General features: G+C 49.7%; 57 protein-coding genes and 7 pseudogenes (1 of these 64 only partly in view). 28 read left to right on the top strand and 36 right to left on the bottom strand.

The annotated features are described in order from the left end of the window. The 3 genes and pseudogenes from SYMBAF_RS00310 to SYMBAF_RS00300 all read left to right on the top strand — a co-directional run. Nucleotides 1-548 (top strand): annotated as a pseudogene (locus SYMBAF_RS00310) (DNA adenine methylase) (it extends 149 nt beyond the left edge of the window). Between the two features lie 66 nt (nt 549-614). Beyond that, nucleotides 615-836: a type II toxin-antitoxin system Phd/YefM family antitoxin gene (locus tag SYMBAF_RS00305; protein WP_006117881.1), complete on the top strand. Its 222-nt coding sequence runs from the start codon at nt 615-617 to the stop codon at nt 834-836. Next, complete coding sequence (locus SYMBAF_RS00300) at nt 833-1,216, top strand: type II toxin-antitoxin system death-on-curing family toxin (RefSeq protein ID WP_040264567.1); 384 nt, start codon at nt 833-835, stop codon at nt 1,214-1,216. Before SYMBAF_RS00305 ends, SYMBAF_RS00300 begins: the two co-directional genes overlap by 4 nt. Before the next feature lie 451 nt (nt 1,217-1,667). Here SYMBAF_RS00300 and SYMBAF_RS00295 read toward each other — a convergent pair whose 3' ends face one another. After that, nucleotides 1,668-2,726 carry a phage portal protein gene (locus SYMBAF_RS00295; RefSeq protein ID WP_040264568.1) on the bottom strand — a complete coding sequence of 353 codons (1,059 nt, stop codon included), beginning with the start codon at nt 2,724-2,726 and terminating at the stop codon, nt 1,668-1,670. Continuing rightward, nucleotides 2,726-4,456, bottom strand: coding sequence for a terminase large subunit domain-containing protein (locus tag SYMBAF_RS00290; RefSeq protein WP_040264569.1), 1,731 nt, complete (start codon nt 4,454-4,456; stop codon nt 2,726-2,728). The genes SYMBAF_RS00295 and SYMBAF_RS00290 overlap by 1 nt, the downstream gene beginning before the upstream one ends. Nucleotides 4,457-4,615: 159 nt before the next feature. On the opposite strand from SYMBAF_RS00290, the gene SYMBAF_RS00285 reads away from it, so the two are divergent. The 17 genes from SYMBAF_RS00285 (at nt 4,616) to SYMBAF_RS00205 (ending at nt 14,860) form a co-directional block, all read left to right on the top strand. Beyond that, nucleotides 4,616-5,452: a GPO family capsid scaffolding protein gene (locus SYMBAF_RS00285; protein ID WP_040264570.1), complete on the top strand. Its 837-nt coding sequence runs from the start codon at nt 4,616-4,618 to the stop codon at nt 5,450-5,452. A 23-nt stretch (nt 5,453-5,475) separates the two neighbouring features. Further along, nucleotides 5,476-6,525: a phage major capsid protein, P2 family gene (locus tag SYMBAF_RS00280; protein ID WP_160744431.1), complete on the top strand. Its 1,050-nt coding sequence runs from the start codon at nt 5,476-5,478 to the stop codon at nt 6,523-6,525. A gap of 45 nt (nt 6,526-6,570) precedes the next feature. Next, entirely contained in the window at nt 6,571-7,428 is an 858-nt protein-coding gene (gene gpM / locus SYMBAF_RS00275) for a phage terminase small subunit (protein ID WP_040264572.1), read from the top strand. A 98-nt stretch (nt 7,429-7,526) separates the two neighbouring features. Next, the gene (locus SYMBAF_RS00270) at nt 7,527-8,051 is read left to right on the top strand and encodes a head completion/stabilization protein (protein WP_040264573.1); all 525 of its coding nucleotides are present in this window, start codon (nt 7,527-7,529) and stop codon (nt 8,049-8,051) included. Further along, nucleotides 8,051-8,251: a tail protein X gene (locus SYMBAF_RS00265; protein WP_040264574.1), complete on the top strand. Its 201-nt coding sequence runs from the start codon at nt 8,051-8,053 to the stop codon at nt 8,249-8,251. The genes SYMBAF_RS00270 and SYMBAF_RS00265 overlap by 1 nt, the downstream gene beginning before the upstream one ends. Next, nucleotides 8,242-8,544, top strand: coding sequence for a hypothetical protein (locus SYMBAF_RS00260; protein WP_040264575.1), 303 nt, complete (start codon nt 8,242-8,244; stop codon nt 8,542-8,544). Before SYMBAF_RS00265 ends, SYMBAF_RS00260 begins: the two co-directional genes overlap by 10 nt. Continuing rightward, nucleotides 8,528-9,073: a lysozyme gene (locus tag SYMBAF_RS00255; RefSeq protein WP_040264576.1), complete on the top strand. Its 546-nt coding sequence runs from the start codon at nt 8,528-8,530 to the stop codon at nt 9,071-9,073. The genes SYMBAF_RS00260 and SYMBAF_RS00255 overlap by 17 nt, the downstream gene beginning before the upstream one ends. Further along, nucleotides 9,070-9,507 carry a DUF2570 domain-containing protein gene (locus tag SYMBAF_RS00250; protein WP_040264577.1) on the top strand — a complete coding sequence of 146 codons (438 nt, stop codon included), beginning with the start codon at nt 9,070-9,072 and terminating at the stop codon, nt 9,505-9,507. The genes SYMBAF_RS00255 and SYMBAF_RS00250 overlap by 4 nt, the downstream gene beginning before the upstream one ends. Then, the gene (lysC, locus tag SYMBAF_RS00245) at nt 9,404-9,616 is read left to right on the top strand and encodes an Rz1-like lysis system protein LysC (protein ID WP_185899900.1); all 213 of its coding nucleotides are present in this window, start codon (nt 9,404-9,406) and stop codon (nt 9,614-9,616) included. The genes SYMBAF_RS00250 and lysC overlap by 104 nt, the downstream gene beginning before the upstream one ends. Before the next feature lie 101 nt (nt 9,617-9,717). Continuing rightward, the gene (locus SYMBAF_RS00240; protein ID WP_040264578.1) at nt 9,718-10,188 is read left to right on the top strand and encodes a phage tail protein; all 471 of its coding nucleotides are present in this window, start codon (nt 9,718-9,720) and stop codon (nt 10,186-10,188) included. Then, entirely contained in the window at nt 10,181-10,819 is a 639-nt protein-coding gene (locus SYMBAF_RS00235; protein ID WP_040264579.1) for a phage virion morphogenesis protein, read from the top strand. Before SYMBAF_RS00240 ends, SYMBAF_RS00235 begins: the two co-directional genes overlap by 8 nt. Beyond that, nucleotides 10,816-11,391 (top strand): phage baseplate assembly protein V, encoded by a 576-nt coding sequence (locus tag SYMBAF_RS00230; protein ID WP_040264580.1) that lies wholly within the window; start codon nt 10,816-10,818, stop codon nt 11,389-11,391. The genes SYMBAF_RS00235 and SYMBAF_RS00230 overlap by 4 nt, the downstream gene beginning before the upstream one ends. After that, a complete protein-coding gene (locus SYMBAF_RS00225; RefSeq protein ID WP_040264581.1) occupies nt 11,388-11,756 on the top strand; it encodes a GPW/gp25 family protein in 369 nt (122 codons plus the stop codon). The genes SYMBAF_RS00230 and SYMBAF_RS00225 overlap by 4 nt, the downstream gene beginning before the upstream one ends. Next, nucleotides 11,743-12,639: a baseplate assembly protein gene (locus tag SYMBAF_RS00220; RefSeq protein WP_040264582.1), complete on the top strand. Its 897-nt coding sequence runs from the start codon at nt 11,743-11,745 to the stop codon at nt 12,637-12,639. The genes SYMBAF_RS00225 and SYMBAF_RS00220 overlap by 14 nt, the downstream gene beginning before the upstream one ends. After that, nucleotides 12,632-13,246 (top strand): phage tail protein I, encoded by a 615-nt coding sequence (locus SYMBAF_RS00215; RefSeq protein ID WP_040264583.1) that lies wholly within the window; start codon nt 12,632-12,634, stop codon nt 13,244-13,246. The genes SYMBAF_RS00220 and SYMBAF_RS00215 overlap by 8 nt, the downstream gene beginning before the upstream one ends. Next, entirely contained in the window at nt 13,236-14,468 is a 1,233-nt protein-coding gene (locus SYMBAF_RS00210; protein ID WP_040264584.1) for a phage tail protein, read from the top strand. Before SYMBAF_RS00215 ends, SYMBAF_RS00210 begins: the two co-directional genes overlap by 11 nt. After that, entirely contained in the window at nt 14,468-14,860 is a 393-nt protein-coding gene (locus tag SYMBAF_RS00205; RefSeq protein ID WP_040264585.1) for a tail fiber assembly protein, read from the top strand. Before SYMBAF_RS00210 ends, SYMBAF_RS00205 begins: the two co-directional genes overlap by 1 nt. A gap of 154 nt (nt 14,861-15,014) precedes the next feature. Here the strand turns inward: SYMBAF_RS00205 and SYMBAF_RS00200 are convergent, their stop codons facing one another. The 6 genes from SYMBAF_RS00200 to SYMBAF_RS00175 are packed head-to-tail and all read right to left on the bottom strand — an operon-like array spanning nt 15,015 to nt 20,694. Further along, the gene (locus tag SYMBAF_RS00200) at nt 15,015-15,503 is read right to left on the bottom strand and encodes a phage tail protein (RefSeq protein ID WP_040264586.1); all 489 of its coding nucleotides are present in this window, start codon (nt 15,501-15,503) and stop codon (nt 15,015-15,017) included. A gap of 14 nt (nt 15,504-15,517) precedes the next feature. Continuing rightward, on the bottom strand, nt 15,518-18,484 hold the full coding sequence (locus SYMBAF_RS00195) for a phage tail tape measure protein (RefSeq protein ID WP_040264633.1): 2,967 nt from the start codon (nt 18,482-18,484) through the stop codon (nt 15,518-15,520). Further along, complete coding sequence (locus tag SYMBAF_RS00190) at nt 18,471-18,626, bottom strand: GpE family phage tail protein (protein ID WP_032424037.1); 156 nt, start codon at nt 18,624-18,626, stop codon at nt 18,471-18,473. Before SYMBAF_RS00190 ends, SYMBAF_RS00195 begins: the two co-directional genes overlap by 14 nt. Before the next feature lie 5 nt (nt 18,627-18,631). Beyond that, a complete protein-coding gene (locus tag SYMBAF_RS00185) occupies nt 18,632-18,949 on the bottom strand; it encodes a phage tail assembly protein (RefSeq protein WP_040264587.1) in 318 nt (105 codons plus the stop codon). A gap of 47 nt (nt 18,950-18,996) precedes the next feature. Then, the gene (locus SYMBAF_RS00180) at nt 18,997-19,512 is read right to left on the bottom strand and encodes a phage major tail tube protein (protein ID WP_006117904.1); all 516 of its coding nucleotides are present in this window, start codon (nt 19,510-19,512) and stop codon (nt 18,997-18,999) included. Continuing rightward, a complete protein-coding gene (locus tag SYMBAF_RS00175) occupies nt 19,513-20,694 on the bottom strand; it encodes a phage tail sheath subtilisin-like domain-containing protein (RefSeq protein ID WP_040264092.1) in 1,182 nt (393 codons plus the stop codon). Between the two features lie 152 nt (nt 20,695-20,846). Between SYMBAF_RS00175 and SYMBAF_RS00170 the strand changes: the two genes are divergently transcribed. Then, nucleotides 20,847-21,983: a phage late control D family protein gene (locus tag SYMBAF_RS00170; RefSeq protein WP_040264082.1), complete on the top strand. Its 1,137-nt coding sequence runs from the start codon at nt 20,847-20,849 to the stop codon at nt 21,981-21,983. Nucleotides 21,984-22,022: 39 nt separating this feature from the next. After that, entirely contained in the window at nt 22,023-22,271 is a 249-nt protein-coding gene (locus tag SYMBAF_RS00165) for an ogr/Delta-like zinc finger family protein (protein WP_064767481.1), read from the top strand. Between the two features lie 620 nt (nt 22,272-22,891). Here the strand turns inward: SYMBAF_RS00165 and rph are convergent. Then, the gene (gene rph, locus SYMBAF_RS00160; RefSeq protein ID WP_006709062.1) at nt 22,892-23,608 is read right to left on the bottom strand and encodes a ribonuclease PH; all 717 of its coding nucleotides are present in this window, start codon (nt 23,606-23,608) and stop codon (nt 22,892-22,894) included. Nucleotides 23,609-23,729: 121 nt separating this feature from the next. Here rph and SYMBAF_RS00155 point away from each other — a divergent pair, with 121 nt between their 5' ends. Then, the gene (locus SYMBAF_RS00155; protein WP_040264084.1) at nt 23,730-24,593 is read left to right on the top strand and encodes a YicC/YloC family endoribonuclease; all 864 of its coding nucleotides are present in this window, start codon (nt 23,730-23,732) and stop codon (nt 24,591-24,593) included. Nucleotides 24,594-24,796: 203 nt separating this feature from the next. Then, the gene (locus SYMBAF_RS17405) at nt 24,797-24,973 is read left to right on the top strand and encodes an Arm DNA-binding domain-containing protein (RefSeq protein ID WP_237162902.1); all 177 of its coding nucleotides are present in this window, start codon (nt 24,797-24,799) and stop codon (nt 24,971-24,973) included. A gap of 50 nt (nt 24,974-25,023) precedes the next feature. Here the strand turns inward: SYMBAF_RS17405 and SYMBAF_RS00150 are convergent, their stop codons facing one another. The 15 genes and pseudogenes from SYMBAF_RS00150 to SYMBAF_RS00085 form a co-directional block, all read right to left on the bottom strand. Next, complete coding sequence (locus SYMBAF_RS00150; RefSeq protein WP_040264086.1) at nt 25,024-26,064, bottom strand: IS481 family transposase; 1,041 nt, start codon at nt 26,062-26,064, stop codon at nt 25,024-25,026. A gap of 134 nt (nt 26,065-26,198) precedes the next feature. Continuing rightward, nucleotides 26,199-26,528 carry a hypothetical protein gene (locus tag SYMBAF_RS17400; protein WP_237162900.1) on the bottom strand — a complete coding sequence of 110 codons (330 nt, stop codon included), beginning with the start codon at nt 26,526-26,528 and terminating at the stop codon, nt 26,199-26,201. A 17-nt stretch (nt 26,529-26,545) separates the two neighbouring features. Next, entirely contained in the window at nt 26,546-27,019 is a 474-nt protein-coding gene (locus SYMBAF_RS17395; protein WP_237162898.1) for a lysozyme inhibitor LprI family protein, read from the bottom strand. Nucleotides 27,020-27,249: 230 nt separating this feature from the next. Continuing rightward, nucleotides 27,250-28,781, bottom strand: a pseudogene (locus SYMBAF_RS00140) (IS3 family transposase). Between the two features lie 355 nt (nt 28,782-29,136). Further along, nucleotides 29,137-29,694, bottom strand: a complete 558-nt coding sequence (locus SYMBAF_RS00135) for a GNAT family N-acetyltransferase (RefSeq protein ID WP_040264088.1) — start codon at nt 29,692-29,694, stop codon at nt 29,137-29,139. After that, complete coding sequence (locus SYMBAF_RS00130; protein WP_040264090.1) at nt 29,672-30,835, bottom strand: type III PLP-dependent enzyme domain-containing protein; 1,164 nt, start codon at nt 30,833-30,835, stop codon at nt 29,672-29,674. Before SYMBAF_RS00130 ends, SYMBAF_RS00135 begins: the two co-directional genes overlap by 23 nt. Then, a complete protein-coding gene (locus SYMBAF_RS00125) occupies nt 30,835-31,626 on the bottom strand; it encodes a class I SAM-dependent methyltransferase (protein WP_185899911.1) in 792 nt (263 codons plus the stop codon). Before SYMBAF_RS00125 ends, SYMBAF_RS00130 begins: the two co-directional genes overlap by 1 nt. A 2-nt stretch (nt 31,627-31,628) precedes the next feature. Continuing rightward, entirely contained in the window at nt 31,629-32,456 is an 828-nt protein-coding gene (locus tag SYMBAF_RS00120) for a YqcI/YcgG family protein (RefSeq protein WP_185899910.1), read from the bottom strand. A gap of 428 nt (nt 32,457-32,884) precedes the next feature. Next, complete coding sequence (locus tag SYMBAF_RS17390; RefSeq protein WP_237162976.1) at nt 32,885-32,959, bottom strand: hypothetical protein; 75 nt, start codon at nt 32,957-32,959, stop codon at nt 32,885-32,887. Between the two features lie 198 nt (nt 32,960-33,157). Continuing rightward, entirely contained in the window at nt 33,158-34,891 is a 1,734-nt protein-coding gene (locus SYMBAF_RS00110) for a ThiF family adenylyltransferase (protein WP_185899909.1), read from the bottom strand. Further along, nucleotides 34,888-36,168: an MFS transporter gene (locus SYMBAF_RS00105; RefSeq protein WP_237162896.1), complete on the bottom strand. Its 1,281-nt coding sequence runs from the start codon at nt 36,166-36,168 to the stop codon at nt 34,888-34,890. The genes SYMBAF_RS00110 and SYMBAF_RS00105 overlap by 4 nt, the downstream gene beginning before the upstream one ends. Before the next feature lie 65 nt (nt 36,169-36,233). Further along, nucleotides 36,234-36,512, bottom strand: coding sequence for a hypothetical protein (locus tag SYMBAF_RS00100; protein WP_152609058.1), 279 nt, complete (start codon nt 36,510-36,512; stop codon nt 36,234-36,236). Nucleotides 36,513-36,640: 128 nt separating this feature from the next. After that, nucleotides 36,641-37,840: an integrase catalytic domain-containing protein gene (locus SYMBAF_RS00095; protein WP_052447657.1), complete on the bottom strand. Its 1,200-nt coding sequence runs from the start codon at nt 37,838-37,840 to the stop codon at nt 36,641-36,643. Further along, on the bottom strand, nt 37,813-38,142 hold the full coding sequence (locus SYMBAF_RS00090; RefSeq protein WP_052447656.1) for a hypothetical protein: 330 nt from the start codon (nt 38,140-38,142) through the stop codon (nt 37,813-37,815). The genes SYMBAF_RS00095 and SYMBAF_RS00090 overlap by 28 nt, the downstream gene beginning before the upstream one ends. A 125-nt stretch (nt 38,143-38,267) precedes the next feature. Further along, a pseudogene (locus SYMBAF_RS00085) lies at nt 38,268-38,893 on the bottom strand (transposase); the annotation flags it as partial. 61 nt (nt 38,894-38,954) lie between these two features. On the opposite strand from SYMBAF_RS00085, the gene SYMBAF_RS00080 reads away from it, so the two are divergent. The 3 genes and pseudogenes from SYMBAF_RS00080 to SYMBAF_RS00070 all read left to right on the top strand — a co-directional run bounded on the left by SYMBAF_RS00080 (nt 38,955) and on the right by SYMBAF_RS00070 (nt 41,734). Beyond that, nucleotides 38,955-40,123, top strand: a protein-coding gene (locus SYMBAF_RS00080) for an IS3 family transposase (RefSeq protein ID WP_152609001.1) whose coding sequence is annotated in 2 segments (ribosomal slippage) — nt 38,955-39,204 and nt 39,204-40,123 — 1,170 coding nt in all. Because the reading frame shifts where the segments join, the coding sequence is not laid out codon by codon here. A 19-nt stretch (nt 40,124-40,142) separates the two neighbouring features. Next, a pseudogene (locus SYMBAF_RS00075) lies at nt 40,143-40,262 on the top strand (IS1-like element transposase); the annotation flags it as partial. A 581-nt stretch (nt 40,263-40,843) separates the two neighbouring features. After that, on the top strand, nt 40,844-41,734 hold the full coding sequence (locus SYMBAF_RS00070) for a LysR family transcriptional regulator (protein WP_040264160.1): 891 nt from the start codon (nt 40,844-40,846) through the stop codon (nt 41,732-41,734). Here SYMBAF_RS00070 and SYMBAF_RS00065 read toward each other — a convergent pair. From SYMBAF_RS00065 to SYMBAF_RS00035, 7 genes and pseudogenes are all read right to left on the bottom strand, one after another. Continuing rightward, on the bottom strand, nt 41,700-42,593 hold the full coding sequence (locus SYMBAF_RS00065; protein WP_040264158.1) for a DUF6282 family protein: 894 nt from the start codon (nt 42,591-42,593) through the stop codon (nt 41,700-41,702). The genes SYMBAF_RS00070 and SYMBAF_RS00065 overlap by 35 nt on opposite strands. Beyond that, nucleotides 42,590-43,264, bottom strand: coding sequence for an RraA family protein (locus SYMBAF_RS00060; RefSeq protein WP_040264169.1), 675 nt, complete (start codon nt 43,262-43,264; stop codon nt 42,590-42,592). Before SYMBAF_RS00060 ends, SYMBAF_RS00065 begins: the two co-directional genes overlap by 4 nt. Before the next feature lie 4 nt (nt 43,265-43,268). Then, nucleotides 43,269-45,428, bottom strand: coding sequence for an isocitrate/isopropylmalate family dehydrogenase (locus SYMBAF_RS00055; RefSeq protein ID WP_040264156.1), 2,160 nt, complete (start codon nt 45,426-45,428; stop codon nt 43,269-43,271). After that, entirely contained in the window at nt 45,425-46,132 is a 708-nt protein-coding gene (locus SYMBAF_RS00050) for a hypothetical protein (protein WP_040264167.1), read from the bottom strand. The genes SYMBAF_RS00055 and SYMBAF_RS00050 overlap by 4 nt, the downstream gene beginning before the upstream one ends. Nucleotides 46,133-46,137: 5 nt before the next feature. Continuing rightward, a complete protein-coding gene (locus tag SYMBAF_RS00045; protein WP_040264154.1) occupies nt 46,138-47,079 on the bottom strand; it encodes a beta/alpha barrel domain-containing protein in 942 nt (313 codons plus the stop codon). Next, nucleotides 47,076-48,290 (bottom strand): multidrug effflux MFS transporter, encoded by a 1,215-nt coding sequence (locus tag SYMBAF_RS00040; RefSeq protein WP_040264152.1) that lies wholly within the window; start codon nt 48,288-48,290, stop codon nt 47,076-47,078. Before SYMBAF_RS00040 ends, SYMBAF_RS00045 begins: the two co-directional genes overlap by 4 nt. A gap of 187 nt (nt 48,291-48,477) precedes the next feature. Further along, a pseudogene (locus SYMBAF_RS00035) lies at nt 48,478-48,975 on the bottom strand (IS1 family transposase); the annotation flags it as partial. On the opposite strand from SYMBAF_RS00035, the pseudogene SYMBAF_RS00030 reads away from it, so the two are divergent. Further along, nucleotides 48,969-49,271 (top strand): annotated as a pseudogene (locus tag SYMBAF_RS00030) (transposase); the annotation flags it as partial. The pseudogenes SYMBAF_RS00035 and SYMBAF_RS00030 sit on opposite strands and share 7 nt — an antisense overlap. A 352-nt stretch (nt 49,272-49,623) precedes the next feature. On the opposite strand, the pseudogene SYMBAF_RS00025 reads toward SYMBAF_RS00030, so the two are convergent. From SYMBAF_RS00025 to dnaA, 5 genes and pseudogenes are all read right to left on the bottom strand, one after another. Further along, a pseudogene (locus tag SYMBAF_RS00025) lies at nt 49,624-49,815 on the bottom strand (IS481 family transposase); the annotation flags it as partial. A 96-nt stretch (nt 49,816-49,911) separates the two neighbouring features. Beyond that, a complete protein-coding gene (gene gyrB, locus SYMBAF_RS00020; protein ID WP_040264144.1) occupies nt 49,912-52,326 on the bottom strand; it encodes a DNA topoisomerase (ATP-hydrolyzing) subunit B in 2,415 nt (804 codons plus the stop codon). Nucleotides 52,327-52,344: 18 nt separating this feature from the next. Beyond that, a complete protein-coding gene (gene recF / locus SYMBAF_RS00015; RefSeq protein WP_040264142.1) occupies nt 52,345-53,430 on the bottom strand; it encodes a DNA replication/repair protein RecF in 1,086 nt (361 codons plus the stop codon). Nucleotides 53,431-53,585: 155 nt separating this feature from the next. Then, the gene (dnaN, locus tag SYMBAF_RS00010; protein WP_040264140.1) at nt 53,586-54,686 is read right to left on the bottom strand and encodes a DNA polymerase III subunit beta; all 1,101 of its coding nucleotides are present in this window, start codon (nt 54,684-54,686) and stop codon (nt 53,586-53,588) included. A gap of 4 nt (nt 54,687-54,690) precedes the next feature. Next, the gene (gene dnaA / locus SYMBAF_RS00005; RefSeq protein ID WP_152609056.1) at nt 54,691-56,073 is read right to left on the bottom strand and encodes a chromosomal replication initiator protein DnaA; all 1,383 of its coding nucleotides are present in this window, start codon (nt 56,071-56,073) and stop codon (nt 54,691-54,693) included. Between the last annotated feature and the right edge of the window lie 693 nt (nt 56,074-56,766).

The raw sequence follows: 56,766 nt of genomic DNA, 5'->3' as shown, positions 1-56,766 counted from the left end.
TGTGGATGAAAATGCTTTTAAAATAACTCGGGATCGCTGGTCAGCAAATGGGGGAAACTCCGCCTCGATTGCATCTATATCACGGTGATGCTGTAGGATTTCTGGAAAGAGAAGACTTTAATCAACATGGCCGAGTGCTGGTTTATTCCGATCCTCCCTATCTGCCAGAAACGCGCACCAGTCGCGCTCGCTACCGTCATGAATATACCGTAGTCGATCATGAACGCCTGTTAGCCTGCCTCATAAGCCTGCCAGAAAACGTCAGCGTGATTTTGTCTGGCTATCCGTCGCGGCTCTATGACGAAACGTTAGCGGGCTGGCGCAGTAAAGAATTTCAGGCCATGACGCGCGGCGGTGTGCGAACAGAAAAAATCTGGATGAGCTACCCGGAGGGGCGTGCGTATTCTCATGCATTTGCCGGGAAAGACTACAACGATCGGCACCGTATTAAGCGCAAAGTTGAGCGCTGGCGCGCGAAATATGCGGCACTTCCCGCATCTGAACGGTTGGCGATCATGGTGGCGCTCAACGAGGTTGATGCTGAGTAACAATTTTCACCGTTGTCTGTTGTACATTTATGTTGTACATTTTAGAAGTACATCAAAGGAGGTTATATGCGAACCTATACCACATCTCAGGCCCGGCAAAATATTGCCGAGGTAATGGAAGCAGCTACGGCTGGGGAGCCTGTAGAAATAACCCGCCGCGATGGCTCTGCTGCCGTGCTTATCAGCCGCGATGATTTTAATGCGTGGCAGGAAGCAAAGCTTGATGCAGAATTTGCCGAAATTATGGGGCGACACGGTCGTACCATTAAGGCGCTGGCCGACAGATGAAATGGATCAGCGCTCAGGAGTTGATAGCGTTTCACGATCGTCTGCTTGCAGCTTTGCCTGGCGTTCAGGGGATGCCAGAACCGGGAAGAGCAGAGGCGATCATTTATCGTGTTCAGAACCAGCTTTACTATGAAGGCGTTGAGGATATTCACGAACTCGCTGCGATGTATCTCGTCGCCATTTCGCGTGGTCATATCTTCAATGACGGCAATAAGCGAACCGCCTTTTTCGTTGCGATGGCTTTTTTAAAGCGCAATGGTATTGATATCCGTGATGAAGGTAATGAACTGGAAGAACTGACCGTATCCGCAGCGATGGGTTCATTAAGCAGCGGTGATGTTGCTGCTGTTTTGCGCCGACTATCCATCAATCCCCACTGACCTGAGAAGCTGCTTTTTAAGGGCGGTTTTTCTTCCCTCCGGGCCTTCTTTCTCTGTTGCACAATAGTGCACAAATTTGCACAATTTTTTTGATGTTGTTTATGCCCCTTCCGCCCTTTGGCGGTGCGGGCTGGCCCCGGATCGGCAAATGCACAAAAAACGAAGCGAATGTCGCGCGCAGGTGACGGGGGAACAGCCCACGCGGCGGAGGGTCAGGAGGGGGTGCCTTTAATTGCCATTCCTCGGCCTTTTCCGCCTTCTATGCGTGTTTTCATGCTTCTGGGTGTGAGCGGGGTCGATTGCAGTTTGCGTCTGCCAGAATGGCGCTCATGCGTTCTGAGTGAGGGGCGTTAAAGGTCGTGCTGAGTAGTGATCTGGTGGTGGCCTGTCATACGGGTATTGAAAATTACTGAAGAAGTGCCGCCGCAGGATGTGCGGCGGGTGAGTGGTGTTATTCGTCTTTGAGTAATGCGTAGGGATTAAAGCGGATCACTTCCTGACCGAGCCAGTCATTGACGCCCTTCATTGCTTCCATCACAGGCAACATTTCGTTGATGGCAAAGACGCGCGCGGCCTTCTCAACATCACCGAGCGCTCCGTTGCCTTCCGGCATTGCGCCCATCAGTTGCGGCGGGATGCGGTGAGCGTCGCGCAGATCGTTGCGCGTTGCTGATTTGATGTTAAGAAACTCATCCTTTGCCGATATCTGGCTGAACGGCAACAGTTGCACGCCGTCTTTGCCGCCGCCCGGCGCGTGGATCAGCACGTTTTTGAAGGAGCCTTTCCCTCTGGCCTGTGACAGCGTCTTTTGCACCACTTTTATGCTTTCCTGATCCACCTTCTCCGAACCGACATAGAGAATACATCCGGCGTGAGAGCCGTTGTCGTAATAGAGTTTGCGGAACTTATCGGCGGAATGTGACAGGCTGGCGGACAGCAGCGCGCCCATATATTCAGGCATACCGTAGATTTCCTGATGAATATCCGGGTTCATGATGTGGCAGACCTGTCCCGCTTTGAACTCGTATTCATCTTTCCACTGCCGGATAAACCAGTAGGTATTAAGATCACTCCCCCGCCGCGTGTTCAGTGCCGGAACATGCTGGAGTCTGAGCGGAGCGCCCAGGAGGTTAGAGCGACGTTCAAGATAGGCATTCCCGAAGACAAACCAGTCCAGTGCAAATGCAGAGAATGCCTGTCGTGAGAGTAACGGATGAGGGATATAGCACCCGGTCAGCACATTGCGTTTGAAGTAAAGCGCTGACTGATGCAGCGGGGATTGGGTGAATGCGCGGGTTAATCCTTTCCAGTCTATTGGCGTCTCAAAATACCGGCCGTTATCGACGCAGCACATGCTGTCCAGCAGATCATAACCGTCTGTTACCGAATATGGCCCGTCAAACGTAAAGGCGCTGAGCGCCGGATCGCTTCGGAGTGCGTCAGAAATATCAGCCTGTCCGGCACTGCCACTGCTGGCAGTGTGTTTGTTTTTGTAAGTGCGCTTCTTCATCAGAACTCCATAGCAAACCCGCCGCTGCCACTCTCCTGGCCCAGCGGTTCATTAATAATGGCGAGCATATTCGCCCAGGCTAAATCACCGTGGCTGACGCCGCGCGAGCGGTCAGTGTCATAGGTGATGAATCCGCCAGGCGTCTTTACTTTGCGAACAGAGTTAAAGGCGTTGATCAGTGCGCGCTCACTGCGGTCATATTCCCAGCGACCGGCGCGGATCAGCTGTAGCATTTTCAGCACCAGGGCGCGCTTTGACGTCATTGACATGGTGTAGGGCATCGCCATCGGGAAAAACTTTTTCACTATCTGGTAAACGGCCTCACCGTTACCGCCCGTCACGTCGATGCCGACATGCTGTACGTTATATTTGAAGGTAAAGTTTTCGATAACTTTCGCCTGCTCTTCAAACTCAAGGCCGCGCACCTGTTCCGTTTCCACCGTGCGGAATTTACCCCCTGGTACCAGTGGCGGCACCACAACGCAAATCGCGCCGCTGTCACCGTTGCCGCTGCTGCCGTTGGCGTCATAACCTATCCATACCGGGCGATTACCCATCGGCCTGGACGCGAAAGGTTTCCAGTCCGGCCATTCGTCGTAGCCATCTGCGCCGCAGCCAATCAGGGCGTTAAGGTTGAAGGCTGACTCGCCATCGCGAACGAACTCGCACATGTAAAGGTTGCGGAATTCATCCTCACTGTTTTCGTCCCGTATCTCTTCAAGGTCGGTGTACTCCCAGCCGTGTTCGATAACGTCTTTTAGCGTGACAATCTGACGCCAGGTTTTATCCGGGCATAACAGCCCGCTGTTCAGCGTTTTCCAGCCCACATCAAACGCTTTGCGCTGTGCCTTCGGGCGTTTCTCATTCCAGCGATCACCCGTCCAGAACGGATAAGCCTCGTGGGTCTCACCTGACGGCGTGGAAAAATAAGTACGCGTCAGCCCTTTTAGCGTCGCCATCGCCCCCGCAACCTTTCGCAGGTTGGTGAAGTTGCTGACCCAGAAGAATTCGTCAAACTTCAAGTTGCCCGTATATGACTGCGCCGTTGCAGCGGATGTGCCGAGGAAATGCAGCTCTGCGCCGTTACTGAGTACGATTTTGTCGCCGCCCTTCAGTTCAATATCCACTTCTTCCGCCACCTTCTGAATGAACCCTCTGAACTGGTGAGCCTGACGGCGAGATGCAGACAGAAATATCTGGTTGCGCTGGTACGGGTATTTCACATCATCACGCAGCGCATCCAGCAACGCCTCGCGTGCAAAGTACCAGGTTGCACCAATCTGGCGGGACTTCAGTATCATGCGGTTTCGGTGGTGACGTTGCTCATACCAGCCGCGTTGATGCCACGAAAGGGAATCAAGTATTTTCTCCCGCAGCGCGACGATCTGTTCTTCGGTGAAGTGGTTTTTCAGCTTGCGCTTGCGCGGTTTTATACCCGCGCCAGCCCCTGCCGGTTGTCCGTCAGACAGCTTTTTCAGTTGCCGGGTCAGCAGGTCAATTTCCTTGAAGTCTCCCCCGGTTTTGTCTTTCTTGTCCGTAAGCTGGATGAGGCGGGCATCCATAGACTGGCTGACGCGCTGGACGGGGGGCGTTTCATCCCATTCATCGCGTTTCTTCCAGGCGTAAATTGTGTTCTGATTGATTCCCATCAGGCGTGCGATCTCCGCTGGCGGGTAGCCCTGCCAGTAAAGTTGTTTTGCCCTCTGACGTACAAAAGCGTCCTGTATCATCTGCCCTCCACCGTTTATGGAGTGAAGATTACCCCGCGCGCGATCCCGCTATCGCCCCCTTTATTGTCTGGCCTTCCTCTGACAACAAAACCTCGTTGAGACAGCAAGTTACGCTCTGCCATCATGGCCGTACAGAAACCACTCAACAGGATTATCGACATGGCTAGCGCAGCTAAACCAGCCCGTAAGAAATTCCGCGTTGCCGTCTCTGGTGCCACCGTTGACGGGCGTGAAATTCGCCCTGAGCACCTTCGTGATGCAGCAGCAAACTACAGCCCGGACGTGTACGGCGCACGCGTCAACGTGGAGCACTATCTTTCGCCGTTCCCCGGTAGTGATTTCGGCGCTATGGGTGATGTGACAGCACTGAGTGCTGAAGATATCAGCGAAGGCCCGCTCGCCGGTCGCACAGCTCTTTATGCTGAAATCGAACCTTCTGAGCGCATGAAGAAGCTGACGGAAGAAGGTAAGAAAATTTACTCCAGCATTGAGCTGCACCCGCAGTTTGCTCTTAACGGCAAGGCTTATGTGATGGGGCTGGCGATGACCGATTCCCCGGCGAGCCTCGGCACTGAGCGCCTGAAGTTTGCCGCGCAGCAGCGTCAGCAGGTTATGTCATTCAACAATCAGCAGGGTGAAGCCCCGCTGTTCACCGATGCCATTGAGGCAGAAATTATCGAACTGGCTGAGCAGCGCAGCGATGAAGGTAATCAGTGGTTCGGGCGCGTCATGGGGATCATCGGCAAAGGCCGTAAATCTGACGGTGAACAGTTCAACCAGGTGCGTGACGCCGTGGAGAACGTCGCTCAGTCCCATGCCGATCTGCTGGACAGCTTTAACGACCTGAGTCGCGCCCGTGAGCAGGACAGCCAGGCAATCCAGAAGCTGACCTCCGACCTTGCCGCGCTGACCAGCAAGCTGGGAAGCACAGACGCCAATTTCAGCCAGCGGGAACCCGCGAGCGGTGGCGCTAACGCGCAACTGGCTGATTACTGATATTCACAAAGAGAGCAGAGAACATGGATAACACTACCCGCCAGCTATTTGATCAGTACATCGCCCGGCAGGCACAGCTCAACGGCGTATCAACCGCAGCTGTTGCTGCAAAATTTGCCGTAGATCCGACACGTCAGCAGCGACTTGAGCAGGCCGCACAGCAGGATGATTCTTTCCTGAGCAAAATTAACGTGTTTGGCGTCAACCAGCAGATCGGTCAGAAAGTCCTGATCGGCAGCAAAGGCCCGATGGCTGGCGTAAACAACAGCGTCACCAGTCGCCGCAACCCAGGCTCAAATCATTCCATGGAGCCGTTCGACTACATGTGCCGCAAGGTCAACTATGACTACGGCATCAGCTATGAACAGCTTGATGCGTGGGCGCACATGCCGGAGTTCCAGCCGCTGATCAGCAAGGCAATGGCCCGCCAGATGTCGCTTGACCGCATCATGATTGGCTTTAACGGCGTTAAGTACAGCGACCCATCTGACCGTGCCGCTAACCCGCTATTGCAGGACTGTGGTATTGGCTGGCTTGAAAAAATCCGCCAGGAAGCGCCGCACCGCGTCATTTCCAATGTGACGATCACTTCGCGTGATGAAGATAACAAGGTTGTAGCAAAAGGCACCTACGGCAACATTGGCGCTGCGTTGTACGATGCCAAAAACAGCCTGATGGATGAATGGCACAAGCGTAACCCGGATAACGTGGTGATCCTGGCGGGTGACCTGCTGACGAGCAGCAATTTCTCGGCCATCAACGCATTAAGTCAGACCAACCCAAATACCGAAATGCTGGCCGGTCAGTTGATTGTCGCGCAGGAGCGCGTAGGCAACATGCCGACCTTTATCGCGCCTTACTTCCCGGTGAAAGGCGTGCTGATCACGCCGTTCAAAAACCTGTCGGTGTACTACCAGCGTGGCGGTCTGCGTCGGACGATCAAAGAAGAGCCGGAATACAACCGCATCGCAACGTATCAGTCTTCAAACGATGACTTCGTCATTGAAGACTACGGCAATGTTGCGTTCATTGACGGCATTCAGTTCGCCCAGGCCGAACCGGCAGGCGAGTGACAGAAGCGGCGGGGCATTGCCCCGTCATGACGGGGAGAAGTGACGATGTTAACACCGGCACAACGACATTTTCAGAAGGTCATGGCAGAACGCCGGGGCCAGGCGGATGAAGAATCCGATATCCAGCGCACCGCGCATGAGCAAATTCTGCATCGCCTGCGTATGGACTTGTCCCGCCTCAGCGGCGTGCAGTCCGAAGAAACCAAAGCCGAAATGAAAAAATCCATGCTGCCTGAATACGAGGGATGGATTGAAGGCACGCTCGACGGCGACAGCGGGCGGCAGGATGAAGTCATTACCAGGCTGATGGTCTGGGCGATTGACTGTCGTGATTATGCGCTTGTGATGAGGCTGGGGCGCTATGTGGTACGCCACGGACTGACGTTGCCGGATAACTTCAACCGCACGGCAGCAACATTCCTCACCGAAGAAATGAGCAAACCACTGTTAACGCTCGCGGCCGCTGATGCTGACGCTGATTTATCGTCCAGTATCTCCGTGCTTGACGAAGTGGCGGAGATTGTCGCGGACAGTGATATGCCGGATGTGGTGCGCGCCAAGTTGTGCAAGGCCCGTGCGCTCTCCCGACGTGGTGCAACTGATATCACGACCAAAGCCGAAGCGCTGGCGCTGTTCCGTGAGGCGCTTACGCGCAACCCTAATGCCGGGGTGAAAAAAGAGATTGCCACGCTGGCCCGTGAAGTTAAGAAGCTTTCTGCGGATGGCGGTACGGGTGAAGGCGACGCGGCCAGCACCGACAAAACTGGCGGTACTGCCGAGCCTATTTCTGAACAGGCCACCACCGCCAGCGCAGCAGGTAAAGCGACGGCGCGTAAAACCACGACCAGGGCGGCAACAGGTAAAGCGACAAAGCGCAAACCTGCCAGCCAGAAAAAGAATTAACGACTTCGGCCCCGTCCGACAGGCGGCGCGGGTGGATATCTGCCCGTATACGGTCTTTTAACCACCCGCCCACCGCCTGATTTATGGGAGATATGTGCATGAGCAGCCTTGTGGCAAACAAGCGCGTGTTACCTGCCGACAGTGATACGCCTGATGTTAATGATGGTGATGCCACCGTCAGCGCCGGGGACTTTTGGCCGGTGATTAAGCTTGCCGATCTTCGTTTGGCCGCGCGTATCACTGGCGGTATCACCACGTCCAGGTTGATGCACGTCACCACTGAAGCGGTAGCCCATGTTACCGCTCAGTTGCTGGACTGGCGCACCGGCCAAGTAAAAGCAGGTTTTAACTCACTGGAAGATGTGCCCTCGGTTCTGCCGTCAGGTGAGACGGAAAAGCTGATGATCAACGGTGAAAACGTGAAGGTGTACCGCTTCCATCGTGCGGTTTATTCGATTGCCAGGGCGCTGGTACTCGAAGGTTATCGCGACGTTGACACTACGGCGAAAGGCGACAAAGACGCCGCCGCGCTTGACCTGCAAAGGGATGATCTCTGGCGGGATGCCCGCTGGAGTATCGCCGATATTCGCGACACACCACGACTCTATGCAGAGCTTTGCTGATGAAAGTGAAGGCATTGCAGGGGGATACCGTGGATTTGCTTTGCTGGCGTCACTACGGCACCACGCAGGGCGTTACCGAAAAAGTGTTATCTGCCAATCCCGGAGTGAGCCAGCAGGTTTTTCTTGATGCCGGTCAGGTGATTGAGCTGCCGGAAATCGCGCATAAAGCGATACAAGAGATGGTGCAGCTATGGGGTTAAGTTTTTTTCAGCGCCTGAATGACTGGCTGACATTCACTATGTCAGCAATGGTCACGAGTATCGGCGTAATGACACTGAGCGAAAAGATTGCGCTGGCAGGTCTTCTCGTCGGGATGGTTTTTGGTGCCCGTGGGTGGCTCTATCGCGCCCGCATCGAGCGGGGGCAAAAACGCCGCAACGAGCTGATTAATCAGATTCTGGAGCAGGCATCGCACAGGCAAATGAGTGAGTCAGAGCGCCGGGCGCTTGACCTTCTGCAACAGAATGAGCCGGAAGATGAAACAGCTTATTAAAAAGTGCTCCATTGCAGCCATTGTTGCGCTGGGTATCACGCTGAGTCCGGGCGCGTTACGCACAACGGCTGAAGGCCAGCAAAAGATTGCTGGCTGGGAAGACTGCCGGAACACACCGTATTACTGCACGGCTGGCGTGCTGACGGTCGGAATTGGTTCGACGGGGCGTGTTGAGAGGCGGGAGTACAGCGACAGCGAGACCGCCGGTCGCTGGATTAACGATATGCGGCACGCCGAAAACTGCATTAACCAGAATTTCGAAGGCGGGTATATGCCCCAGTCTGCCTTTGAGGCAATGGCGGACGCCGGTCTTAACGTGGGGTGCACTGGCCTGATGTGGTACACGGACAACCAGAAGCGAATACAGCGCACGACAATCTGGAAGAAGGCGCAGGCACATGAGTGGAAAGCGATGTGTAACCGGCTGACGGACTTTGTAAACAGTGGCGGTAAGCGCAGCCAGGGGCTGGTTAACCGGAGAACAGATTTTAAGGCGTGGTGCCTGCGTGACGTGGAAGCTGAGAAATGAAGATTACAGCCATTTTATGCGCGCTGCTGGCGCTGGCATCTGGTGGTCTGCTCTGGCAGACGCATCAACGCGGTAAAGACTCCGTTCGCAATGAAGCGCTTTCCCGCGAGGTGAAGAGTAATGGTGAGGTGCTGGGAGAGCTGCGGGCACTGACTGCTGACGCCCGCGAAGTCCTTGCACAATTGCGGACAACCGAACAGCAAAGAAACGCCCAGGGAGAAATGCGACGTGAAAACATGCGCGATGCCATCAAAGACGATACGTGTGCCAACACTGTTGTGCCTGCTTCTGTCAGTAACAGCCTGCAACACCGTACCGCAGCAGCCACAAATGAAAATCGTGCACGAACCGGTGCCGGAAAGCCTGACGGCAGCAACGCCAGCGCCGGAACTGACCGCTCCGGTAACGTGGGGCGCGATAGCTATCTGGAGTGATCGCCTGCGCGATGCGCTGGATACCTGCAATGCCGATAAGGCGGCGATAGCCGATCTCGATCTGCGCCGCCTGAAAAGACTGACTGACCACGCGAGGGCCTCACAATGACCTTATCCGACTACCTGAGCGCTCACCCCTACTGGACGCTTATTTATCTGCTGATCATTGCGGGCGCGATTGAACGTTTTGGGCGCTAAGAAGGTATCACCATGCTGAAAGCTGATTCACTACGCGAGACCCTGACCCGCGCTAACAAATGGTGCAGGGCCAATCCTGAAGCCTTCACCGTTTTTGTGGAAGAAGGGAACATCGAGACGACAGGCGAAACACCGTCGTTTATGTACCGCTATACCCTGGTGTTGTTTGTGATGAACTTTGCCGGTGATATTGATGATTTTACGCTGCCGCTTATGGCCTGGCTCTGGCACAACCAGCCAGACTTGTTGTTAAACCCGGAGAAGAACCGGGGCATTAAATTCACGACCCTCATCAACAACGACGACACCGCCGATATTCTGTTCGAAATGCCAATACGTGAACGCGTCAGGGTCACTCTGGATGAAAACGGGATCCCCCGTGCTGAGCATTTGCCAGAACCTAAACCCCGCATCGTTTCTGACGGGGATGACTGGCGGGGCATCTTTGACGCTGTGACGTGGGAGGCTGACGCGCATGAGTAACGATCTCTTCCGTGAGCTGGATCAGGTCTTCAGCGACATACTGGCGGGCACCTCGCAGGCCGGACGTGTTCGCACGGCCTGCGCGATTGGTCAGGCACTGCGAAAGAGCCAGCAACAGCGCATCAAAGCGCAGCAAAACCCGAAAGGTTCGCCATATCCTGCCCGCCGTCGCCGGGTGCTGCGTTCTCAGCAGGGTATTGTATTTGTCTGGCAGGGTGAGATCCGTCGCCTCAAAAACTGGCACGGTGGCCGGGGCAAGTACGGGCGTACCCTTACCGGCTTTGACGAAGATCGCAATGATATCCGCACGTTTTACCGCAGTGATATTGAGCGCTATATCGAAATAAACACGCGTGCAGTGCGCCGAAACGCCACGAAAAAGACGCCGATGTTTCAGCGGTTACGCAGCTATCGCTTTCTCAAAATGCGCGCTGATGCAGGCGGCACATCCGTGGGTTATGACGGCGTGGCGGCACGCATTGCGCGTGTGCACCAGTACGGCCAGCGCGATCAGGTCGGGTCGGGTGCATTTGCTAAATATCCGGTGCGTGAGCTGCTGGGCTTTACCGCTGGCGATGAGCAGATGATTACGGAACAGGTGGTTAACAGCCTGGGGAGTGCCGCACGATGAGCGCTGAACTGATCCGCCTTCTGGAAAATATCCTTCGTGTCGGCGTCGTTATCGCCGTTGATGAAGAGAGCTGGCGCGTGCGTGTGCAAAGCGGCGAACTTCAGACCGACTGGCTGCGCTGGAACACCACGCGCGCCGGGGCATTCAGTATCTGGGTACCGCCTTCAGTGGGTGAACAGGTCTGGCTGGGCTGTATTGGCGGCAATCCTGAAACGGCGGTCATTATCGGCAGTATCTACAGCAACGATCACCCTGCGCCAGGCAGCAGCCTGAAAGAGATTGTGCTGACAGCGCCAGACGGTGCCTCTTTCCGCTATGACGCAGAAGCCAGCGCGCTGGAAGCGCAGGGCATGAAGACCGCACATATCAAAGCCTCTGCCAGCGTCAAGCTTGAAACGCCGGTGGTTGAATGCACCGATCATCTGAAAGTGAGGACGTTTGAACTGACGGAAGGCGGCACGATGAAGGGTGATGTAACTCATTCTGGCGGATCGCTTTCGTCTAACGGCAAGGTGCTGCACACGCATAAACACCCTGGCGACAGCGGCGGCACTACAGGGGCACCGCTATGACTGTTCGTTATACCGGCATGAATCCGGACGGCACGGGCCAGCTTACCGATACCGATCAGCTGTGGAATTCAGTACGCGACATACTGACCACGCCGCTGGCAAGCCGGGTGATGAGACGGGATTACGGCAGCATGATCCCCGATCTGCTGGATGAACCACAGAACGAAGTGGCGCGCCTGCAATGTATGAGTGCAGCAGTGATCGCCCTGACGATGTGGGAACCGCGTGTTGCCCTGAACGGCATCAATATCAGTTATTCAAAGGATGGCGCTGTCACCGCTGAACTGGTCGGCATTATCACCGAAACCATGCAGACGGCAGGCACTGCGCTGACGCTCAGGAGTGGCAGCAATGGCAACCGTTGATTTATCGCAGCTACCGCAACCGCAAATTATCGAAGTCCTGGACTTTGAAGTCATTCTTAGCGAGGTCAAAGCCGTGATGCTGGTGGCATTTCCGCAGGAGCAGCAGGCATCTGTTGCCGCCGCGCTGGAACTGGAATCCGAACCGCTGAATGTGATCGCCCAGGTGGTTGCCTACCGTGAAATGATGCTCAGGCAGCGTATTAATGACGGCGCGGCAGCGTGCATGTTGAGCCATGCCGTATCGTCCGATCTTGATAATCTCGCGGGCAACCTGAACACCGAACGTCTGATCATCACCCCGGAGACGGCAACCACTGACGCGGTAACGGAAAGCGATACCGCACTGCGTTTGCGCGCGCAGGCTGCATTTGAAGGGCTTAGCGTGGCGGGGCCAACTGGCGCATATGAATATTTTGCCAAAAGTGCCAGCGGCAAAGTGGCGGACGCCAAAGCAATAAGTCCGTCGCCTGCCGTGGTGGTGGTTTCGGTTTTGTCCACTGAAGGCGACGGTACCGCCAGTGCGCAACTGCTGGCGACGGTGGATAAGGCGCTGTCTGCTGACGACAAACGCCCCGTTGCCGATCGTCTGACCGTTCAGGCAGCGGAGATCGTGAATTATCAGATCAATGCGCTGCTGTATTTCTACCCTGGCCCGGAGTCTGAACCCATCCATACCGCCGCGCAGGACGCGCTTCAGTGCTGGCTTAATCAGCAGGGCAAGATTGGCCGTGACGTTGCCCGCTCAGCCATTATGGCGGCGCTGCATGTTCAGGGCGTGCAGAGGGTGGAGCTGCTGGAGCCTGCCAGCGATATTGTGATCGCCGATACGCAGGCGGCGCGGTGTGAGTCCTTCACGATAGAGACCGGGGGCACCGATGAATAACAACATGCTGCCGCCTTCGGCCAGCGGTTTCATGCGAAGTACTGAGAAGGTGACGGAACGGCTTACCGATATTCCTGTTGACCTGCGCAAGCTGTGGAACCCGGACGAATGCCCGGCTGATCTTCTGCCTTATCTTGCCTGGGCGTCGTCAGTTGACCGCTGGGATAAGAACTGGTCGGAACAGACCAAACGGCAGGTAATCAAAGCCTCCTGGCTGGTTCACCGTCAGAAGGGCACTATTTCCGCTTTGAAGTGTGTCGTTGAACCGTTCGGCTTTCTGCTGCGCGTGATCGAATGGTGGCAGAGCGACGAAGAGCCGGGAACCTTTAAGCTTGAAATCGGTATTCAGGAACAGGGTATTACGGAGGAAACCTATCTTGAGCTTGAGCGCCTTATTGACGATGCGAAGCCGAGAAGCCGCCATCTTACTGGCCTGTCTCTTTCGCTTCAGTCCCAGGGATATATCGAAGCCGGGGTGGGATGTTATATCGGCGATACGTTGACCGTTTATCCCTATTTTCCTGAAACCATATCCGTGGGCGGAAGTGACTACACCGGCGCGGCAGTCCATTTATTTGATACCGTGGAGATCGCAAGTGGCGACTAAATATTATGCCCTGTTAACCAATATCGGGGCGGCAAAACTGGCTAATGCCACGGCATTGGGTGCAAAGGTAGAAATCACCCATATGGCTGTGGGTGATGGTAACGGTGTGCTGCCGACACCGAACCCGGCGCAGATCGCACTGACGCATGAGGTACACCGTGCTCAGCTCAACATGCTGACCATCGACCCGGTAAACACCAACCAGATTATTGCTGAACAGGTGATACCGGAAGATGTGGGCGGATGGTGGATCCGTGAGATCGGATTGTTTGATAAAGACGGCGATATGATTGCGGTTGCCAACTGTGCAGAGACTTATAAACCGCAGTTGCAGGAAGGTAGCGGTCGCGTACAGGTCATTCGCGTGATCCTGATTGTGAGCAGTACCGAAGCGGTAACGCTGAGAATCGATCCGTCAGTGGTGCTGGCGACGCGTAAATATGTTGATGATGCCGTGATTGAGGTGAAGGCATACGCAGACAGCGTAATGAAAAAGCATACCGATGCTGGTAATCCGCACAGCCAGTACCTTCAAATCGAAAATGCCTTGTCTGAAATTAATGACGCTGGTCTGATTGTTGACGTTCTCAAAAACCTTGGTTTAACAGAAAAGTTTTCCGGGCGTTTTATTGGTCAGCAGATTTTCACCACCCCGGGGGCGATCAACTACAAACCTACGCCCGGGACGAAACGTATCAAAATTATCCTGACAGGCGGCGGGGGCAGAGGCTACGGCTATCTCGGATGGGGCAGCGGCTTAACAAGCCGTGGCGCAGGCGGCGGCGCGGGCGGCACGGTTATAGCCTGGCTGAATGTGGACGAAACTAAAACTTACCCCGGCGTGGTAGGTCGTGGCAGCGATGAAACCCTGTCCGCAACGAGCAGCACATTCAATGGCCTGCTGACGGCGGGCAACGGCGTGAATACTTCGTCGGGTGATGCGGGCGGCGCGGGCGGAACAGCTATCGGTGGAGATTTGAATATTCAGGGCGGTGACGGCAGCGATGCGCCAGGCCTTATCTCGACGAGCGCAAACCCTTATCGGGGCGGTTCTGGTGATGGCGGTGTAAGTTACTGGGGTGGCGGCAAGCGAAGCGGGGACGATAATTTATCCGGTAAAGGAAAAACCTTTGGGGCTGGAGGTGGCGGTAATACCCGAACCGATCCCTTTATTGGCAACTACGGTTCGGACGGCGTTATTTTTATTGAGGAATTCAGCTGATGAAAACGTATGCCCGTATTGAAGATCAGCGCGTTGCTGAAATAGTCTCACTGAATGTGAAGCCTGAAAAACTTTACCACCCGTCGCTGGTATGGGTGGATATCACCGCGCTGCCCGAACAGCCCGATATAAATTATCGCTACAGTGACGGCGTCTTTACTGCCCCGGTAACAGATGCTGAAAATGCGGCGCTGATTGCCAGCAGCAGGCTGGCAGCCGAAATGGATGGGGCAAACCGGGTTATCGCGCCGCTGCAGGATGCGGTTGATACCGTTATGGCGACGGAAGAAGAAACTGCCCGCCTGACTGAATGGAAAAAGTACCGCGTGTTGCTGAGCCGTATTGACGTGTCAGCTGCGCCGGATATCACCTGGCCGGATAAGCCAAAGTAAGTCTGCATTCCGGCACGCACCGCCAGTTTTAACCGTGCTGGCCATACGTATCGAGTACAGTCATTTTTAACGGTGCTGCAGCACTGTCAGTTATGGCGGTGTGTTCAGGAAGATGAAGCGGGCAAATGCCCGCTTTAGTTTTATGTGGATGCCGTCAGAACAGGCCAGACAGCGTACTACTGGCAGAGTTGTAGGCGGACGTGGCTTTATCCTTCAGCCCTGAAAGCAAATCACCAACGGACGAGGCTTGCAGGCGCTCGCGCAGGTCTTCATCACAGCGCTGGAAGCTGATCGAAAACTCTATTTTTTTTGCCTTCCCGTAACGGTCAAACTCTGTATGTGTGGCCTGTAGCCCGGTCAGCACATACATCCCGTAAATCTGCCCCGCACCACTGATTAAAGGCCAGGGACGCCCGGTGTATGCCTGCGTAGCAAGAACGGTGAGAGACACATCTCCACCCGTAATTTCAGGGTAAAGCACCCCGTCCAGGTTGATCTGCGTTTCTCCTGCACCGATGTACTGCCACTTTGCCGATCGGTTGATGCGGTCATTCTTCACATGCCGCCAGTTCAGTGAGTGTCGAAGCTGCTGGTAAGGCAGCGTCTTCAGTTCAAAAACGAACATCCCGTATACCATCATCATAATGTTGTCCTCCCTTAATCTCTGTCTTTGAAGGTGCCACGGCTGAGCCGTTCACGGCGGGCCAGTTCAGCGTTTACCGCGTCAGCGGCAATCCGGCCAATTTCGCGCGCGTCCTGCCGGTCAACGCCGTGCAGGTGAACATGGATTTCTCCCGTAAAACCGCCAGTGGCAACCGGTATATTGCTGGCGCTGCGGCTGACTGGCGGAAGTTCCGCTTGCCTGACGGGAAGCGATGCTGCCACTACTGCGGGGCGTGCACTCAACCGGCCTGCCGTAGTGGTGCTGGCAAGCTGCGACTCCTTCCATTCCCCACGAACGGCCAGCGCGCGCGGCAGGTTTTTAAACACGATATCGCCGGGGCCGATCTTCTTCGTGTTATCGGCTGTTGCTTTGGTGTTGCTGTCGATATTCTGCAACCGGCGCATCGTGCCGTTATCGCCGGTCAGCGGTGATGTGGGTTGTGGTGATCCGGGTGCCGGGGTTTTTACCTCAACTTTTTTGGGTACGATTTTAGCGAGATCCCCCTGAAGAAGGGCCACTTTGTCCTGAAGAACGGCCATGCGCTGCGCGTCTTCGATCTTCTTCCTGGCTTTTTCGGCCTCATCAGGCAGAACGCCGAGCTTTTCCAGGATCCAGGCTAATGTATCCAGCAGCATTTTAGCGGGTGCCAGGACAAGCTGGAGCGCACCGCCCAGAACGTTGCCGAACACCTCACCGGCGCTGGCGCATTTGTCCAGCGTTTCCTTGCTGGACTCCATCGGGGAAAGCAGAGATTTGAACCAGTTAAAGACCTGGCTGATACCGTTGCTCATTGCATCAAAGATGGGGCTGAACTGCGCGAAGGTCTCGCGTAATGGTGCGAGTCTTTCCATGATGCCGATGAATACGCCAGCAAAAAACGCCTTAAGAGGCTCCCAATACCGCCAGATAAGCACGCCGGCCGCAACAAATGCCGCCACTATCAGGCCAATCGGACTAAACAGCAGTGACAGCGCTGTACCCAGCACAGATACCGCAGCAGTGATCATGCTCCATAGGGCCGGTAAACCTGTAAGGCGAAGGGCGAGCATTCCGAGGTTTTTAGTCAGTGCTCCCAGCGCGGCACCAGGTGCAAGAAATACCCCCATAAGTACGCCACGCATAGCGGGTATGATGGTTGAAATTCCCCGCATTTTCCCTGCTAACGAGCCGAGAACTGGCACCCATCCGCGCACGCTTGCCATTGCCGGGCCGGAAGCCGTGCCGAGTGTTCGCAGCGCGGCAATCGTTCCGGTTATGCCTCTGCCCCCTGTCAGCAGGGTAAAACCTAACTGGAGTTTAGCCAGCGGCCCCATCAGCAGGCCGATCGCCAGCGATGTGCCGCCAATGGCGGCGGTCAGTACCAGAACGCTACCGCCGACAACCAGCAGGGATTGGGCGAGCTTCGGATTCTCTTTCGCCCACTGCGTCATATTCCCCACAACGTCACTCAGTCCATGAGTCAGGCCGCGAAGCTGATTGTTGACGAGATCGTTAATCTGAATGCGGAAGCCTTCCCAGGCGCTGTCCAGATTTTTGAGATCGCCATCAAGGTTATCCGCCATTATTTTGGCGGCTTTCTGTGCCTCACCTTTGGCGTTTTTCAGTTCACCCAGCAGCTTCTGAAGTTCGCCGCTCCCTGCCGACATAACCAGAGCCTGGAATGACTTTGACGCTTCTTCACCGGCAATATCCTTGAAGAATGAGAGCTTATCGGTATCCCCGTACTTGCTGATCTTTTTATAGAGATCGGTTAGAACCACTTCAGCAGGGCGCATTTTCCCCGTTGCGTCAGCGACTTCTACGCCCAATTCTTTAAGCGCGGTTTTTGCCCTGCCGGTTGGCGCGGCAAGGCGTGAAAATGTGGCCTGCAAACCTGTACCGGCGATACTCCCGCGCAGGCCTACGTTCGCCATTACGCCGATCATGGCTGTTGTCTGTTCAACACTGACGCCAAGATTGGAAAGACCTGTCCCGGCGTACTTCATTGCCTCACCGATATTTTGCAGATCGGTGTTGGTACGGGTGAACGCGCCAGTTAATACGTCGCTGACGCGATCCATTTCTTTGGGATCGAGGCGGAACTGAGACAGGATGTTTGAGCTAATATCGGCGCTTTCACCTAAATCCATACCACCGGCCAGCGCCATATTGAGTACGCCGGGCAATGCTGCCTGAATAGCCTGCGGCGTGAAACCGGCCATAGCGAGAAACGCCTGCCCGCTTGCTGCGTCAGTTGTGGTGAACTGCGTTTCAGCACCCAGCTTTTTGGCCTGGTCACGTAGTGCAGAGAAGTCGGCAGACTTTTTATCTATGCGGGTCAGCGCCTGCACGCGGGACATTTCCCGGTCAAAATTTACGGCAGGAGATAAAAAACGACCGGCAACATAGCCGCCAGCGGTAGCGCCAGCCAGCGCCATCGTACCCCCTCCGCGCAACTTGCCAGCTGTTTGCTGCATTCGGTCATAGCGCGCCCGTGCCTGCGTGACAGCGGCCAGTTGTCGCCGTTCACGTTCAAGCATCAGGTTGTACTGTTCAGTGCGCCGTATCGCACTTTGAATCGTCCTGTCACTGCCCACAAGTGAAACACCATGGCTGCGCAGAGCCTGGGAGGCAGCGCGTAGCTTGACCATTTCCTGAGTGCGTGCAGAGTTAAGACGTTCCAGCTTTGCAGCCAGCGCGGCCATATGTTCCCGTTGCTTGTCGGTGAGCTGCGTGCCTTCCCGCTGTGCTTTGTTCAGCCCTTCATAGGCCCGGCTGGCATCATCAATTTTACGGGAGGTCTTTTGCACGCTGTCACGCAGACGGTTGAACGTGCGGGACTGGCTGTCCAGATCTTTAATGCTGGACTGCGTTTTTTTGAGGGATTCAGACAAACCGCCCGCACTCTGGCGGGCGGCATTGACCGGACGGGTAAGCTTATCGATCGCACTGAATGCGACGCGGATATTAAGGCTTTTCACTGTCACTGGCTCCACTTCGGACAGCCGCCCGCTCACGCCAGGCTATGACTTCGCCCAGCTCCATCGTGAAGACTTCAGAGGGCGGCCAGTTAAAAACAACGGCGATATCTGCAACCAGATCGTCGATCAGGTCAAACCGCAGGAGTGTTACTGATTCTCCGTCTCCGCCTCGTTCGACGCTCCAGACCCCGCAGGCGTCAAAAAAGGGACAAGCGCTTCAGACAGGCTGACAAAATCGCGGGTATCCATTTCGTTGATTTCGGTCTGCTTGAGGCGTGGTGACGTGACGCGGGTCAGCAGTACCGCCACCGAATCCACATCCATATTCATCACGTTGACCAGCTTCAGCCCACGCAGTGAGCCAGCCTGTTTGATCTCATCCGTGATCGTTACCTGAGTAATTTTCTCATCGCCGCGAACAACGGGTTTTGCCAGCGTAATGGCGTTATCATTTTTTTTGCTCATTGTTGAATGCTCCGGGCGGCACGGGTGTGCCGCCACTATCAGGTTAATCAGTTACCCATTCCCAGCGCAGACGTGATGCGGTCAGGGTAGATATTTTTGCCGTCTTTCTTGTAGATGAAGTTCAGCAGATCAAACTCAAACAACGGCTTGTCATCGATGGTGAGCTTGTAATAGGTGTTCTTCATCGTGTAGCTGACGGAGGTGTCTTCTCCCTGCTTGCTTTCGCCGCCGTCCATTTCGGTGATGCGGCCGCGCAGCTCGACCTCAACCAGCAGGCTTTCGCCATCGGTGTAATACTCACCGGCGAAGCGGAAGCGGGTCTCGTCGATATCGCCGCAGTAGTTCAGCAGAAGCGATTGAACCAACCCGCCAACCACCATCGTGGTATCCAGTGCGCCACTGTCCAGACCGAGATCTACCGCAGCGGAGCCAATCATCCCGCCGCCCTGAAAGTCTTCCGTCTTGCGCGTCAGCTTTGGCAGCGTCACGGAAGAGACTTTGCCAATGCAGTTGCTGCCGTTCACAAAGCAGGTGAACAGGCGCAGTTTATGAGGGACAGCCATTTATGCACCTCCCAGCGAAGAGAACGCAGGTTCAAAGTATTCATCAGTGAAGGTCTGGTACATCGTCAGATCTTCCATCGGCGGGATCGACGTGTATTTGTAGCGAATGCGCACCTGGCCCTGACGAAGGCCGGTTGTCGGGTTGTCGATGATATCGAACCAGCTTTCACCACCAATTAGCCGCCCCTGCGTGACAAGCGAGCTGAGCTTGCCGTTGATACCACTCACAATGTCTTTGGCGTTGGTCGGGGTCAGCGGTGCATCAACAGCTTCGAATTGCGCTTCTGCAATACTGTCAGCCAGAATCTGCGCGGTACGGGTGAACACTTCAAAGATATAGTCTTTAGTGTCCGTGGTACGGTTGCCCCAGAACCGGAAGCCATTACGCTTAATAAGCGTTGTGACCTCCTTGTTGTTCAGTTCGTTGGCGTCGCTGTCTTCGGCCTGAAGTGACCAGAAAACATCACGCGAAATCCCCAGCACGTTATTAACTGCCACGTTTGAAAGTGACTTATGCCAGCCCTGATTGTTGTCAATCAGCGAGCGCAAGCCGCACGCATAAGCCGGGGCCGGGAACGCTTCATTTTTCCCGGACACCGGGTTGTAAGCGATAAAGTCAGGCCAGATAAGCATAAGTTCGCGATAGGCGAAGTTCGCACGATAGGCAATAGCTTCAGCCATCGTTTTGCACTCATGGCACCCGGCATAAACGAACGCCCGCAGGTTCTGCGCAATGCCACACAGAGCGGATGTCACTTCTTCCGTATCGTAGTGCGGCACGGCCAGAATGCGCGGGCGATAGCCAACCTTCTGTTCAGCCGTCAGGAAAGCGTACATGCCGGTATAGCTGCCGTCTTCTGCCGTGCCACCCATGATGAGCTGAGATTGCGTTTTACCGCCTTCCTCTTCCGTAGCCGCTGCCACGCGCACAACGATCACTTTCGGGCTGGTCTGGTCAGCGATGGCTTTAAGCGTTTTGTACAGGGAGCCGGTTTTACCCGCCTTACCCAGCATGTTGTTAACCCGTGTCACTAACACGGGGGTATTCAGGGGAAAGGCTTCCGCATCGGCATCATCCGCCACGGCGACAATCCCAATGACACTGGATTCAATGTCATTGATAGCCACCACAAGGTCGGTATTCTCCCGGATGCGGGCACCATGAAAGCGAGATCCCGCCATAGTTTCCACCATTACGTTATTGAGTTCGCAGTGATAATCCCCCATGTTTGACCACCACTCACGCTATTGCGGGTCTGGCCGGACAGCGACAACTAAAACCGGTTTGGTCTCTACCGCGCGCGTGGGATCCTTCGCCGGAAGAAGGGGGAAACATGGCACTTACAGACCTTACCAAACCACTTAACGACGCCGTAAGCAGTTATAACGATTCACTTACCGAGGCGGTGAAAAGTCCGGGATTCAGCATTACGATGGGCGGCAAGGTACTGACGCAGCTTGATGATCGGATCATGTCGTTGTCACTGACGGACAACAGGGGCTTTGATGCTGATCAGTTGTCAATATCCATTGATGATACTGATGGCAGGGTTGCACTGCCGCCGCGCGGCGCTGAGCTTGCCGTATCATTTGGCTGGCTGGGTGAACCGCTGATTTATAAGGGGTTGTATACGGTTGATGAGGTATCCCACGAAGGCCCGGCAGATACCATTGGCATTACTGCCCGCAGTGCTGATTTTCGTGAAGAGTTCAACGTAAAGCGCGAAGTCTCATGGCATGACGTGACCGTTGAGCGCGTCGTGTCGGCCATTGCACATCGCTACGGACTGAAAACGCAGATCAGTGAAATGCTCATGGATATTGAGATTGACCACGCCGACCAGACGCAGGAAAGCGATATGTCTTTCCTGACCCGCATGGCGGACATGCTGGGTGCAATTGCCACCGTCAAGAACGGTAGTCTGCTGTTTATCCTGCCGGGTGGCGGTGTGACCGCTGACGGTAGGGCGCTCCCCTCTGCCAGTATTGACCGCACAAGTGGCGACCGGCACCGCTTCCGTATCGCCGATCGGGATGCGTATACCGGCGTTCGGGCTTACTGGCTAGATCTGAATTTTGGCAAAAAGAAAAAGGTCAGCGTTAAGCGCCGCAAGCCTGCAAAGCCCAAAAAAGAGAAGAGCAGCAGCCGTGAGGGCGATTACATGGAGGGCGCAGACGGTAACGTCTATGTGCTGCGCAAAACTTACCAGAATGAAGAGGCGGCGAAACGTGCGGCAGCGGCAAAGTGGCAACAGCTTCAGCGTGGCGCAGCAGAGTTTTCGATCACCTTGGCGCGTGGCCGCGCTGAGCTTTATCCAGAAATGCACGTCACGGTTAGCGGTTTTAAGGATGAAATAGATAATCAGGACTGGATCATTGCGCGTGCTGAACACGTCATAGACGACAGCGGTTTTACCACCCGGCTGGAGCTGGAAGCAAAAATACCTGACTGGATAGCGGAAACTGAATAAAATGAAATGGAGTTCAACTCCCACAGGGGAGCCATCATTATGTTCAGATGTCCTTTTTGCGGTGCAATGGCCCGCACCCGTACCAGCCGTAAAATTACCGATATGACAATCCGGCAATATCACCAGTGCCAGAATCTGGAGTGTAGCCGGTCATTCACCACGCTAAATAGCGTGGAAAGGGAAGTAACAAAGCGTGCAGGCACAGCCCCGTTACCGCCCGATTTCATTCCTCGCGATGCCTTCCCAGCGTCCCACTATGGCAGAGACCAGCTTAATTTAGCTCTCTGACCACTACTAAAATGCCCCCAATATCCAGTAAGTACGGGGGCACATTCAGGTAAAACGCTTTTCTAGAAAAAATATCTTTAATAGCATCAGTTCGCACAATAATAGCGATGATAGGATATGAAAAAGTGATGTTATTAATAGCCTTGGTCTCTCTCGTTAGGTGTAAGCTGGGTGCGGAGAAAGCATTAGGGCTGGCGCAAGAAGTATTAGCTGCTGATACTAAAGACACTGACAGTTCAAAATCTAGGTGCATTCGTTTTGTGCCAAACTAAGATTAGCCTGAAGGCACAGTCAATGGCTAAGTTTGCGGTCAGATTAATGCAAAAATGGTTTCGATATGCAGGTTACTCGGCGTTTATGCCGGGAATAAACATGAAATCAAAAGGTTTTTCTCTAAAGAGGTAACCTATTAAATTATAATGAAAATTCTACATATTTTGGACAATTTAACTTGGCATCCTATAGAGAAATATGCGGCTCAGAAGAGTAACTAAGTGAAAAGCCCCGCAATGCGGGGCTTCATGTCGATGTGGTCAATCAGTGGACACTGATTAAAATAATTCCTTTTTTTTCAGCACATTAAATCATTAAATAAGTTACTTCTCAGTCGCCTGAAACAATCAGCCCGCCAGCGCCGCTTTCTGCGCCTGGAAGATGGTCTCGATGCCCCCCCGAGCCAGCGTCAATAATGCCATTAGTTCATCGTGGCTAAACGGCTCACCTTCGGCGGTGCCTTGCACCTCGATCATGCGGCCATCTTCCATCATCACCACGTTCATGTCGGTCTCGGCGGCGGAGTCTTCAACGTACTCCAAATCGCACAGCGCTTCACCGTTGAGGATGCCGACGGAAACCGCCGCCACCAAACCCTTCATCGGGTTAGCTTTCAGTTTGCCGTTAGCGACCAGTGCATTCAGCGCATCAATCAGCGCCACGCAGGCCCCAGTAATGGAAGCGGTGCGAGTGCCACCATCAGCCTGTAATACATCACAGTCGAGGATGATGGTAAACTCACCCAGCTTTTTCAGATCCACTGCGGCGCGTAACGAACGGGCGATCAGGCGTTGAATTTCTAGTGTACGACCACCCTGTTTGCCTTTGGCAGCTTCGCGCACATTACGGCTGTGAGTGGAGCGCGGCAGCATGCTGTATTCAGCGGTGATCCACCCCTGGCCCTGGCCTTTCAGGAAGCGTGGCACACCCTCCTCCACCGTGGCGGTGCACAAAACTTTGGTATCGCCAAACTCAACTAGCACGGAGCCTTCAGCATGTTTGGTATAGTGACGGGTCAATGTCAGTGGGCGAACGTGTTGTGGTGCTCTGCCTACAGGGCGCATGGGCTTTCTCCGGCTTCAAATCAACTGTTGGCTGCATATTATACGGGCTTGATGACGTAATGCCTATCCTACCCGCAGCGGCAACGCTATAATCGCCTCATCTTTTTTATTGGGTACGACAATGATCCGTAGTATGACTGCCTATGCCAGGCGTGAAATCAAGGGCGCATGGGGCAGCGCAGCATGGGAACTGCGTTCCGTGAACCAGCGCTACTTAGAAACCTATATCCGCCTGCCGGAACAATTCCGCAGCCTAGAGCCGGTGATCCGGGAACGTATCCGTGGCCGTTTGACCCGTGGCAAAGTCGAGTGCAATCTGCGCTTCGAGCTGGATCCGAGCGCACAAAGCTTGATGATCTTGAACGAAAAACTGGCTAAGCAACTGGTCGAAGCCGCCAATTGGGTGAAAATGCAGAGCGACGAAGGGGAAATCGACCCGATCGACGTGCTGCGCTGGCCAGGCGTGATGTCCGCTGCGGAGCAAGATCTGGACGCCATCAGCGGCGAGTTGATGCAGGCGTTGGACGGCGCACTGGATGACTTCATCGCTGCGCGCGAGAGAGAAGGCACCGAGCTAAAAGCCCTAATCGAGCAACGCCTCAATGGTGTCAGTGCCGAAGTGGTCAAAGTGCGCACCCAGATGCCAAACATTTTACAGTGGCAACGTGAGCGGTTGGTCAGCAAACTGGAAGAAGCCCAAGTGCAGTTGGAAAACACCCGCTTGGAGCAAGAACTGGTGCTGATGGCACAGCGCATCGATGTTGCCGAAGAGCTGGACCGCCTGGAAGCGCACGTGAAGGAAACACACAACATCCTGAAGAAAAAAGAAGCCGTGGGTCGTCGCCTCGACTTTATGATGCAGGAGTTCAACCGTGAATCGAACACGCTGGCTTCCAAATCGATCAATGCTGATGTCACCACCTCCGCCATTGAGCTGAAGGTGCTAATCGAGCAAATGCGCGAACAGATTCAGAATATCGAGTAAATTCTTTCAAAGTCCACCAAAATCCATAAGCCCATGTTAAATGGGCTTTTTTATGCAAACCGTAGTCTATTAAAGACCACTTAGATACATTAAAAACCACCAATAAGTGGGGAGTAGAACGGGGAGCGCTTTTGCTTTACTAGTCTCATCTGGCAGTTTATAACCATATACCCCCCACAACGATTTTTCATCAGGATAGGTATATGGCCTCACTCACTGTCAGGACGGTTCAGGCTCTCATCAAAGCAAGAGAACCGGGGAAGTATGGAGATGGGCGTGGTTTGTATCTGAAAGTCCCACCTAAAGGTGAGCCGTATTGGATGCTTCGATACACAATCGGCTCTAAGAGACGAGAAATCACCTTAGGTAAGGTGTATTAGCTCAGACCTGATCTGACAGTTACCGGTTATTTATACAGGTGTCTGTCAGATTACATCTGGTTTAAATTTTTCTCAGCCCAGATGCGTTCTCCATCAAGTAACGTTTCCATTGGCGTCCGGCCACAGCACATTTTCCCCTGATGGGTTCGCTCATTATTATAGTGAGCCAGCCATTCATCAAGATCCGATTGTAATGTGTCGAGTTCGCCATACAGCTTTTTGCGGAACGCCACCTGATAAAATTCCTGCAATATCGTCCTGTGGAACCGCTCGCAGATGCCGTTCGTCTGTGGTGACCTCGCTTTGGTTTTCGTGTGGTCGATGTCATTTATCGCCAGATAAAGCTGATAATCATGCTGCTCCACTTTGCCACAGTACTCTGTGCCTCTGTCGGTCAGTATTCTCAGCATTGGCAGGCCCTGAGATGCATAAAATGGCAGCACACGGTCATTTAGCAGCTCTGCCGCTGTAATCGGCGTTTTGGTGACATACAGCATGCAGTGCGCGACTTTTGAGTAGGTATCAACGAACGTCTGCTGATAAATGCGTCCGACACCTTTCAGACTACCCACGTAGAACGTGTCCTGAGAGCCCAGATAACCCGGATGAGCGGTTTCAATTTCTCCACAGACCTCGTCATCGCTGGCTTTACGTTCCAGTGCTGCGATCTGGCTGTCAGTCAGTTCGATACCCTCACGGGCCACTTTCTCTTCCAGTGCTTTCAGACGCTTTTTGAAGTTTTCAAGATTGTGGCGCAGCCAGACAGAACGAACGCCACTTCCTGAGATAAAAACACCCTGTTTACGCAGCTCGTTGCTGGTCCGGTGCTGACCGTGAGCCGGGAAATCAACGGCATAATTAACCACAGCGCACTCGGTGGCATCGTTTGTGCGGTTCTTGAGATTAGGAGTCCGACGACTACGATTTATCAGCGAATCCACTCCACCTTCATCAGCCAGTTCGCGATAGCGGTAAAACGTATCACGGGAGACACCCATGATTTTACAGGCTTTAGAGACGTTGCTAAGTTCTTCGGCCAGATTGAGCAAACCTGTTTTGTGTTTGATGACGGGATTGGTAGTTTGAAGCATGAGAGTTACCTCGTGTTTTGTATAAGGATTTGACACCCATATCAAAACCGGTAACTCTCAACCTTTCAAGGTTATGTGTCAGATCAAGTCGCGACTAATACACCTAAAACCATGTTTTTTTATTAAATATTATATCAATCCCTAACGTTATTATTATCCAGTACATAGTTTGTATAGCTCAATAATATACGAGCAAACTCACGCATGTCATATTCGGTAGTAGCCTCAATAACTTTATCGCCAGATACGAGACCATTTAAATAAATCTCACCATTTTCTTCTCTAAAAATAAAGCCAGAAGAAGGTCTCCCTGTTGTTTTTATTTTAAATCCAGCATAACCTTTGTAATTGATCATCTCTAATGATGTTAAATCTGGAAGTTCATAAATCAATGACAGACACTCTCTTAATGTATGGTATTCAAAATAACTTCCAAACCCATCTAAAAATAAAGTAGATTCCAATTGCCTTTTATTAAACCCTAATTGATAAACTTTAACAGCGTTCTTATTAGATATTTCTGTGATAACTTCTTATGAGTTTTATTGTATTCTTGAGAATCTAGCTCTCTTTTTATCTTGTCTATTGCTTCGGAAAATTTAATATATTCAATTTTACCACTAATATGATCAAAGCATTCGTTCCAAAGGTAATCCATCTGCTTAGAATACATTTTTTCAACACATTGAATATCGGTACAAGCATTTCTCCTGTTAATCCAATCTATTTGAGATTTTATAATCTTAGATTTTGATTCTTCAGGCATATCAGGACCCATAGCTATTTTGTAGTTTTGGGATAGATAATCATCCAAGCGACTTAACTTATGATCTGAGCAAATCATTTTTTCCACATCTGAAGATGCTTTATTACAATCAAAAGAAGCTGCATAACTTGTACTGCAAGCCATCATTGATAGAATGAATAAAGATTTTTTGTTTATGATATTTACCATGAGATACCCTTTTTTAAGAACCTAATAAACATATTTTAAAGAACCATCAATTGTGTAAGTAGATGATATATATGGTGATTCTATGAGCCTGAACGTGCCTGCACCAACAATATGATTCATTACCCGAACATCCTGGAAGGATGATTTCTCATACGATTGTGCTCGGTGATAAAATGCAGAATATGCAACAAGCGGTAGCTGTCAACGAAGTTGTCACCCTTAATGAGTTTTCAGGCTGCTTTTTCTGATGCGTTTTGTGGCTTATCCGGATTTAACATCACCACGCCTTCACGCTGCCATTGACGACATTGCCTTGACCATCGACCCGGTCTGGCTTTCCTCGCCGCTTCATATACCGCTTTCCTGTTTGCCAGCAGGCTTATATCTTGTCCCTGGTGGCGCTGTTCCGGTGTGACATAACCGATGCCGCTATGCCGATGCGCTTCGTTATACCAGCGGCTAAAGCGTTCAACCCATCGTCTGGCTTCATCAAGTCCCGTGCAGCCCGCTGACGGCCAGCCCGCCACATATTTTAACGTTCTGAACAATGACTCCACGAACGGATTGTCGTTACTGACCCGAGGCCGACTGTGCGAACCCGTGATATTCAGTTCTTTCAGTTTTGCCTTTAACGTTTGGGACTTCATCGGCCCACCATTGTCGGCATGCACCACCAGCGGTTGCCGGTAGCATCGTTCTCGCAGCACGGCACGGTGCAGCAACGCGGCAGCGTGCTCACCGTTCTCCTCTTCATGAACCTCATAACCAACGATTTTCCGGCTAAAAATATCTTCTATCAGGTACAGATAAAAATAACGGTCTCGTACCCGTGACGCGCACCACGTCACATCCCAGGTCCAGACCTGACGGGGCGCAGTGGCATGGTATGGTCGGCTTACTGATGGTTACCGGCGCCCGGCTACGACCGCGATGATGAACCTGACCATGGCGCCGGAGTATCCGGTAAAACGTTGATTCGCTCGCCAGATAGATGCCATTGTCCGCCAGACGCGGCACGCTCTGCGCAGGGGGCAGGCTGGCGTATTCCGGCTAGTTACACACGGCCAGTACCTGCTGTTCCTCCGCCAGCGTCAGTTTATTGCCCGGGGTCGGACGTACTGCGGCAGGACGCCGGTCTTCGGCCTGTCTGTGCCATCTCTTCCAGGTTCTCAGGCTGATATTCACTTCCCGGCAGGCCGGAGCCAGACGGGTCCCCCGGTTCATCGCCTCCCGTGTATCCACTGGATAAACTGCACGCGTTCAAGGACGGGCGTCAGTCGTCCTCGTCTTCCATCCCGTAGTAACGGTTGAGCTTTTTTCGCAGTACCAGCAAGGCAGCAGCCTCCGCCAGCGCTTTTTCTTTTCGCGCCAGTTCACGTTTAAGTTATTTGTTTTCTTTAGCCTGTTGCTTTAACTGCGCTTTATCTGCAGGGCTATCGTTATTCTGTTCGATAAAAGCCTGCTTCCACTGTGCTATTTGCTGTGGATAGAGTCCTTTGCGACGACAGTATTCCCCTAATTCCGCCTCACTGAGCGTGGCGGTTTCAACAATGACGGCAAAACGGGCTTCGCTCGACCATTGCTCAGTAGTTTTATTGGCTCCGGGCACCGGTTTCCCCTCCAGTCTGGCCTGATTACGCCAATTATACAGGGTTGCGTCAGAAATCCCCTCCTGCTGAGCCAGCAAGGAGACGGTCATGTTGTAAGGCGGCAATAATTTTGCCAATACTGCGGCTTTACGTTCCGGTGAATAACGTTTCATATCAGGCTCCATTGCCCCCATTTAGATTTTCAATTGGGGGTGACAACTATCCTGACAGAGGGGGGGAGTGACGCCGGAAGTATCAGAGAACAGATATCCTTGCATCAATCGAGACCCTATACGGTAATGTGTAAAAATTTGTCCAACCCAACAAAGGCGCTCATTGCGGATGTACTTTTTTGTCACGGTGTACTGGCTCGGTCTACTGAGGGAAGAGATGCCGACCATCATTATTTAGCGCACTTGCAGCTCGGCACCACTCTTTTAAAGAGTTAATTTATAGATATAGAGATTTCTGACCTGATAGATATGTTCGACACTAATGATTAACTTACTCGGATGACGATAAATGTTATTATATAGGGTAGCTATATATACAAGTATCATCAATATAGCCAAAGCCATCCAATCGATGCTTCCTCAGGCTAGCCTCCAACTGGAATCCTGTACGAAGAGCTACTTTTGCACTTCGTACGTTCCTGCTAGCCATCTTTATCTCTAATCTTTGACACTTTAAATAATGGCAAGCAATATTTCTTACTAAAATACAGGCTTCTGTAACAAACCCCTTACCCATTAATTGACTTGAAGCCCAATAACCGATTTCATAAAAAGGTATTTTAGGGTTTACAATAAATAAGCTAATGCATCCAACTAAATTATTTGACTTAATATCCATAATCAAGAATCTGTATTCATCCTTGTCATTCCTGAAATTAGTTGAGGCAATTTCAAGATTTTTATAACAGGTCTCAATAGAGTGTTCTGAATTTGACCATAAAAGGAACTCGAAATGCACTTTAGAAAAATTAGAAATAAGTGTATAGACATCGCGGCAATACGACACATCTGGAGCTAATAGTTTTACTTTTTGCCCCGCAATAAGTTTTTCAGGCAGGTCTGTAATTATCATGAAAGCACTCCCCGTTAGAGATAACAATTAACTTAGGTTTACTTCTAATCCAACTTGATGAATTCATTATATCATAACTACCACATGATGATATTAGCACCTTGTCATCAATAGAAAGATCAACTGGTATTGACATGTTCATCGCAATAATATCAGACTCATAGCAATTAGAACCAAAAACATGAGCTAAGCTAGTTTCAATGCATTCCTCTCTCTGAGGAATGATAAAAGCAAATCTATTATTATGATACTGCGCAGATCTCACATTTGTACCTGGTGCCGATATGGTTATAATATTAATGTCATTACGTTCTTTTACTGAGGCGATTCCGGAAATTAGATATCCATAATCTTCAGTTAAGATTCTACCAGGCTCAATTACAACACTAACCTTATTGATGTCTATACCTTGTTTTAAAAGTGCTTCGCGTACACGCTTTGGATAATTATTATTGACCAAAACAGCATCACAATTTGCAGTGGATGCAGGATAACCTCCTCCAATATCGATAAAATGTATGATATCTTTCACCTTAGAGATTTCATTTGAATAATATTCCAATGCTTTTATCAGATAGTCATGAGATGTGAGATTGGACCCTGAGTGAAAGTGAAGCCCGCAAAGATGAAGACCATTCTCTTGGAGTAATAACAATGACTCATGAAATTCATCCCGACTCATTCCGAAACGAGATAACCCCGTCGATTTATAATCGGTGCTTAGACGGAATGATATTTTTGGCTTTACTTTAATATGGTTGGAAATGAGTATAACTCTCTCTACCTCAAGAGTGTTATCACACTGTATTTTAATACCTTTTGATATGGCGAACTCAATTTCGTTATTTAGTTTAACTGGCCCATCAAAATAAATAAACTCGCCTGCGAACCCATCATCCAAAGCAAGTTTTATTTCGTGTAACGATACCGTTTCGGCAGACAAGCCCTCAAAAAGCATTAACTTTGTCACCATTGATAAGTTGTTGCTTTTATAAGAGTATGCAATCTCCAACTCAGGAAAAAAATACTCCCAATGAGATTTTAATTTGCGCGTTGCTTTCCTTATAGCATCTAGATCCATAATGTAATAATAATTTTCTTTATTGTGTGTTTTTATTAAATCATTGAATTCAATAGCCATTATTTAGCTCTCATGGTCCATAATGCAATTGACTGATATTTAGCATGCTCATTGAGCAGTACACGCGTATTATAATATCTATCAAATGAAATCTGTTGCTGTTCTTGGCTTAACATCAAGAAATTTTCCTTACTACAAATAGCTATTCGTGTAATTGACTCGATCTCATCATCTGTATAAATAGGTAAATCAAAAATCTCCTCACTGATAAGATGAAATCGTGCACTGAAAAATCTATACCAATAATCATAATCTCTATCTGTATCTGGACGATACCCTATATGCTTTTCTACCATATCAATTAGCTCACTATCCGGTGTTAATTCATAAAAGAAAGGTGATATGCACAAATACCCATCATTTCGCAAAACTCTAGGACATTCTTTTAATGCTGTCTCTTTACCAGAAATGAAGCCAAAACAGCAGCCCGCAGTAATATGAGTGAAAGTGTTATCAGAAAATGGAATGCTTTCCGCATTTGCAACAGAAAACTTTACTCGTGCACCAATCCCATTTTTAAGTGCTAAAGCATTTGCTGATTCAATCGATGGAGGCGATATATCTATTCCATCTGCTCGGCATTCAGTTTTTAACGATATATTTCTTGATGAAAATCCTGTTGAACATGCCAAATCAAGGAGATAAGACTCCTTGTTTATCTCGCTATTTTTTATCCAGCTTTCCAATGTTACGTTTCCTCCTGGAGGAGTGTTGTCCACTCCAAAAAAACCAAGGAAATCAGGATAGGATAATTTCAGTAAATCAGTATTTTTGATATTGTTAGTAGACATTTCTAGTTTCTCCACCAATTTATAACATTAATAGTATCAGTTGATTTTATAAATTTAGCTCTATGGTCACTTGACTCAGAAAGTGAATAATTGTAGGTACACCCCTCTTTTTTATAGTTTTCCCTAATTTTTTCTTTGTTATCTTTTGTTATAAGATTAGAATCATTATCAGCAAACCGATCAAAGGTTTGATCTGGTTGAACAAGAAATGAAATGGTATTGTTAAGGGGTAAATACCTAGAGTGATTTATTGGGTAATGATTTGAGAAAACAAGTAGGTAAAGTTCAACCCCATCTATTATAAAACGCCACTTTTCATCTGTTATTTTTTTAAGCAAATTAGGCGCAAGGTTGTCCTGAATTGTTTTTAGGAAATTTGCTAGCTTAATACTTAAGTCATTATCACTGGTCACATTTGCATTTTCAAAAATCAAATACAGGCCATCAAGATTATGAATATTATAGGTTTTTAAGTACTGACTCAATACTTCTGTGAAGCTTTCGTCATATTCATCAAAGATATCGAACCAATGTCGCCCTCTATGTGCATATATACACTTCACATTAGAAAATGCCTTTATACTTTTTTGTTGCAGATTATACTTATCTTCATTAATTAAAAGTACTTCGTCAATATCCTGGCTTATTTTTAAATCGAATTCCTCTTGAATTACATCGTTTATTTTTCTTATAATAGTCCGGTTTTTATGTTTCACTTCATGAAATATATGTTCACTAATAAGTGAGGCCGGCTCAATATGAATAGCTTCGTGTTCACTGATCTTTGCATAAATTCTGTCATTTAAAACATCCGCTATTAGCAACGACATAGATATCCTCGAAAGTTTAAAAAGGAGAAACAATTCTCGACCATACTGAAACCACAGCGATTAAATAATTTTATATTCTCAGAGTCAAGATATGGTATCAATTTATTCTCTAGAGCTAATCTTTTGTTTTCAATTTCAGTCTTAGAATATCCTCTGCTATATTTCCATTTTAAGTACGATTCAATGTAGGTGGCATTTATAACAGGATCCTCAAATATAATCTTTTCGAAGACAATCATTGTGACTTGATCGGAACATGATGATTTTATGTTTTTTATAAATCCCTCTCTTTCTGGTGGACGTATAAATTGAAGTACAAGATTTAGAATGACAAAATCAGGTCTCATGATGTCGCAGATAGTTTTATTTTCTCCACTTAGGTAGTTATGATTACTTAATGTCACTTTTTCTTTGTAAGGCTCACACTTTTATCTTGCTTTTTCAAGCATGCATGCAGAAACATCGACTCCGTAACAATGCTTGACTTGCGTCTGCGATAACAGCTTATTTATTGTTGTACCGGTAGAACACCCTACATCAAGAAATATTTTTTCTAATGAAAAGAATCAAACATCAATGAGATTAAATCCTGGATGTCTTCGTATTCTGGAACACTTCGTAAAACCATATCATCAAAAACATTGCATACATCTTCATTAAACTCAAATGACTTCATTTGGTCTTTATTAATAAATACATTATCAATTACCATATTTAAACTCCAATACTGTGAAGTAAGGAAAGTTATGACCTAAATGCATCTTATCAGGATGCCGTGGCTCTTTAATTGATACCAATGAGAATCCCGCATCGATAAAACTATTTACATAGGTTGATAGGTTTCTTTTGAAAGAGTTAAGCTCACATAAAAAATTGCCATGTTCGTCAAGTCTACTTTTAGTTTGAACCCCTTCGTAGAAGTAATTTTCTATTACCATTTTGTCATTCTGATGGCTAGTGCACGAGTCTTTTACATGATTCGGTACTATGCATAGAACTCTACCTTCTCTGCTCAAAATGGACCTAACTTTTTTTATATATGAACAATAATCATTTATATGATCTAGCACTAAGGACAAGATAATAAAATCAAACAAGCTATCACTTTCATATTCAATTAAGTCACATTGAATATATTCAATCTGCCCACCTTTCTCTCTGGCAACATCCAGCATTTTTTTATTAGTATCCAATGCTACAACTCGAGCAGAACAAAGGTCGAGCATTCGACTATATGTGCCTATTCCGCAGCCTATGTCCAACGCAGTAGCATACTCTCTTTTGAGTATTACCTCTTTTACATAGTCATCGAGAATCACTCTATTTAAACTTGCGCCCTCTCTATGATTTTTATAAAAATCTGCAATTATATCAAATTGATCGGTTGTTCCATTGTCTGGATAATGTTGCGTAGGACTATTTAAGTTTAGATCTTTTTTATAATCATAAACTAGCGTTTCATAATTATCCGGATTAATTATTAGCCTTTTCTCTTTAAGAATACTATTTCCTGTGGTAATAAATTTTATTACTTCGTGTGAACATATTGATGAAACTATATAATTTAATGGCCCATATGATGGAGCTTGATATTTTTTATTTATTCTAATAGTAGTATTTATATTCTCAAATACATCTCTATTAAACAGTTGTTCGAACCCTGGTTTTGAATGTGCATCCATAATTGGGCCAACTAATCCCATCCTTCCTAAATAGCCAGCATTAATAACGGGGATGTTGATCTCACTATGCAACCTCCCAATTAATTCAAATGCATTACTTGGATCTGCTGATAAAACAAGAATATCACAGTCAGAAAAGAAAGAGATAAACTCGTGTAATTTATCTCTGGAGAGGAGATGTGTCAAAGTATGAACTTCGCAAAAGCTATTTTGTTCAGCTAAATTCGCCTTTAAAGAATCAATTTTAAGCGTGCCAATCTGTGATTCCTTAAAAGTAGTCGTACGAGTTAAATTAGATTCTTCAATTAAATCGCCATCACTAACTTTTAGGCAACCGATACCGGCTGCAGCTAAAAGAGTCGCAACATTGGAACCGATGCCCCCAGTTCCAATGATCCCAACGGTTGCGTCTCTCAAGGTATTCATTGAATCTGCCTGATTCATTCCTGATAGTTCAAAGAACAATCTATGCCTATCATAACGATCTTGCTCCCAAGTATATGATACTATTTTTTCCTCAATCAAGTTGTTGAGAATTTCGTTTATATTATAAGCTTCTTCAGAAGCTGACTGATTGTATCTTTCGGCAACATAGTCAAATTCTGCTGGAATGTTCAGTTCCTCAAGAAGTTCAAGTAAGAATGCAGGGCAGTCTTCTATCTCCGTTATGTCCATAAAGGTTTGACCGCATACAATTTTATTTTCTGCTTCTACATACTTTATTGGAAGAGATCTATTTAATTGAATTTTCATTCCGCAACTCCAATGATTCCATCTTTGTTTTCTTCATTTTTATCAATATATCTTATCCATGCGATAGTGACCGGAATCACACTTAATATACAAATAAAAGAAAACACAAACGCCGATGATAGAGGTAAGCTTTTTGCCATAACCCCTATGATGAGAAGAGATACAATACCAAAAACTCGTGCAAGTAAACTAACAATAGATAAAACAGTGTTTGAGTTATTATTATTATTTAAGTGTTTAAAGAACTCAGAGTCAAATTGGCTCATCGGGACTGAAAAGAAGCTATGGAACATAGTAAATATCACTATTGGAAGCCATTGTCCCTTTATTAAAATCAGTGTAAGCATAGATATAGCCGCAAAAATAGTCGCCAATAAAGTTATTTTCATCGGGTTGTATCTAGTCAATAGAGTTTTCATAAAATATCTATTGAAGAGATATTTTATAAATGAGTAAGAGAAAAAACATCCGCCTAAAATCACGATCTCTTGATTCTTTGTAGCATTATTCAATAATTCATTTTGATTTAAAATGAATGGTTGCCAGAAATGAAATACGGGTTGCATTGCTGCCACGACTAACCCGCATATTAATATATAGTAAATACCAACTTTTGTTGACACTAACAGCTGTAAGGCATTTTTTGTATGCAAGTAAACATTAAATTTTTCTTTAATGTTTTGTACATATTTCTTTTCACTTACTGAATCTATTTTGCTGAAAGCGAATACCAAAAAGATAAATGATGCACCGCATAAGTAATACGCAGCGCTATAATTTCCAATTAGTACAACAATAATTACACCAATGACACCTGATACAGAATTCATTAATGCATTTACTTCTCTTACATATGACATGTAATGGTGATATATATTAGACTCACGACTTTCGCCTGGCAGCCTATCGACTAACCCCTTAATCCATGTACTATCTGCACCAGAAAAAAAACATGCGCCAAGCGCATAACAAACTTCGGCCATAACCAGTAAATACATGTTCGGAGCAAACGTACATAACGGAAAGAATAGAGCATAGAAAAAACAAGATAGAATTACATTTTGTTTTACACCTAGCTTGTCACCCAATATTCCGGTTGGCAACTCAAATACAAAAATAGATATGCTAAAAACCATTTGCAAAATGGCTATTTCTGAGATTGAAACTCCCATTGAAAAAAGGAAAAAAACATGAAAAGAACCAGTAGCCATTCTTATCGCATTCATGGCAGAACAACTGTGTAATAGTTTTTTTATCTCTGGATCAATTGTTATCATGACTTTTCCTTAAGTTAGAAATGGCGATCAATCGATCGCCACCCTACAACATTGGAACTATTTAATTAATTCGCACCACAGGTCATGCCACACGACAGAACTTTTTTCTGTTGCTCTTTAAGTTTGGTCACATCAACACGTTTTACTTTCAGTTTTTTAGTCGGTTTGATCGTAGAATTATTCATTTTACCATCCTTTAAGTTAGTAACTTGATTTATGTCATACAACAAAAAAGATAACATTTTGTTGTGAAAAAGTTTTACCATAAATGAGGTGAATTTATCAAATTTCAACCATGAAAAATTTTCTCTCATAACTTGTTGTAATATATGTTTCTTTTTCAATAATAATTATTTCAATATGATTTGAAATAATTATTATTGAAAAATTTTATACACAATTTTTTGAATTATTAATAAATTTATTTAATGTTGCATTTTCCCTTACCTACGCGTTGCCTCACCAGTTAATGTTACTTTCTTGCTTCAGCTAAAATGTTACCGTCAGCACGAGTTCCGTACACCAATTCTCTGACCACCTTGATCCGCCATTCCTGTAACCTGCGTTGCAGTGTTCTGCGATGGCCTTCAGTAAATTTCCCCGGATACAGGTCTTCAAGCCTGAGAAGTAATTCGGTACTACCCAGCTGCGGCTCATCTTTCAACCAGTATTCTATTTCGTTCCAGACGTCAGCGACGGGATCTGCCCGGGTTCGCCAGTGGCCGGGTTTTGATGGTGCAGGATGATGTAAAGGATTCACGGTTCCTTCCTGCCAGGCTACGGAGAGGCCCTGCAAAAATGTGGTTAAATCGCTGTTTTTGTCTTCGACGGGATCCCCGACAGCTATTCGCGCCAACTGGTGTTGAGAAAGTCGAATGGCTTCCAGCAACTTCAATGGGTCAAGTGCGTGGATGATATCGTCAAAATGACCCCGAAGCTCAGCACGCAGGGTATGCAGCTCTATCAGGCGATTATAGGGCGTTTTGGGAGCGTCATGCCTGCGAACCGTTTTCCCGCCAATACGTTGCGTCTCCAGAAGCTTGAACGATGGCTGAAAGAAGTTAATAAATAATCGATTAGCCATATACATCTGGTTCATCGCTTTTACTGCAGGTTCACCGTCAAGACGACCATATCCCGCCAGCTTTCTGACCACAGAACCATTTTTTTGCTCTATCCAGGCCTGATCGTTTTTTCGGTATGGCCGGGAACGTGTCAGCGCGATACATCTGGCAGAGCAGTATTCAAATAAAGCCTCGTTGATAAATTCAGCTCCGTTATCAACATCAAGGCCGAGCAGCGGAAATGGCAGATTTTTTTGAACATTATCAACTGCCCGGATGATCAACTCAGCATTACGTGCTGGTAACGCCACGCATTCAGTCCATCCGCTGGCGATATCAGTCATCGACAGCGTCCACAAAAAGGTGCCAGAGAGATGTCGGCCACAGTGTGCCACGAGATCCATCTCCATAAATCCCGGAGAATGCCGTTCATGCTCGGTGAACATCCTGACCGGAATACTTTTACTGACGTGGTTAACCACCCGGTTACGCTTTTTACCTGCGGTGGTATGTGCTTCTTTCAACAGGCGATCGATGGACGATGCACTGACTTTCAGAAGTTGTTCGCGGAGTGCCGGATTCAGACTGAGGTGCCCGTGTTTCTCCATCGCCGGTATGAGCTGCGGCAGTAACGCCCTGAGACGCTGTCTGAAGCTTCCCAGAGGACAATCAGAGCCTGCTGAACAGCTGCGCCATAGACCGAACGAGCCGGGGCTGAGCGACGCTGCGGACTACCGTTGGTGACGGCACCGTTCAGCCACCGGATTGCTGATTTACGATGATACCCGCTGATCAGTATGAACTCTTCGAGGATCCGGGTTTTCTCAGCTTTGCTGGCTACCTGATAGCGTGTTTTCAGCGCCCGCAGCAGTTGGCGACGGGTATCCATAGGCAACAATACATTATTCATAGGCGCACCTCTGGCTGATTTTTATCACACAGCCAAAGTAACAATTTTGGTGAGGCAACAGTGCGCGCTGGGTAACAAAAATACTGAGTCAATGCGCCGGCCAAGGTAGTTGACGCCTAATATATGGGGATCTCTACGTGTTCCTTAGACGCCTTCTTATATCGATGACCAGGCTGCTGACAGCTGATGAGATTAAGTTCTTTCATCAGCTTTGTTGCCCGCCAGTGGCTCAGTTTTACACCTTTGTTCGTGACCATCGCGGCAATATTACGTGCGCCTGCGGAGCTGTTACTTTCGCGATAACTTTCACCGACAAGACTGAGTAATGCCACCCGTGTGGCATCAGGCTTTTTTGGCTGCCGCCAGTATTTGTAGCTGCTGCGATGAACCCCAAACACGTTGCACACAACGGCAACAGGAAACCACGCCCTGAGTTTCTCAACTCATGAGAACTGTTCAGGGAGTCTGACATCAAGAGCGCGGTAGCCTTTTTTAATCTATCTCTTTCCATTTCAACGCGTTGAAGTTTTTTCTTCAGCTCGCGTATTTCAATCTGCTCAGGTGTCATGGGTGAAGCTATGAGTGATTTTCCCGCTCGCTCTTCTTTCAACTGGCGGACCCACTTATCCATCGTGGATTTGCCGACATTCATTGCCGTAGCAGCGGCGGCAACGGTGTAATGCTGATCGAGTACAAGCTGGGCAGCTTCGAGACGAAACTCGGCGCTAAAATTACGTCTGTGTAGTGGCACACTGAATTTGGCCACCTGAACAGAGGTGATATGCTCACCTCAGGACATTACAGGTGCTTCAATGAAAAAAAGAAATTTCAGTGCAGAGTTCAAACGCGAATCCGCTCAACTGGTCGTTGACCAGAACTACACCGTGGCAGATGCAGCCAGTGCTATGGATGTCGGCCTTTCCACAATGACGCGATGGGTGAAGCAGTTGCGTGATGAGCGGCAGGGAAAAATACCTAAAGCCTCTCCCATTACTCCTGAACAAATTGAAATACGTGAGCTGAGGAAAAAAATACAACGTATTGAAATGGAAAACGAAATATTAAAAAAGGCTACCGCGCTCTTGATGTCAGACTCCCTGAACAGTTCTCGATAATCGGGAAACTCAGAGCGCATTATCCGGTGGTCACACTCTGCCACGTGTTCGGGGTTCATCGCAGCAGCTACAAATACTGGAAAAACCGTCCTGAAAAACCAGATGGCAGACGAGCTGTATTACGCAGCCAGGTACTGGAACTGCATAGCGTCAGCCATGGCTCTGCTGGCGCAAGGAGTATCGCAACTATGGCAACCATGAAGGGCTTCAGGATGGGACGATGGCTCGCCGGCAGGCTCATGAAAGAGCTGGGGCTGGTCAGTTGTCAACAGCCCACTCATCGGTATAAATGCGGTGGCCTTGAACACATCGCTATCCCGAATCACCTTGAGCGGCAGTTCGCAGTGACAGAGCCTAATCAGGTGTGGTGTGGCGATGTGACCTATATCTGGACAGGCAGGCGCTGGGCCTACCTCGCCGTTGTTCTCGACCTGTTCGCGAGAAAACCGGTGGGCTGGGCAATGTCGTTCTCACCGGACAGCAGGCTGACCATCAAAGCGCTGGAGATGGCGTGGGAGGCCCGGGGAAAACCAGCCGGAGTGATGTTCCACAGCGATCAGGGCAGCCATTACACAAGCAGACAGTTCCGGCAGTCACTGTGGAGGTATCGGATCAGACAGAGTATGAGTCGGCGTGGAAACTGCTGGGATAATAGCCCAATGGAGCGCTTCTTCAGGAGTCTGAAGAACGAATGGGTACCGGTGACGGGTTACATAAACTTCAGCGATGCAGCCCACGCAATAACGGACTATATCGTTGGGTATTACAGCGCGCTCAGGCCGCATGAATATAACGGTGGGTTACCACCAAACGAATCGGAAAACCGATACTGGAAAAACTCTAACGCGGTGGCCAGTTTTAGTTGACCACTACAGCACTACAGTTTACCGCGCCTGCCTGCCCGGAATGAAAGAGCAAATTGTTGACCTTGCGATAAACAATATCGGTAGTTGGGATACCGCACGGGCGCTACATGTCAGCATTAATGCCGTTGTGCGTACGTTAAACGCGCACCAGGGTGCGTAACCACTACGTAATGTACGGGCGCGAGATACCACAACGGCGACATACAAGCCTTGCGTCACCAGAATTTACCTAGAGTTTTACCCACAGCAATCGCTGTTGAATTTCCCTGTTCATCGTGAGGCATTATAGTGAAACGATGTCTAATGAATCACACATGTCAATTTGCTCAGAGACGAACACTCAATTTCGCTACAACACCTTTCAAGCGAGCTTCAAATTACCATCTAGTGTTTGCGTGAGTTTTTTAATATCATAAAACTGCAAATAAGAGTGATTATGCAATATTATGGGCATGATTGAGAAATCACCAATTGATATGTGGCATCGCACGGGAAGTGCTTCAGTTCTACCGCTGGCTGGTGCGAGGAATGGGCGATGCACTCTATGAAGTGTTGGATATGAACAAATAGTAATTTGCGGAACATAAAGTGAACTCCGCGAGGATTTTTTGTTTTCTCGGCCAAAGTCATCAATTCCTCAGCGTCGTAAAGACCTCCTCTAATAAATGCGACACATTAACACCACTAAAGTTATGGACTAACTGGAGGGTACGGGCCGTGATGGAATACATGAAAGCGTTCAGAATGGTCGTTGAGTGCCAGGGATTCAGGGCCGCGGCTATTGCCATGAAAATATCCCCAGCTATGGTGAGCCGCCGCATTGAAAAGCTAGAGCATGAGCTAAAAATACCGCTTTTTAAGCGCAATTCGCGAAAGGTACTGCTGACCACAGCCGGAGAGCAACTGTATCAGCGCTGCGTATCGATTATTGACGACTATGAATCCTGCATGCGGGATGTGAAAAGCTTTAATGCCGAAGTCAGCGGCTGCCTGAAGGTCGGTATTCCCCATTCCATTAATCATTTGCACATTATTCCTAACCTCCGTCAGTTCTTCGAACAGTACCCGCAGCTCAGGCTCGAAACGGTAACCGGCAATCACTGCATGGAGTTGTTTAGCCATGGCTTCGACCTGGCGCTACAGTGTGGCCCCCTGCCGGACAGCAACCTTTACTATTCCCTGCTGGGCTACTGGCGAAAACACGCCTGCGTTGCACCCGATTATGTGCGGCGCTACGGGCTGCCCGGCCACCCGGACGAATTGCAAAGCCACACCTGTCTGTTCCATTTTGACAACCACTGCCGCTCGTGGAAGTTCATGATTGAAGGCGAGTTAACGGAAGTTCGCCTTTCTTGTACCTCGAGAGTGAGCAACAGCCTGGATCTCTATCAAATGGTAAAAAACGGTCTTGGTATTGTCTATCTGCCCGACTTTACCGTGAGAGACGGCATTAACTCAGGCGAGATCGTGTCCGTACTCGACGAGTTTATGCCACCCCCGCTCCCGATGTATGTGGTGCATGTTAATCCCAAACCTTCTCCGAAGGAGCAGGCATTTATCGACTTCATCCGCACGCTTAATCTGGCGACGGTTGCGGATCCAACATCCTGAGAGGGTTGAGCCGCCTAACCGCGTCTATCTTATCGTCCGCCAACCCCGCGTTGTGAAACCAGGCTTCACTGTCGGCCAGCCAGTGGCCAACGCTCGGCTGGCTCGGCTGACCAAGATCGGAGCTGTACACAACATTGTTAACGCCCGACAGCACGTCATACATATCTTCTTCTGTCTGGTATTTAAGGTAGACGGTGAGGGCGCATTGTTCGATGTAAAGCCAACTATAGTGCCCCAGCGCTCTGAGTTCGCGAGCGGAAAACCCGGTGATGGGATTAGCCGGTTGATTCAGCATTAACCGACAGCCGCCAGCTTTCTCCACCGCCTCAATCAGGCGTAAGGTCTGCCCTTTCGTCGCATGCCCTGAAGAAAGCACGATATTGTGATATCGTGCAAACTCGATCAGCGCCTCAACATCGGGGCGAATTCTGCCATCGTCATCGGTAATAGATAACGGTTGCTGCGCATTTTCACGAGCATATTTGTTAGCGAACGTCCGCGTTAACGCGCTCCGGTGCTCGCTGCGGACAATCGTTGGCAGGTGTACCAGCAGCCGGGGAGCCGCATCGAACTGATACTGACTTAGTGCCTGTTTTACCGCACTGAGACTTAACCCACCGGCAAGGGCATTAAGTACAATTGAGCCAAACACCGGCAGCCCCTGATGTTGCAGCGCCGTGGCCAGAGCGGATACGCTGCCCAGATGGTTTTTCAACACTACGCCGCCCTTCAGTTTGGCATAGCGCTGCCCGGCCTCAAGCGCCGTGTAGCGCCGGCGGTAGCTGTCCGGGCTGGCATGATAATGAACGTCCAGAAAGCGAAGCCGTGGTGACCAGTAGGCAAAAAAAGAGTGGCTCATCCCTTTAGTTCCCACGGAACTGCGTATCCCAGCGCATTGCGCGCATCTTCAAGCTTTGTGCCTTCGCTGATGTTGCTGAGGATCCGATGTTCCGTTTTTTCGACATTTTCGGCGCGTAAGACCACTTCCATTAGATTATCGCGCGGTATCACCAATACCCCGTTATCATCGCCCATAATCCAGTCGCCAGGCTCTATCTTCACGCCGTTGATATTCAGCCCGCATTGCACGGCCTTAATGCGTGCCCGATTCTTGCCAGAAACCATAAAAATATTCGCGGCAAACAGCGGGTAATTCATTTTACGGATATCGGAGATGTCCCTTGCAGAACCGTGGATTACCGTGCCCGCAATGTTTTTCTGCAACGCTTTAGTGGTCAGGATGTTACCCCAACTGGTGCAATCATTCCTGCCCTGATTATCAACGACAATAACCGCTCCTTCCGGTACCTCGTCAATATAGGTTCCGGCGTTCATAAAGGTGTTTTTCTCCGGTTCATAAGCTTCATACTGAACCGTGAACGCCGGGCCGGCGATTTTATGCCCCGCTACCTGTGGTTTAATGCCCTGAATACCCCCGGCTATATAAATGCTATCCAGCGCATCTGATACCGAAGCTGTATCCAGAGCCAGCAGGCGATGGCGAATATTGGTCAGAGTTTTATTCATCATGCGGTCATCCATTATCGGTAGCCAGAGCATTCAAAACGCACCAGGCGGCGTATTCCGGAATACTTTTCTGGAGTAAGGTATTCTTGTAAGGGAAAGCGACCGTTTGTGTTGCTCCGCTTTGAAGGCGCACCGACATCGTCATTTTTTCTAACAGGTTATCACTGGTTACAACGCTCGCCAGCGTCGGGTTAATGCTGACTTCAGCGCAGAGCGGTGGTTTGCCCTCCGTAACGCTTTTCTCATTCAGGAGCAATACCGACAACGCAGCATCCGGCGTAGCCCAACTGATATCACAAACGTCATTCAGCAAATTGACGGCTGTTTTATTATTTTTACTGACCAGGTGCGCCTGGAAAATCTCGTCCAAGGTATTAAGTATTGATTGCTGCATGGGCTGCGACGGCGGTGTTTCTATTTGCATCAGCACATACGGGCTTTTCCACAAAAAATGGATATCCCATTCAGTAAACGGCAGTAGTTCTCTGACCTTTGACTCAACTTCCCCCTCAGAAATACCAATCAGCATCCAGTCATATTTGTTCTTGCCTGCCTCACGTTTATTCGTGAGGGATAAGTAGCTCTCCAGCATAGGGAGAGCCTGGGATGGCGGCCCGGGCAAAGCCACAACCTGGCTGCCCCCGGAAGAGATATAGAAACCCGGCGCAGTACCGGAAGGGTTAGCTAGGATGCGGGAGCCGGACGGAAATAATGCCTGAAGACGATTTGACTTGTCGTCCGGCACCCCAAGCTTGCGTAACTGCTGTTGGATGGTTACCCAGACATTCTCATGGTGAATAAGCGGGTGATTAACGGCATTCGCTACCGCCTCTCGGGTTTTATCGTCGGATGTTGGTCCCAGCCCCCCGCATACCACAACCAGTTCATTCTGCCCACAGCAGGCATTAAGTATCCTGCTGATTTGCCGGATATTATCTGCACAGACAATTTGCAACCTGACCTGATAATCAGCTGCAGCCAAAAGCTGACTTAAGTGCTGTTGATTACTGTTCTGATACTGCCCCGACAGCAATTCATCGCCGATGGTTATCACGCAAGCCGTTCTGGTTACCGCAGGTGCATTGATGGTGCGGATAATGGCATGAGCCATTTGTTGCGTCGTCGCTGTGCCACCTAAATCATAGGTTGTGATCTTTCCTTCCCGGATCACCCGGTCAACGGCAAGATCAATCGCCTTCGCCTGGCGGTGAAATCCGAGATAGTCCAGCATCAGAGCGATGCTATAGAACATTGCGGAAGGGTTGGCTTTATTCTTCCCAGCCATACCCGGTGCGCTACCGTGTACCGGCTCAAAATAAGGGATATGGCTCCCAACATTGGCACTTGGGGCCAAACCTAACCCGCCCATCATGCCCGCCGCAAGGTCGGATAAAATATCGCCAAACATATTCTCGGCGACGATTACGCCGTATTCATCAGGCTTAAGTACCAGCCGTAGCGCCACGGCATCGACGTTTTGGATATCTGCCGCAATATCAGAAAATTGCGCCGCCACCTCGTAAAATACCTCGGCTGCGAAGTGGCCGCTTTCGCGCATAACGTTTGGTTTATCGGCAAAGGTCACGCGGCTAAAGTGGTGCTGGCGGGCATAGTCAAAGGTCGTATAAAACAGACGCTCCAGCCCGAAGCGGGTTTGCAGGCGCACTGTCCATGCCGCCTCTTCCGGCCCATATTTGTCGATATTAGGGTGTTTTAACCAATCGGAAACCTCCGCTCCAATGCCTTTAAAATCCATTCCGGAATAGAGTCCTTCGGTATTTTCACGGATAACACAGCAGCGGAACGGGCGACGAGCGCCTTCGATATACCTAACCGGGCGGATGTTGGCAAACAGACCCAGCCTTTGCCGCAGTTGAATGACCGGTGACAGGTAAGCAATACTTTCGCCCTGAAGATGTGCAGGAAGCGCGCGCTCAGCTTCAGCTTTGCCTTTACTGGTAATCGCCCCCACCAGTACGGCGTCAACCTGGCGTATTTTGTCCCACGTCTGCGCCGGTACAGGATCTCCCGCCTTTTTCCAGCACTCCCAGCCGATTTCGCCCCACGAAAGTGTTATCGGCAAATTCAACGCGCTAATAACGGGCAGCGCCGCCTCGCAAACTTCCTGGCCGATACCATCGCCGGGAAGAATCAGTACTTTTTTCATAGTTCCTCAACCCATTCATTAACCAGCAAGTTGATGGCAGAAGCGTTATCATTCCAGGGCCGCATGCCTGCTCCCGGAATACGCTCATAGCGGTGTTTCGGATTGCCGCTGTGGGTCTGATTACTCCAGGTCGCCAGCTGTGATTTTTCCCCGACAATGCCGAGATATTTTCCGTGGTACTGCGCAATGGTGAGCCTTGCATCTAACTTCAGCAATAGCGAAAACCCTCGCAGCATTCTTTCTGTCGCCTCTTGTCGTTGCGACTCGGGAATAGAGAGTGCCATCTGCCCGGCGGTTTGCCCCTCAGGCACCACAAATTGATGCAGCGCCTTAATTGCCTCGTCTAAATAACCCTTGCTGAGCAGCGACATCAGATAACCAATGCGTTCATTCAACAGATAATCGGCGTATCCCGGCGCGCTGATTGAAATGACGCCGGTCAGGCAGTCAATTCGGTGAGAAAGCATTTGCACCAGGGTACCCGCCATTGCAAACCCCACCAGCAGAAAAGGTGAGACCGCCCTGGCAATAAGTTCATGATGAACCGCGTCGATAGTTTCTTGCAGATCGGTGGAATGAATCAGCGATAACGTATCAACAATTGATACCCTAAAACCTTTATTCGTCAGTATAGAAAGCAGTGGTTTGCAGAACATCCCATTATCCCAGACAGGCATTATTGGTGCCATAATGACGATATCCATTTTATTCACGCCACATTCTCCGTCGTGATTTTTTTAATTTCTCTAAACACCGAAGAAATATCCTGTTCGAGAATGTTTTCAACCATTCTGAGATAATCGGTGCTAAGATTTGATAGACCCATAATTATGTCCAGCACGGTGCGCTTAGAGGCATTAAAGAAGTCGCTGGACTGCAATATATTAATTTGGCTCAATACCATGCTGATGTTGTACATCTCTTGCTGCTCATAAAAATTAAGCAGCGCAAGCCAGCTTTCCAGTGCCAAATTACCCGAGCCTTTGCCCATCCCGGTAAGCGAGCTATCAATAAACGTCCCCCCCGCCTTAATAGCCTCGATTGAATTAGCCACGGCAAGCCCGAGATTATCATGGGCATGGAAACCAACTTCCAGATAGGTGTTGGTTTTAATAATTTGCACCAAGTGTGACACTTGCTCCGGCAGTAAACTGCCGTTCGAATCGGCAAGATACAAAATATCAGCTCCGGCGTTCTGGCAGAGAAGCGCAACCTCAATCAGCCTCTTGACATCCACCTGGCTAACGCGCACAAAATTAATGCTGACCTTCAGGCCAACAGATTTGGCAAATTTACACAACTCAAGAGCAGGCTGCGGGTTATCTGCTTTAATACACAGGCGGATCATGCTTAAGCCATTCGCTTTCATCTCCTGAATATCTTCAGTGGTAATATTATGCGGGTGCGCTATTACTACTATTTTTACATCAGGCACAAAGTCGTGAATGTACCGTATATAGCTGTCTGGAGACAGTCCCGTCATGCCGATATTGGGAATAGGCTTAAATGATCCATTGCGATAACCTATCTCAATCCATTCAACACCGCTTTCAGTTAGCATCTGAGCGTGTTTTGCCGCGTAGTCAGAAGGAAAACAAAAACCGTTCTGATAGCCACCATCCCGTAAAGTCACATCAATATTATTAATCATTTTATTTCACTCTCTTCATTTTCTATATAATTAACCAACCGTACCTGGCCGAGCAGATATAGCACAAACCCAATAACAGCAGCCACAGCGATAATAAGCGCCGTCATTTCTGGGTTATGCGCTGAAACTTTGCCGATAAGAAACGACGAAAAGGCTGCGCTACCAAGCTGTAGTGCACCCATCAATCCAGAAGCGGTGCCGGATGCCTGCGAGTGGGCTGCAATAGCGGATGCCGTACCCAGCGGCAATAAAAAACCGTTGCCAAAAGTAAGAATAGAAATAGCAATAACGCTGGAAATTAAAGGCTGTGGGCTGATGTACATCTGCACTGCGAATATACTTCCACCGAGAACAAAAATGATGTACCCCTTGCGCAGGGTTGCCTCAACACTTTCCTTCCGCGATATTTTTTTCGCCGTCAGATTACCGGCTACATAACTGGCTGATAGCAGCACATAGGTGTAACCTACATAGACTGGAGACAACCCCAGTTTGCCCAAAATAAAAGGCGACTCTACGATATAGGCAAAATAAGTCGCGTAGGCAAAACAGGGAATTGCCGCATAATAGAGGAATTTTTTATTCAGTAAAACATTGCAGGTATTGGTTACCGACGCTGATATGCTCAGACGGTGCCTTTTTTCAGGAGGCAAGGTTTCTTTTAATGAAGTGAAACATAATCCCAGCGTAAGAATGATGAATAATGTTAAAAAGATAAAACACGCGTGCCAGCCAAAATACTGCGTCAGCACCCCACCAATCATCGGAGCAATCGCCGGAGACATACCGACAAAAGGAAAAATTACCAGATACAATTGAGCAGATGATTTTTTGTCCATCATGTCATTGATAATTGCCCGACTAACCGTAATGCCAGCGCAGGAACCGATTCCCTGAAAGAGACGAAAAACCAATAATTCGTTAATATTAGTGGTATAAATCACCCCTACCGTTGACACTAGCCAGATAATGCCCCCGGCTATAAGCACCTTTTTCCTTCCCAGACTATCGCTTAATGGGCCATATATTAGCTGAGAGAAAGAAACGGCAAATAAAAAAATAGCAATGGCGTTCTGTATTTGTGCCTCGGTAACTTTATAAAAATCAGTCATATTGCCGAGCGCCGGTAAGAAAATGTCCGTGGAAATTAATCCGCCAACGGACAGGCAAACGATCAACACCACCAGCGGCGTTGTGAGAGTTTTTTCCATCAGAATATCTGTACACTATTTAAAATGGGTAGCCCGACAATAGATTAAAATCGCAGCACAATAAATCCTTATGTACTAAACGCTCTGTTGCTGATCGGTAAACATTTAAAAATGTTCTGAAGAACTTTCGCTTTCAGATGAAAAAATCCACGCAGAAGCATGGATTGGTTTTAATTTAATGGCCTGGTTATCTGGCGAAAATTTCGGTCGTGACGCAGACTGAGTGGTAATGATTGATCGTCAGATACCCCCCAATGAGCTTATCGTGCATTTCTTCTGACTTCGAGAAACAGATAGTCCTGCGGGCCAGTCGTTTAAGATGGGTTCACAAATTGAGATTATGCCGCTCTATCCGCTGGGTATATTTTTGCTGATGACATGACTGGTGAGGGCAGTAAAGCCCGGTAGACAGGCCAGGCGTCAGTCATGTAGAAAGCGATAGTAAACAAGCTCAGCAAAGCCAGAAGCCGCCGTAAAGTCAGCGCATTACGTGGCCCCAGTACATGCGCGAGGCCCCGCTTTCTGATGCGATCATAAGCGTAGAATAACCAGCGTGGATGACCTTTATTCTGTACATAAGACCACTGTTCATCGGCTTCACAGCAGATAACGACTTCAGCGCCGGGTTCAACGTTTTGTGCTACCTGATGTGGTGTCAGTTTTTTAAATGACGGAGAACAGTATCTGCAAATCAGCAAAAGCTGGCGTGCGCACTGGAAAAATCTCAATACGTTCTTCGGCTACTCACCTGATATCTACAAGGCGATCTACACCACGAATGCCATCGAGTCGCTAAACAGCGTTATTCGACAGGCAATAAAGAAACGTAAGGTGTTCCCGACGAACGACTCAGTACGTAAAGTAATTTATCTGGCGATCAGAGATGCCTCAAAAAAATGGAGTATGCCAATCCAGAACTGGCGGCTGGCAATGAGTCGTTTTATTATCAAGTTCGGTGACCGCCTGAGCGATCACCTTTAATACAGTAGCAGTTACACAGAATTATTTACAGGCCCGGATATCAATAACATGGTTTCAAATGTGAGCTGACATCGGATTCTGGGTGATAGCCTAGATTTTCACCATAATCTTCTTGTAAAATGTAAACAAGGGCGAGAAAGCCCCTTCTATTTTGGATGGAACCATATGGCAATTTCAAAAGCGAAAGGTCAATCTATGTCCAAGCGTAAAACTGAAGTTCCGGGCCAAGCGTTAGGATACAGTCTTCAATTTACGCGACTCACGCATTTGTTGCTTCTAGCACCTGAGGGTCGTGTATGCCGTATGGAGCTACTTGATGACGTTGCCCAAGAGAGCAATTCCGGTGTGTGATTCATAGACATCGTTTCAATTTTCTCAGCTCAAGTTCAAGCTTGTCATTCTGTTCCTGAATATGCTCTTCACTGGGCTGATAGTTTGCGTGAGCGGCATCAGAGTATGGCGTTTGCTCAGCACGTTCGAAGTAGCGCTCCATCGGCGTTTTACCGCTGTGAGCGCTATGAGGACGTTCCCAGTTATAGTAATTGGGCGAGGGCAAAAGTTCGATTTATTCAACAAAGCCACTTACCATCCCAAAATCCGCGCCAGGTCGACCGGCGCAGATTTTCATGGCGATAACCTGTTAGATATCGATGTTTGCCGCTTTCAGGGCGTTTTCTTCGATAAAGACTCGGCGCGGTTCAACCGCATCCCCCATCAGGGTGGTGAACAACTGGTCGGCGGCGATAGCGTCCTTAATGGTCACACGCAGCATGCGGCGGCTTTCTGGATCCATGGTGGTTTCCCATAGCTGATCTGGGTTCATCTCGCCCAGACCTTTATAACGTTGTACGGACAAACCCCGGCGTGATTCTTTTACCAGCCATTCCAGCGCCTGCTCAAAGCTGTCTACCGGCTGGCGGCGTTCGCCGCGTTCGATAAAGGCACCTTCTTCGATTAGGCCACGCAGTTTTTCACCCAGTTGGCAGATTTTGCGATATTCGCCACCGTGGATGAAATCGAAGTCCAGTTGATAATCGGTGTCAACGCCGTGGGTACGAATGCGCAGCGCTGGCTCAAACATCTGGCGTTCGCGGTTCTCAAAGGTCACGAAGTCATAGTTGCTGCCATGCTGTTCTTTGTCGTTCAGCAACTGCGCCAGTGAACCAATCCATTCCTTCACTTTGGTCTGATCGCTCAGATCGCCTTCACCCAGGGTTGGCTGGTAGATCAGTCGGTTAAGCAGTGCGCGCGGGTAGCGGCGCTCCATGCGGTCGATCAGCTTTTGCACGCTGTAGTACTCGGCAACCAGTTTTTCCAACTGCTCACCAGCCAAGGGCGGAGCGCTGGCGTTGATGTGCAGGGATGCGCCGTCCATTGCGATGGAGATCAGGTACTGATCCATCGCCTCATCGTCTTTAATGTACTGCTCCTGCTTGCCTTTTTTTACCTTGTACAGCGGCGGTTGAGCAATGAACACGTAGCCGCGTTCAATGATCTCCGGCATCTGACGGTAGAAGAAGGTCAGCAGCAAAGTGCGGATGTGCGAACCATCGACATCAGCATCAGTCATGATGATGATACTGTGATAACGCAGCTTGTCCGGGTTGTATTCGTCACGACCAATGCCGCAACCCAGCGCGGTGATCAGTGTTGCCACTTCCTGCGAAGACAGCATTTTGTCGAAACGCGCCTTCTCAACGTTAAGGATTTTACCCTTGAGCGGCAGGATCGCTTGGTTCTTGCGGTTGCGCCCTTGCTTGGCTGAGCCGCCCGCAGAGTCCCCTTCCACCAGGTACAGTTCGGACAACGCTGGGTCGCGTTCTTGGCAGTCAGCCAGCTTGCCCGGCAACCCTGCCAGATCCAGCGCACCTTTACGGCGGGTCATTTCACGCGCTTTACGCGCCGCTTCACGGGCGCGCGCTGCATCAATAATTTTGCCGACCACAATTTTAGCATCGGTGGGATTTTCCATCAGGTAATCCACCAGTTTCTCGTTCATCAGCGTTTCAACCGCAGTTTTCACCTCGGAAGAAACCAGCTTGTCCTTAGTCTGGGAAGAGAATTTGGGGTCTGGCACTTTAACTGAAACTACCGCGATCAGCCCCTCACGCGCATCATCACCGGTGGCACTGATCTTGGCCTTCTTACTGTAGCCTTCCTTTTCCATGTAGCTGTTCAGCGTGCGGGTCATCGCGGTGCGGAAGCCGACCAAGTGGGTACCGCCATCACGTTGTGGAATGTTGTTGGTGAAACAATAAATGTTTTCTTGGAAGCCATCGTTCCACTGCAACGCTACTTCCACGCCAATGTCATCTTTCACGGTGGAAAAATAGAACACATTTGGATGGATGGGGGTCTTGTTCTTGTTCAAGTACTCGACAAACGCCTTGATGCCGCCCTCGTAATGGAAGTGATCTTCGCGGTCGGTGCGCTTGTCCTTCAAACGGATAGATACGCCAGAGTTAAGGAAAGACAACTCGCGCAGGCGCTTGGCCAGAATGTCATATTCAAATTCGGTGACGTTAGTGAAGGTCTGATAGCTCGGCCAGAAACGCACCATGGTGCCAGTCTGGTCGGTTTCACCCACCACCTTCAGCGGTGCCTGCGGCTCGCCGTGGCCGTAAGTCTGCTCATGCACCTTGCCTTCGCGGCGGATCACCAGCTCCAGCTTCTCTGAAAGGGCGTTAACCACTGAGACGCCCACGCCGTGCAGACCACCGGACACTTTGTAGGAGTTATCATCAAATTTCCCCCCGGCATGCAGCACCGTCATGATGACCTCAGCGGCAGAAACCCCTTCCTCTGGATGCAAGCCAGTCGGGATACCACGGCCATCATCTTGCACCGAAACAGAGTTATCAGCATGTATGGCTACCTGAATGTCACTACAGTGGCCCGCGAGTGCTTCGTCGATAGCGTTGTCTACAACCTCGAATACCATGTGGTGTAGACCGGTGCCATCATCGGTGTCGCCGATATACATGCCTGGGCGCTTACGCACCGCATCCAGCCCTTTTAATACCTTGATACTTGAGGAGTCATAAGAATTCGACATCAACGTTTCTCGCTCATTTTAGTCTTGTGGTTGAACCGCTATTTTACCTTGTTCCACACGGAACATCTTGCCCTTTTCACCGGCCATGTCGGTCACTTGTTCAGCGCTGACTGCGCTGACAAAGACTTGGGCCTGAGTGGCTTTCAGGCGATCGGCCAGCAACCGGCGACGACCAATATCCAGCTCGGAGGCAAAATCATCAATCAGGTACAGGCAACGCCGCCCGCTCTGCCGGGTGAGAAACTCACCCTGTGCTAAGCGCAACGCGCACATCAGCAGTTTCAGTTGACCGCGCGATAATAAATCCTCTACCGGCGTGCCAGCGGCACGGATGCGGAAGTCCGCCTTATGCGGCCCTGCTGCGGTATAGGTCAACGCTCTGTCGCGTTCAAACAAGCGCTCCAGCAGTTCTCCGTAGTCGCTCTCTTTTTCCCAGCCGCGCTGGAAAGAGAAACTTAGGGCAAATTCGGGCAGAAACTGCGCGCAGGTCGCGGTGATATCTGCGGCGATCGCCTCGCTGTATTTTGCCCGCCACTCACTGATGCGCTCAGCCAATGGGATCAGTTGCTGATCCCAGGCGCGGATCTGTGCATAACGACTGACCTGGCGCAGTGCCGCATTGCGCTGCTTCAGTAACCGTTTCAGGTGACTCCAGGCGGTGAAGAAACCGGGATCGTTATGAAAACATCCCCAGTCCAAAAAAGCGCGCCGGAATTTCGGCCCGCCGTTTAGCAGGGTAAAACCTTCGGGAGTGATTAGCTGCATCGGTAATAGTTGCGCTAGCTCAGCCACTTTGTGACTATCACTGCCATCGATGCGTACTTTGCTCTCACTCTGCCGATTCTTGCTTAATCCTACGGAGATCTCACGTTCTGCGCCGTCAATACGGCCATGCAATACGAATTCTGGCTGCTCATGGCGGATCACCCGCCCGGCCTGTAAACTGCGGAAAGCGCGCCCATGGCCGAGGGTATACACCGCCTCCAGCACGCTGGTTTTCCCACTGCCGTTGGCACCAACCAGAAAGTTGAATCCCGGCACCAGCGCCAAATCCGCCGCTTCGATATTGCGAAAGTCTTTAATCAGTAAACGCGTCAAAGCCATGCTGCAGTTATCTTAATCATCGAACAACCCAGAGCGTAATCGTCGCTGACCATTTGCGTGCGGCCAGCGCGCAGCAACCGGAGCGTACACAGAGTACGTGAGGATTGCGAGTACTGCCCAATCGCAAAGGGGCAAGTAAAAATGCCCACCATCGTTCAGAGACGCATTGGCATGACGACGTAGGCTGCCGCCTGGCTGACGCCATCTTCAATCTGCACACTGGAGACCGAATCGGTGAGCAGCAGGCGTACACTTTCACTCTTGAGGGCGTTCAAAACGTCCAGTACATAGCTGACATTGAAGCCAATTTCCATCTCTGTGCCGTCATAGCTGACATCCAGGATCTCTTCTGCTTCTTCCTGTTCAGGATTGTTGGCGGTGATCTTCAACTGGTTGTGGCTGGCGTACAACCGCACACCACGAAATTTCTCGTTCGACAGGATGGCCGCGCGGGCAAACGCCTGCTTGAGCAGATCACAGCCCGCTTCCAGTATTTTATCGGGGTTCTTCGGCAACACGCGGCGATAATCCGGGAATCGGCCATCAACCAGCTTGGAGGTAAAGATAAAATCCCCCACATGGGCGCGAATGTTGTTGCTGCCAATCTGCAATTGCAATGGAGTATCACCGCTATCCAGCAGGCGTACCAGTTCCATCACCCCTTTACGCGGCACAATCACCGAATGTGACGGTAGCTGTTGACCTATTGGCATTGAGCATACCGCCAGACGGTGACCATCAGTGGCGATAGTACGCAGTTCTTCGCCTTCGGTTTCAAACAGCATGCCGTTCAGGTAATAACGCACGTCTTGATGGGCCATCGAAAATTGGGTGGCTTCGATCAGGCGCTTCAGCGTTGCCTGCGGCAGGGTAAATTCCACTTCGCTCTGCCAATCGTCCAAGTTCGGAAAATCCGCTGCTGGCAGTGTGGACAGTGAGAAACGGCTGCGGCCAGAACGCACCAATATGCGTTCGTTCTCCAGCGTTACGACGATCTCTGCCCCTTCCGGCAAGCCACGGCATATATCAAAGAATTTACGCGCGGGCACGGTTGTCGCACCAGCTTCATGAGGCTGGGACAAGGCGACGCGAGCCACCATCTCCATCTCCAGATCGGTGCCGGTTAGCAACAGAGAACCTTCCATCACCTGCAACAGCAGGTTACCCAGAATCGGCAGCGTTGGGCGGCCACCCAATGGGCTACTCACCTGTTGCAGCGGTTTTAGCAGATGCTCACGTTCAACGATAAATTTCATAGCGCTAGGAAGATAATGTTCTGATTAAATTGGAGAAATCTTCTTTGATGTCGTGACTTTCCTCACGTAACTGCTCGATCTTCCGGCAGGCGTGCAACACCGTGGTATGATCGCGGCCACCAAATGCATCGCCGATTTCTGGCAGGCTGTGGTTGGTGAGTTCTTTTGCCAATGCCATCGCCATTTGGCGTGGGCGGGCAACTGAACGCGAACGCCGCTTAGACAGCAAATCCGCGACTTTGATTTTATAGTACTCCGCCACCGTCTTCTGAATATTGTCGATAGTGACCAGCTTTTCTTGCAACGCCAACAAATCGCGCAACGCTTCACGCACGAAGTCGATGGTGATGGCACGGCCAGTGAAGTTTGCGTTGGCGATCACGCGGTTCAATGCGCCTTCTAGCTCACGTACGTTGGAACGCAGACGCTTGGCGATAAAGAACGCCACTTCGCCCGGCAGACGAATATCATTCTCGTCGGCCTTTTTCATCAATATCGCTACGCGGGTTTCCAGCTCCGGCGGTTCGATAGCCACCGTTAGCCCCCAGCCGAAGCGAGATTTAAGACGATCCTCTACCCCGTTAATCTCTTTGGGATAGCGATCCGAGGTCAGTATGATCTGCTGATTGCCTTCCAACAAAGCGTTAAAGGTATGGAAGAACTCTTCCTGCGAACGCTCCTTGTTGGCAAAGAACTGAATGTCATCGATCAGTAACGCATCGACTGAGCGATAATAGCGCTTAAATTCTTCAATAGCGTTGTTCTGCAAAGCTTTAACCATGTCCTGTACAAAGCGCTCAGAGTGCATGTAAACCACTTTGGCATTGGCCTTGCGCGCCATGATACCGTTGCCAACCGCGTGTAGCAGGTGAGTTTTACCCAAGCCGGTGCCGCCATACAGAAACAACGGATTATAGGCACCGCCAGGGTTGTCCGCCACCTGACGTGCCGCCGCGCGCGCCAATTGGTTGGATTTACCCTCAACAAAATTATCAAAGGTGTGCTTTGGGTTAACGTTAGAGCGGTAAGAGAGTTCAGGCTGCGGCGCCGCATTGTCCCAGCTTGGGCGCGAAGGCGCAGTACGTGCCACTGGTGCAGCCGGAGCGTTGACGGCTAGGGTCTGGCTGATAATTTGGCTGATAGGTTTACTGCCCACTTCAAAACGCAGCAAAGGCGCATCTGTACCACAGAAATCATTTAGCAGACCATTGATATTGTTTAAGTACTTATCGCGAACCCAATCCAGCACAAAACGATTAGGTGCATACAGCGCTAGGGTATTGTCACTCAGTTGCGCCTGTAATGGGCGTATCCACATACTAAATTCTGTGGCAGGTAACTCATCCTGCAATCGGGCAAGACATTGCTGCCAAAGCGAAAGTGACACGGCGGACTCCACTCGAACAAGATCAATAATAAGAATCAGGCTACTGTTTTATTTATAACTCATGATTTTTGATACATACCCGGCATCGGCTGTTGACCTGTGGGGGATGTGAACCGTCTTCAACGGTTTATTTTCTTCAATATCCCCACTTGGGAGATCACGATTGCAATTCAGGATCATAGCTCAATACGCGCCAGAGATCCTCCTCTTCCTCACAGATTAGATCCATTTTATCCACAGGCCCGCTTTGGGCAGCGTTCTTTTCACCCCTGATGCCGCATTACAGGCAAGATCGCGCCCAGTGAGCCACAATTTTTACATTGTCAACCGGTTATCCACGGAAGATCCTATGAGATAAAGTGAAAGATCTCTCAGGTTTTCTTGCGATTTCACCCCAAGTCCGTATAATATTTGCCCGACGTATGATACTTGGGTTCCTTTTATGGATGGTGCGTCATTAGCCAGGCGGGATCTTTGAGCGATCCACGAGCCAAAACCGGAAATTCCCCCCGTTTTTGCAGATAACCAAGTAAGCTAGCGCAATGTGAATTGACTCAAGGCGGTGCAATTATTACAATCCCGCTTCTTTTTTGTAAATTGCGGTTGAGATGCTGGTTCTTTTATTACGCCGAGTAGCCAAACGCATCCGACTTATTTAGTCAGTCCTTATTTTAAGTTTAGGTAGAAATCGCT

The organism is Serratia symbiotica (assembly GCF_000821185.2).
GTDB classification, from domain to species: domain Bacteria; phylum Pseudomonadota; class Gammaproteobacteria; order Enterobacterales; family Enterobacteriaceae; genus Serratia; species Serratia symbiotica.
Note: the sequence above shows the minus strand (reverse complement) of the source record. Positions and strands in the feature narration are given on the sequence as shown.

Bases quoted from the DNA above. Each gene is read 5' to 3' on its own strand.
- SYMBAF_RS00290 (WP_040264569.1), bottom strand. From the start codon at position 4,456: ATGATACAGGACGCTTTTGTACGTCAGAGGGCAAAACAACTTTACTGG.
- SYMBAF_RS00215 (WP_040264583.1), top strand. From the start codon at position 12,632: ATGAATAACAACATGCTGCCGCCTTCGGCCAGCGGTTTCATGCGAAGT.
- SYMBAF_RS00120 (WP_185899910.1), bottom strand. From the start codon at position 32,456: ATGTCGTTGCTAATAGCGGATGTTTTAAATGACAGAATTTATGCAAAG.
- SYMBAF_RS00265 (WP_040264574.1), top strand. From the start codon at position 8,051: ATGAAAGTGAAGGCATTGCAGGGGGATACCGTGGATTTGCTTTGCTGG.
- SYMBAF_RS00040 (WP_040264152.1), bottom strand. From the start codon at position 48,290: ATGGAAAAAACTCTCACAACGCCGCTGGTGGTGTTGATCGTTTGCCTG.
- SYMBAF_RS17405 (WP_237162902.1), top strand. From the start codon at position 24,797: ATGGCCTCACTCACTGTCAGGACGGTTCAGGCTCTCATCAAAGCAAGA.
- SYMBAF_RS00230 (WP_040264580.1), top strand. From the start codon at position 10,816: ATGAGCGCTGAACTGATCCGCCTTCTGGAAAATATCCTTCGTGTCGGC.
- SYMBAF_RS00270 (WP_040264573.1), top strand. From the start codon at position 7,527: ATGAGCAGCCTTGTGGCAAACAAGCGCGTGTTACCTGCCGACAGTGAT.
- SYMBAF_RS00165 (WP_064767481.1), top strand. From the start codon at position 22,023: ATGTTCAGATGTCCTTTTTGCGGTGCAATGGCCCGCACCCGTACCAGC.
- SYMBAF_RS00065 (WP_040264158.1), bottom strand. From the start codon at position 42,593: ATGAGCCACTCTTTTTTTGCCTACTGGTCACCACGGCTTCGCTTTCTG.
- rph (WP_006709062.1), bottom strand. From the start codon at position 23,608: ATGCGCCCTGTAGGCAGAGCACCACAACACGTTCGCCCACTGACATTG.
- SYMBAF_RS00255 (WP_040264576.1), top strand. From the start codon at position 8,528: ATGAAACAGCTTATTAAAAAGTGCTCCATTGCAGCCATTGTTGCGCTG.
- SYMBAF_RS00205 (WP_040264585.1), top strand. From the start codon at position 14,468: ATGAAAACGTATGCCCGTATTGAAGATCAGCGCGTTGCTGAAATAGTC.
- SYMBAF_RS00300 (WP_040264567.1), top strand. From the start codon at position 833: ATGAAATGGATCAGCGCTCAGGAGTTGATAGCGTTTCACGATCGTCTG.
- SYMBAF_RS00235 (WP_040264579.1), top strand. From the start codon at position 10,181: ATGAGTAACGATCTCTTCCGTGAGCTGGATCAGGTCTTCAGCGACATA.
- SYMBAF_RS00105 (WP_237162896.1), bottom strand. From the start codon at position 36,168: ATGATAACAATTGATCCAGAGATAAAAAAACTATTACACAGTTGTTCT.
- SYMBAF_RS00135 (WP_040264088.1), bottom strand. From the start codon at position 29,694: ATGATAATTACAGACCTGCCTGAAAAACTTATTGCGGGGCAAAAAGTA.
- dnaN (WP_040264140.1), bottom strand. From the start codon at position 54,686: ATGAAATTTATCGTTGAACGTGAGCATCTGCTAAAACCGCTGCAACAG.
- SYMBAF_RS00150 (WP_040264086.1), bottom strand. From the start codon at position 26,064: ATGCTTCAAACTACCAATCCCGTCATCAAACACAAAACAGGTTTGCTC.
- SYMBAF_RS00280 (WP_160744431.1), top strand. From the start codon at position 5,476: ATGGATAACACTACCCGCCAGCTATTTGATCAGTACATCGCCCGGCAG.
- SYMBAF_RS00045 (WP_040264154.1), bottom strand. From the start codon at position 47,079: ATGATTAATAATATTGATGTGACTTTACGGGATGGTGGCTATCAGAAC.
- SYMBAF_RS00070 (WP_040264160.1), top strand. From the start codon at position 40,844: ATGGAATACATGAAAGCGTTCAGAATGGTCGTTGAGTGCCAGGGATTC.
- SYMBAF_RS00240 (WP_040264578.1), top strand. From the start codon at position 9,718: ATGCTGAAAGCTGATTCACTACGCGAGACCCTGACCCGCGCTAACAAA.
- gyrB (WP_040264144.1), bottom strand. From the start codon at position 52,326: ATGTCGAATTCTTATGACTCCTCAAGTATCAAGGTATTAAAAGGGCTG.
- SYMBAF_RS00180 (WP_006117904.1), bottom strand. From the start codon at position 19,512: ATGGCTGTCCCTCATAAACTGCGCCTGTTCACCTGCTTTGTGAACGGC.
- SYMBAF_RS00285 (WP_040264570.1), top strand. From the start codon at position 4,616: ATGGCTAGCGCAGCTAAACCAGCCCGTAAGAAATTCCGCGTTGCCGTC.
- SYMBAF_RS00090 (WP_052447656.1), bottom strand. From the start codon at position 38,142: ATGAATAATGTATTGTTGCCTATGGATACCCGTCGCCAACTGCTGCGG.
- SYMBAF_RS00130 (WP_040264090.1), bottom strand. From the start codon at position 30,835: ATGGCTATTGAATTCAATGATTTAATAAAAACACACAATAAAGAAAAT.
- recF (WP_040264142.1), bottom strand. From the start codon at position 53,430: ATGGCTTTGACGCGTTTACTGATTAAAGACTTTCGCAATATCGAAGCG.
- SYMBAF_RS00200 (WP_040264586.1), bottom strand. From the start codon at position 15,503: ATGATGATGGTATACGGGATGTTCGTTTTTGAACTGAAGACGCTGCCT.
- SYMBAF_RS00185 (WP_040264587.1), bottom strand. From the start codon at position 18,949: ATGAGCAAAAAAAATGATAACGCCATTACGCTGGCAAAACCCGTTGTT.
- SYMBAF_RS00260 (WP_040264575.1), top strand. From the start codon at position 8,242: ATGGGGTTAAGTTTTTTTCAGCGCCTGAATGACTGGCTGACATTCACT.
- SYMBAF_RS00170 (WP_040264082.1), top strand. From the start codon at position 20,847: ATGGCACTTACAGACCTTACCAAACCACTTAACGACGCCGTAAGCAGT.
- SYMBAF_RS00055 (WP_040264156.1), bottom strand. From the start codon at position 45,428: ATGAAAAAAGTACTGATTCTTCCCGGCGATGGTATCGGCCAGGAAGTT.
- SYMBAF_RS00250 (WP_040264577.1), top strand. From the start codon at position 9,070: ATGAAGATTACAGCCATTTTATGCGCGCTGCTGGCGCTGGCATCTGGT.
- SYMBAF_RS17395 (WP_237162898.1), bottom strand. From the start codon at position 27,019: ATGGTAAATATCATAAACAAAAAATCTTTATTCATTCTATCAATGATG.
- SYMBAF_RS00295 (WP_040264568.1), bottom strand. From the start codon at position 2,726: ATGAAGAAGCGCACTTACAAAAACAAACACACTGCCAGCAGTGGCAGT.
- SYMBAF_RS00125 (WP_185899911.1), bottom strand. From the start codon at position 31,626: ATGTCTACTAACAATATCAAAAATACTGATTTACTGAAATTATCCTAT.
- SYMBAF_RS00050 (WP_040264167.1), bottom strand. From the start codon at position 46,132: ATGGATATCGTCATTATGGCACCAATAATGCCTGTCTGGGATAATGGG.
- lysC (WP_185899900.1), top strand. From the start codon at position 9,404: ATGAAAATCGTGCACGAACCGGTGCCGGAAAGCCTGACGGCAGCAACG.
- SYMBAF_RS00220 (WP_040264582.1), top strand. From the start codon at position 11,743: ATGGCAACCGTTGATTTATCGCAGCTACCGCAACCGCAAATTATCGAA.
- SYMBAF_RS00225 (WP_040264581.1), top strand. From the start codon at position 11,388: ATGACTGTTCGTTATACCGGCATGAATCCGGACGGCACGGGCCAGCTT.
- SYMBAF_RS00305 (WP_006117881.1), top strand. From the start codon at position 615: ATGCGAACCTATACCACATCTCAGGCCCGGCAAAATATTGCCGAGGTA.
- gpM (WP_040264572.1), top strand. From the start codon at position 6,571: ATGTTAACACCGGCACAACGACATTTTCAGAAGGTCATGGCAGAACGC.
- SYMBAF_RS00060 (WP_040264169.1), bottom strand. From the start codon at position 43,264: ATGATGAATAAAACTCTGACCAATATTCGCCATCGCCTGCTGGCTCTG.
- SYMBAF_RS00095 (WP_052447657.1), bottom strand. From the start codon at position 37,840: ATGGAGAAACACGGGCACCTCAGTCTGAATCCGGCACTCCGCGAACAA.
- SYMBAF_RS00155 (WP_040264084.1), top strand. From the start codon at position 23,730: ATGATCCGTAGTATGACTGCCTATGCCAGGCGTGAAATCAAGGGCGCA.
- SYMBAF_RS00175 (WP_040264092.1), bottom strand. From the start codon at position 20,694: ATGGCGGGATCTCGCTTTCATGGTGCCCGCATCCGGGAGAATACCGAC.
- SYMBAF_RS00110 (WP_185899909.1), bottom strand. From the start codon at position 34,891: ATGAAAATTCAATTAAATAGATCTCTTCCAATAAAGTATGTAGAAGCA.